The organism is Paenibacillus sp. NPDC101420 (assembly GCF_050277435.1).
GTDB lineage: Bacteria > Bacillota > Bacilli > Paenibacillales > Paenibacillaceae > Paenibacillus_AQ.
On the sequence record NZ_JBNNSE010000009.1, the window covers coordinates 1 to 57,671 of the forward strand.

Below are 57,671 nucleotides of genomic sequence, written 5' to 3' on the forward strand. Positions count from 1 at the left end.
TCCTACTCACTCGTTGTTCAGTTTTCAAAGATCAAGTTCTCGTTGGCGCCGTTTAATGTCTCAGCAGCAACTCTTATACTATATCATGTTCGGCCATTTAATGTCAAGCTCTTTTTTAACTTCTTTTTCGAGCTCGGCATGTGTATTTCTTGGCCGGACTTAGAATATATCATGTATAGAGATTCATTGCAAGCATTATTTTAAAATTCATATTATTTTGTATTCTGTTACTTCTTCATCATAATAGTCCACTTCCTTAGTGATGTTTTCCGGCAAAGTGATGGCCTCTTATAAAAAAAGCAATAAACACAAAAGAGCCCCAGCAGATAAGCTGAGACCCCTTTGTTAGATACAAGCTAAGCTTGAGTTCAATTCACGCAGATAATAGATTACTTCTGCCCTTTTTCTAATAATGCAAGGATTATGGTAACCGCCTCTGCTCTTGTTGCCTTCTGGTTAGGTGCAAATTTATTCTGCCCTACACCATTCACAAGGCCTGATTTCGCTGCTGCTGCAATATATGGCACTGCCCATGCTGGTACATCCTTAGCATCATTGAAGGTTAATGTCGCTTTAGGATCTACTGTAATACCAAGAGCGCGAACAACCATAACTGCTAATTCTGTACGTGTTAGCTCCTGTGTAGGACGGAATGTTCCATCATCATAGCCACTGATAATTTGCAGAGATACAGCCTGTGCCACAAAAGACTTAGCCCATGCTGGAATCTTCGCAGAATCCTTAAAGCTTGAAGTGTCACCATTCTCCGGTAATTGTAATGCACGTGCCAGCATTGTGATAAATTCAACCCGATTTACTTTCTGATTCGGACGGAAAGTATCATCCGGATAACCACTAACGAAGCCAGCTGCTACTGCTTTCTCGATAACAGCAGCCGCCCAGTGATTGCTAGTATCCGTTAAAGATGGCTTACTAACTGGCGTCGCAGTTGGTGAAGGCGCCGTTGTCGGTGCTGGTGTAGCTGTTGGCGCTACTGTTGGTGTTGGTGTTGCTGTCGGTTTTGTTGTTGGTGCAGTTGTTGGTGCAGTTGTTGGTGCAGTTGTTGGTGCTGTTGTTGGTGCTGTTGTTGGTGCAGTTGTTGGCGCTGTTGTTGGTGCTGTTGTTGGTGCTGTTGTCGGCTCTGTTGTTGGCGTTGGTGTTGGTGTTGGCGTTGGTGTTGGTGTAACTCCACCATTCTCATCGCCCTTAACAATACCGAACTCTTCAAGAACATATGGTTTAGCCTCATTAACATTCTGATCAATCTCATAAGATACAGCTGTCAGCTTCCCTGCATCTACAGTGATACCAACAAAGGTCTGAACTTGACCGCGCATTGGACGCGTAGCATCACTTGGGTCCGCTCCGTATTTAGCTGCTGTATTCTCATTGGCTACTTCAAAGAGATTATAGTAAGCATCTCCCAATTCTTTCTTCATGTTCTTATAGTAAACCTTCGCTCCTGCCGTAGCTGGAATCAGATAGATTGTTCCATCTGGGTTTACTGTGTACTCTACCGTTTGACCATTGAAGCTTTCCTTGATTTTCACTGTGTCTGCTGCAGTTCCGTCAGCCTTGATTGGCTTGGTTCGTGCATAGATATGATCGTGACCTTGAAGCACCAGGTCAATACCCAGTTCAGCCATCATTGGAGCGACTTTCGCTCTTTCTCCATTAGCGCCCATAATATCTTTGTCAGTAGCGTGGTTAGAGGTTGTGTATGGTCCTTTATGCATAGCGACGATAATCCACTTCGCTCCAGCAGCCTTCGCTGCTTTTACATCGGCCTTCATCCAATCCAACTGTGCTTTGCTGAAGTTAGCATATTCATCCGAATTCTCATTCGTGTTCAAGACTACAAAGTGCGCATTGCTGTAATCATAGGAATAGTATGCTCCTGTTTCTGTTGGTGAGCCTGCGGCTTCCTTAATATTGTAGTGCTCATAGAAGGCATTCGCTTTATCCTCATGGTTCCCCGCAACTGGAACAATAGTCGTATTGAGCAAGGTTTCCTGCGAATGGCCAAGCAACCAATTCCATTGTGATTCGTTGGTTCCAGTATCTACGATATCTCCGTTAATCGCCACAAACTCAGCATTCGGGAATGTCGTAAGTGCTTTTGCCATCGTTTCTCCAGAAAGAATAGCCTCATCTTCGGTCTTAGCTTGTGTGTCCGCCAGATCGATGAAAGTAAATGCACCTGTCTTAGCAGCTGTTTCGAAAGTTCCCACTGCACTCCACAATCCCAGTGCTTTATCACCTACACGGTAGTAGTATTTCGTATCAGCCTTAAGACCAGAAGCTTCAGCTTTATGAACTAATTCATCCTTTGAATTTCTGGAAACAGCTGAACGGCCTGTAAACTCAGCAGCTTTTGTAAAGTCTGGAGTAACGCCCGTATTCTCTACAACCTGCAGGTCGCTTCCTGCAGATTTCAACGCTGTGTACCAAGTGAATCCTTTTGCACTCACTGGATCGCCGTTAAAGGTAACGGTAACTTTTTTGATAGAATCGCTAGAAGCAATTTTAGCTTCTGAATTGGTTCTGTCACTTACAGCTTTGATAACAAATTGATAGGTTTGGTTCGGATTAGTATTTTCTACAGTGTAACTATAAGAAGTTTGACCTTCCGTATTAGGAACACTGACCGTCCAGTTTGCAGATACCAGATCATTTTGCTCATAAATGCGATATCCTGATACCGGTGCACCGGATGCAGGCGCATCCCAAGTTAACGTGATTTTACCGCCATCTACTACAGTAGCTTTTGCATTTTGCACAGGTTTAACAGCTACGTCAGACTTATGAATGCTGTATTTATCATACAAGTCAGTAGATCCACCAGTTGTCGTGGTGTAGGCTTCGTATGAAAATTCATTATTCGTTACAGTCATTCCTGTGAACATTTCCTTACCAGGCTGCTCGTATTTAGCTGCAAAAGGAAACGGACCTGCGCCAACATTATATTTTTTATTGCCCGCTGCATTTGTAATCAGGTATAACGTACCCTTAGGATCAGTTACCACTCCGTTTTTGTCCGGCTTAATATCCGTCAACGGCTGATTGTTGTACATTTGATAGCTTCTAGTATAGGTGTGGTCATGTCCTCCGATAACCATGTCAATACCAAGCTCATCAAATACCTTTGTCAAATTAGCTCTGTAATAGAGTACATCTGTATCATTTGTGTGACTGGCAACAGAATAAGGTGATTTATGCAAAAGCACAACCTTCCACTTCTGATCGCTTTTCGCGGCTTCACTGCGCAGCCACTCTACTTGTTTTTTGTAAATTTCGTTATTCTCAAGACTTGAGCTAGCACCATAATATTCTGTATTAATAACCATAAAGTGTGCTGAACCGTAGTCAAAAGAATATACAGAGCCATCTGGTTTTGCGCCCGTATTCGAGACATTAGGTAAATTAAAATGAGTTGTGTAATTGCTATAACTCTTACTTTCATGATTACCTACCAGTGGAACCAATGGAATATTTGCTAGAATATCCTTTGGTTTATTGAAGAACCATCCCCATTGCTCCTCAATATCACCGTTGTCTACCAAATCACCGGAATTCAGAATGAATTCACTTGTCGGGAATTTAGCCAATCCCTCTTGAAGGGTATGATTCCAAATATCAAAATCACCTTCAGTTGTACCTTGAGAGTCCGTTGTATATAAGAACTTAAATGCCTGATTACTGGAGCTTTCTGTTGTAAACGTTCCGATGTCACTCCAATTGTCAGCTTGTCCATCCCCAGCACGGTAAGCATACTCCGTTCCCGGCTGCAGGTGATCAGCAATGACCTTATGACTAGTCAGTACTACTGGTTTCTTGGCTGACTTATCCGCTTTGGTCATATACACGCTTGTTGTAACCGATGTTCCTTCGTAAGTTTGAGCACCTACCGGGAACTGACCGTCCACTAATTTAGAAGCTTCTACTACTTCAAGCTTGGTACCCGTCACACTCTCAGGTGCATACCAGTTGAATCCCATACTAGTCTGAGGGTTTCCGTTAAAAGTAAGTGCGATAGACTCAGGCTTCCCAACTCCAGGGTCTACAGGCTCTACTACCGGATAAGCAATCAGGTTCATATCCCAATAGAGGTCAGAGCTACCATCACTCGACTGATGCACCTCAGCTGAAAGCTCATTACTTCCGTCCTTCAAGTTAGCCTTTACTACTTCGGTAAGGTCTACCTTGGTATATTCGTTTGGATCACTTAAGTTAGTTGAACTTTTTGTTTGAAAATTAATTTCGCCCGCTGGCATAGCCTCACGGTAAATTTCTTTACCGTTCAAATATAGTACAGCTCCGTCATCAAATGCGAAGTTACCCAAGATTTTATCGGATTTCGCAATCTCTTCCTTATTCACCGTTACGTTTGTACGGAAGTAAGAAGTACGATATTTCATACTCTTATTAGAACCGTAGCTTATATTTGTGTTCAGAGCACCAAATTGCTTGCTGCTGACTCCGGATCCACTATCTTTATAACCAAGCGGTGCTTGGCCAGACGCCCATGTTGAATCATCGTACACGGACCGCCATACCGTCCCTTGATCTGTTCCGTGATCTAGATACTTCCACGTAGAATTCCCTGCCAATAATGTAACAGGCTCTAACGATTGTAATTGCAGTAGTCCAGCATCCCCATTGCTGTCTTCAGCATAAGCTGGTATTCCTGTGAATGTAATTCCCAGTACCATAACGAAAGCTAAGGTCATGGATACAGCTTGTTTAAATAACCTGTTCATAATCAGTCTCCCTTACTGTTCTATGAAATGCTTGCATCCATTTATAGTAACTATTAAATATTTTCGCAATGTCTTTATAAACATAGAAGTTTGTAAAGTACATCGTGTATGTATTCTTACAAAAGTGGTTACAGTAACGGCAAGGTTGCCAATCAAGGAGGATAAACATGGACGATACTCATGCTTTTGTAGAAAAAGTACACGATACTCAAAAGAAAGCTGAAAAGAATAAAGAAAATCACGGTAAAAGTACACCAAGTCAAAAGCTGCCAAATAAACAGCACAGTAAGTAAAAGCGTTTAAATCATTGGCTCCCAAACACGACAAAGAAGCAGCAAGCCTCTCCAACTATGGGAGACTTGCTGCTTTACTTTTTAAGGCACAAAGATAAGTGCTAATGAGGGCTTATTTCGTCCATTTCACTACATTCACTGCTACTTTTTCTAATTGCGTCTTACTCAGTGTTTTATTCGGGGAACTAATAGTAACAAAACGATCATCCAGTTTATAGGTCAAGAACAACGACTCGGTAGATGGACTATACCATTTAGCTTCGGTTCCGTTAGAGAGCTTTACGGTTTCACCTTTATATTCGTAAGCGTAATCACGAGGAGAAATGTTCACCTTCATCTGCTTAAACAGAAAGTTCACACCATCATCTGAACCCACTACTTTTTGAAATGCGTCTCCACTCACCATTTGAGTAGGTGCATAGGCTGTTTCAAAACCCTGGAAATTAGCGAAGGCTTTAACAATCTCTTCTTTCTGAGTGTTGCTGTATTGTACTGGAGTCAGAGAAATAGTGTCAGTCACCGAGCCTCCTGTGCCAAGAATAACCTGATTGTTCACCGCATCAAAGGTCACAGGCACCTTCATTACATCAGCAATCGCACGTACAGGAAGATAGGTTGTATTGTTATACGTAATTGGTGCCAGTGCATTTCCTTTATTATCAACTGGCGTATACGCCGTGCCATTCACCTTAAATCCAATGCTGTGATTGAGATATGCCGTAATTTTCTGAAGTTTAGTTCCTGCGTACACACCGGCTGATCCTGTGACTACCATCCCAAACACCATTGTTGCTATAATTATTTTTTTGTTTTTCATAAGTAAGCCCTCCTCGAAAGTTCAATCTTTGTTCTTACTTTAGCTCAAACAAAATAAGATTATGTCTCTAAGTTGTTTCTTACTTGTACCCATTTTGTAATTAAAAAAATCAAAATATCATTAATTCAAACAAAAATAAAAACAGCAACCCGCTTGTCCTAAAAAGGATCGTACGGATTGCTGTTAGAGATTAACTTTGATACGGCGTTGTAACCTTATACACTTCTGTATATAAAATTTCTCTATAAAGATTGAATTCTTCTACATCGACAGGGTTAGGGTAAGTCATAATTTGAAGCGGTAAATCCGCATTTCCCTCACGCAGAGGGGGCTGCACATACGCATAAGGATTCAAATGGAAGCCCAGTCGCTCATAAAAGCCAATTCTCCGTTGTTCCATTTCACCCAGTGGCGGCTCTACTTCAAGAAGCACAGGCTTGCCCGACTGACGGATATATTCTTCCATCAGCTTTTTACCAATGCCCCCACCTCTTATACTTGGGTCCACGGCAATATGTTCTATAAATCGAAATCCTGGAAACTCCCAGCAAGCTATAAAAGCAATGATTTTCCCCTCAGCATTCACTTCGGTAATCAATCGGTAATGTGAAACATCCAATAACTCCTGTTGTCCCTCATAGGTTCTGATCTCGGAGGTAGGAAAAGAGGCTTCCATAATGGCGAATATTTCATCAAAAGTTGTGTGATTCATAACATAGTTCTCACTTTCTGGATTTATATTTACACAAGTTATCTTAACCTTCTAAACCCTATGATATCAAATTTAAGCCTCAAGGTACTAGTACCTGGTACTAGGATAACGTGCTATACTAAGCATAACAGTTATACACATCTTGTTTTATATAGGAGAGGTTCATATTGGATAATCAGCAGTGGATCGCACCTGAGTACTACAATCTCACTTCGGAAATGGAACGTCATGCTCCGGAAAAGATTGCGCTTAAGTGGTTGAATGAACAAGGAGACTACGAGGAGATCACTTACGGAGATCTTCGCAAGCAAGCTAACCAACTTGCCGGAGGGCTCGCAGCACTCGGCCTTCAGCAAGGGGATCGTGTTCTTGTAATGGTTCCCCGTCGAATCATCGCTTATGTCATCTATTTAGCATGTCTGAAGCTAGGACTTGCCATTATCCCTTCATCAGAAATGCTTCGCGCAAAGGATTTATCTTATCGTCTGCGGCATTCCGAAGCCAGAGCTGTTATTGCCTGGTCCGAGGTCACTGATGAAGTTAATAAAATCTCAGACGATCTGCCTGCTCTGGATTACCGTCTTTCCGTATCCGGCGACCCTGACGAGCTCGGTCATGGATGGCTAGATCTGGAAGGCCTAATGATTGATCAGCCAGATAAATTCACAGCAGTCGAAAGCCACCGCGACGATATGGCAATCTTGGCATATACCTCTGGAACAACTGGCAACCCTAAAGCAGTCGTTCACAGTCATGGCTGGGGTTATGCTCACTTACGTATCACATCGCCTCAATGGCTCGATATCAAAGAAACCGACACCGTTTGGGCAACAGCAGCACCGGGCTGGCAGAAGTGGATCTGGAGCCCCTTCCTAACCGTCCTTGGCAACGGGGCGACCGGCTTTGTATATAGTGGATCTTTTCATCCCAAAAAATATTTGCAGCTGTTACAAGATCACAACATCGAGGTATTATGCTGTACGCCAACCGAATATCGCTTGATGGCCAAATTAGAAAATCTCAATCAGTATGACTTGTCCCACCTTCGCTGCGCGGTTTCCGCTGGAGAGCCTTTGAATCAAGAGGTTATCAACACCTTCCAGCGTGAATTCAATATCACGATTCGTGATGGTTACGGTCAAACAGAAAGTACGCTAATTATCGGTACTCTCAAAGATACACCTATCCGAATAGGTTCTATGGGTAAGTCTATTGCTCCAGGTCTAATTGAAGTGGTAGATGAGGACGGCATTCCGTTACCTGCTGGAGTTGTTGGAGATATCGCAGTGCACCTAAGCATGCCAGCGTTATTCCATACCTATTACAAAGACCCTGGCAGAAAAGAAAGCTCTACTCACGGCGAGTTCTTCATAACTGGTGACCGGGCACGGAAAGATGAAGAGGGTTATTTCTGGTTCGAGGGCCGTGGAGATGACATTATCATTAGTTCGGGCTACACCATAGGTCCTTTCGAAGTAGAAGAAGCCCTTATGAAGCATGCTGCGGTTAAGGAATGCGCGGTCGTTGCAAGTCCGGATGAAATCCGCGGACATATCGTTAAAGCTTTTATTGTACTAAAAGATGAGACCGCCGCTTCTCCAGAGCTTGTGAAGGAGCTGCAATCCCATGTTAAAGAGTGGACCGCTCCTTATAAATATCCACGCAAAATCGAGTTCATTCAAGATCTTCCGAAGACAACCTCCGGAAAAATACGGAGAGTAGAGCTTCGCGAGCAGGAGAAACGTGCTGCGCAGGAGTAACATAACAGTAGATATTTAATAAACAAAGAGCAGCTAGTCCGTAATAGGACTGCTGCTCTTCTTTATAGGGTATCAGCTTGTTACTCAGACCAATATTTCGCATCCGGGTTTAGAGCCGCACCTACTTCGCCCTCTTTTACTAAATCGCAATCGAGGTAACCCTCTTCATCCAGGAAATAAACCTCCTGCTTGTAGAACTCACATAAAGTCTCCAGGAACTTTTCAGGTGATTCATACATGACAATCAGATCCCCAAAATCATGCAGCAGGTCACATACACGTTCCACACCATCTGCAGATTTATAGTAACAAATGAAGTCGCTACCGTAGTTCGTTAAGATCGGCAAGATAACTCCATCCGCTTGATGGCCTTTTTCCTCCAATATTCCAGCTAAAATCTTCATCTCTGCTTCATATTCATTAATATGAATTAGACGATATCCTGGAATAAATTCGATCAGACTTGGTTCTTCTTCCTCACTGCTTGTACCCGAAACTGTGTTATAAATGGCCTTCAGCAGTTCAGGGGCTTCCGGAAAAATCGCCGTAATCTTCGCTTCATTATCACCTTTACCTAAGCTGGCAATATAGTCAGGACGTAAGTCAGCGGAAAGCTGAAGATATTCTTGAAATTGTTCTGTCAATTTGTTAGTTTGCATGTTGTCATCCTTTACTTGTTCGAGGAATTCCACATCTTCATCAGCCAAGCGTCAAAGTCAGCGCCCTTTTCGCCTTCGTAAATATCGTACACGTCGATTCTCATCTTCTTCAGTTTCTCTTTGAAATCTTCGTATGAATGATCTCTTGGCAAGCTCTTCTTGATTCTCAGGAGTATTTTGGATACGCCTTTTACTAGCTCCGGTTTATTCTTGGAAGGTGCTTTAACATCTTCGCCGAATGCCTTCAGTTTAAGGTAAGCCGCTTCTTGAACTGTATATACAGGATCGCTCTCCATTAAACGCGTCAGGATATCGATAATTTGTTTGTGGTTAGTCTGTCCCAGTTCTTCAACAGCCTCTAGACGGGCTCTCCAATCCGCAGAGCGGTTGGCAGCTTTCTTTAATTCCTCGTAATTCTCCGGTAGTCCATTATTGTTCAGTTCTTCGATCATTCCGTTCAATCCCCTTCTATTCAAAACTATCTATCTAACATTAACAGTATAACCAACCATTGCGCAAGCTAAGAGAGGAAGATCTTTGCATGACCTTTTCCTTCAAACATATTTCCACAAAATTGGGGTAAAGTATTCGAAAGAAAGTGTCCCGCAACATTCTATAGACTCTTTACGTTAGTTAACTAGAGAAACGTAGATCAAACACACCAAGGAGAGTGACCTAATTGAAAAAACATACCTTCATTCTAGCGTTAACTATTGTATTAAGTGTAATGCTTAGCGCCTGTTCCAGTAGTAACAATGAAGCCGTTGTCGAAACCAATCTGACGCCGAAAGAAATGATCGACGAGATGCTCGCAAAAGTGGAACAGCCTTCATTAATGGAAGTTGAAGAAGATATGGTGGCTCAGCTGTACCATCTAGCTCCATCATTACTTGAAGATTATAGCATTAGAATGCCAATGATGAATGTGAAAAGTAACGAAATTGCCATTTTAAAAGTTAAAGATGCAAAAGATATCTCTACTGTCGAAACCGCCGTCAAAGAGCGTGCGACTGATATTCAAAAGCAATTCGAACAATACCTTCCGGATCAGTATGAGAACGCCAAAAATTATAAGCTGGTCACAAAAGGCAATTACATCTTATTCGTGATTTCGGAGAGTGCTGATCAGCTGGTGACTGAATTTGATACCTTGTTCACTAAAAAATAATTAGCGATGGTATTCAGCAACCTCCTGTTCCTATTCCTGTTCCTGCCGGCTGTCCTTGCACTCTACTATGTTTCGCCTTGGCGAATCAAAAACCTCATATTGTTCTTAAGCAGTCTGGTGTTTTATGCTTGGGGCGAACCCGTCTACATTGTAATTATGTTGCTGTCCACCATTACGGATTACGGCTTTGGTCTACTTCTTAGTAGACCGAAGCTAACTAAGGTACAGCGCAAGTGGATTGTGGTTAGCTCTATGGTTATTAACCTGGGCTTATTGTCGTATTTCAAATATGCAGATTTTCTCATCCAAAATGTAAATGAACTCCTCGGTACTCATATCCCATTAACTGATTTACCACTACCTATTGGGATTTCGTTCTATACCTTTCAATCCATGTCGTACATCATTGACGTATACAGAGGAACTGCTAAAGCACAGCGAAATTGGATTGATTTCGGAACGTTTGTAGCCTTGTTTCCGCAATTAGTAGCCGGTCCTATCGTTCAATACAACACCATTGCAGAGCAATTACGAGCGCGTTCGGTGGATATCCCCATGTTCGCAGAGGGTGTACGAAGATTCATTATCGGACTAGCCAAAAAAGTGCTGCTTGCCAATAACATCGGTTTGCTCTGGCACACCATCTCCAGCTCCAATCTAGATTCCATGCCTGCTTTAACCGCCTGGATTGGCATTATTGCATTTGCTTTTCAGATCTATTTTGATTTCAGTGGATATTCGGATATGGCGATTGGCCTCGGACTTATGTTCGGCTTCCGCTTTAACGAGAACTTCAACAAACCTTATATTTCACAGAGCATTACCGACTTCTGGCGGAGATGGCATATTTCCCTTAGCAGTTGGTTTCGTGACTACGTATATATCCCGCTTGGAGGCAACCGCCGGGGTTTAGGCATTCAAGTGCGCAATATCCTCATCGTCTGGCTGTTGACGGGAATCTGGCACGGGGCGAGCTGGAACTTTCTGTTCTGGGGATTATACTTTGGGGTCATTCTTATCTTTGAAAAATGGTGGGGACTAAAACTGCTGAGCCGTCTACCGCGCTGGACTAGGCATCTATATGCCATTGTACTTATCCTCATCGGATGGGTCTTGTTTGCCTTTGAAGAACTTCCGTTGGTGCTGAGTTATTTGCAAGCGATGCTCGGTTTTAATGGCCAGCCATTGTGGAATAACACAACTTTATACTTCACTTACACAAACGCGATTCTACTTTTGGTACTCATATTAGCATCTGTACCTTTGAAACTCTCCAAGCGTATGGATGCTGAAACGATTCCTTCTCTGGTTTGGTATGGCGTGCTATTCTTCCTATCTGTCGCTTACTTAGTGGATGCTACCTTTAACCCATTCTTATATTTCCGATTCTAGGGGGTGATTGTTTATGAAGCAGAGAACGGATCGAATACTAGTGGTGGGATTTGTCGCGACGCTGTTTCTGGTGGGTATAACCTTTTTCTTACTGCCTGTTCAACGTTTCTCTGAGCTAGAAAACCGATATTTGCAAAGCGCTCCCCAACTGACATGGGACAATTTATTATCCCATACCTACGCGGAAGAGGCGGAAAGCTTCGTAACCGATCACTTCCCTTTTCGCGCCAAATGGGTATGGGTGAAATCGGCGATGGAGCAAATGAGGTTGCAGCAAGAAAATAACGGAATATATAAGGGGAAAGACGGCTACTTATTCGAAAAATTCGAGGCACCTGATCACAATAAGGTTCAGCAATATACAGCGGCTGTGAAGCGTTTTGCCTATAAAAATGCTGAAGCCAAAACGACCTTTCTGCTTGCGCCGACATCGGTAGGCTTGTACAACGAGCGTCTGCCTTGGTTAGCACCCGTATATTCGCAAGCCGAGGTGAATCAAACGATTGCTGAGGATGTAGGGGATAGCCTTACTTTTATAAATGGATTTAATGTTCTTGCTCCTCATGCCGCAGAGGACATTTATTATCGGACCGATCATCACTGGACAACCTACGGCGCTTATTTGGCTTACGTAGCTTATGCTAAAAGTATGGGATGGCAACCTCTGTCCCAGAGCGAATTCGAGATTGAGACGGTAAGCGATTCGTTCCTTGGAAGCTACCATACGCGGAGTCAATTCATTGGGGTGGCACCAGATTCCATTCAAGTGTATAAGCCTGTTCATGATGTATCCACCAAGATGCATATTGTAGATACGGGTGAGACTTTAACAAGTATGTACGATTCAAGCTATTTGGAGAAAAAAGATAAATACTCTTATTTCCTAGGCGGCGTTCATGCCCTTATGAAAATCACAAGCCAGCTTGATCCTAAAGTGGTCAAACAGGAGAAGTTGCTCGTCATCAAGGACTCCTATGCGCATAGTGTCATCCCTTTTCTGGCTCAGCATGTGCCTGAGATCCACGTGATCGACATCCGTTATTATAACGGGAGTATCAGTGATTATATGGCTCAAAATGATATTAAGGATGTATTGATGCTGTTTAATACGGCTACTTTTGTTGATAATTCTTCGATATTGAAGCTTAACTGATGGTAGGGCGATGAATATGGTGATGGGGCGTAACTGCGGGAAGTTTGGACTTTCGGTCGCTGTTGTCTCCAGATGTTTTTGATTTCACCGCTAACAGCGGATAACATCCGGAGACAAAGGCGAACGCTCCGCTCCTACAGTTCCAAAATTCCCTCCGTTACTTTCCACCATATTTATGGGTTAAATCTGAAAACCATTCACGATTATGTGTAGAATCGTGTCTCTGCCGATAGCTTTAAAGCGAATGAATCCTCCTTGAAGGAGTGCTTCATTTATTATGAGCTGCAATTCAATTCCACTAGCGTTGCATTAAGCTTCACATCACACCACTTTGCGGATTAGGGAAATCCTCCCTAATAAATACGAGAATACCCTCTTTATGAATGAAACACCCTGATAATTGGGGAGATTTTCCCTAATTATCGCTTGGAGCACGATAAATCTCACATAATTAGGGAGGTTTTCCCTAATCTAAACATTTAATCATTGATAGTGCCTGATACATCTTCATTATGAGGTTGATTAAGAGTGAAAGAGTTGCAACAATAACTGAAGATTTCTTAAGGGACATTTTCCTCCCACTAGCAATTATTTTCTGTAACCTCTACATCAAACCAAACACTAAAACTAATATACGAATCCTCTAATATGGCTTCGTATTTCAGATCATTCTTAGCTAGAATCTCCGCGACGATAGACAGGCCAAGTCCAGTTCCTGAGATTTCTTTATTCCGAGACTCCTCGATGACATAGAACGGGTCCCAAATATACGCTAAATGCTCCTCTTTCAAGCGCGTGGTTTTATTAGTAATGGTGAATTTCAGTGCATCGTGTATGTCACTCGCTAATGAGATGCTAAAGACATTCTCTTCCCCATATTTAATGGCATTACTAATTAAGTTGTTGAATACAATTTCTATCTGGCTGCTATCCTCCTCAACGATGGATCGTTCAACCGAATGGAAGTCGGTCTGTAAGATCAGGTTTTTATTTTTAAGCGTAATGTTATATTGTGAGATCACTTTGAGCAGAAGCTCTTTAAGATCGAATTTTTCTTTATACACTTCGGTCTTTTGAATCTTGGACAGTTTAATTAAGTAATCCACCATATCAGACGTATACTTCACCTGTTCCAAAATGATATCCGTATACGTACCATCATCCAAATCGTCTTGAATGCCAATGGTATACGCCTGGATTAAGGATAACGGTGTTTTTACCTCGTGTGAAATGCTTGAGATCAGTGTGTTTAAGCTTTGATTTTTCTTCTCCAGCTCTGCATGGGCACTTTTCAGGCGCTGACTCATCTGGTTAATGCTCTTTGATAATTCTTCGATTTCATCCCCCGACTTAATCGTCACTTGTTTAAAATCAAGATTAGAGATATCCTTCGCTACATCCTGCAATTGCTCTAACGGAGTAATGATTTTCCTCGAAAAATAAGCCACTAACAGCAAACTGATAATAATCCCCAAAAGAATGGAATAGAAGCTGAATTGGTTTACGATGTTTAAAGCATCTGTATTGTGCACAACCACTGTGCCGATGAGGATTAAGCTACCATCCTGCTCATATATTTTCGTTAACAGGCTGGACTTCAATTTCCCCTGATTAAATAATAGATTCACCGTTTTTCCTTCATTTACCTTTTGCAAAACTTCTTCCGTAATCCAGAACTTATTAAGTGCCACTTTATCTTTGTACAACGCAAATTGAATGTTCTCATTGATTATTGTTGCGCTTCCGTTGTTCTCAACCCTAACTATCGTTACATTGTTATTGTTCTCGATCGCTGTTTCTTTCTCCATGAGCTGATCCAGACTGAGATCCTTTACTTCGTCATAAATGTCGTTAATTTTGGTTTTCATTTTGTAAAGGTAATAATCGGACGAGAAAAAATTGTGCAATGAATAGGACGTCCCAAACACAATCAGCAGAATAATACTTACCATAATCAATAACTTCGTGCTTATTTTATTGATTTTTATCATGGAAGCTGTACCCCATTCCCCTATGTGTGATTACGTGGTCAGCCCCAATCTTATCGCGTAATCTTTTGATATGTGTATCCACGGTTCTCTCTTCACCAAGATAATCCATCCCCCAAACGGAAGATAACAAAGAATCTCTGGACAAAATCCGGCCTTTATTCTCATATAGGAAGGTTAGCAGTTCAAACTCTTTTTTATATAGGGACAGCTCCTCCCCATTCTTGAACACTTTTTTTCGCTCAAAATCAATTTCTAAGTCCCGTATAGCAGCTACTTTTTCGGTACCCAGCATTTTTTTGATTCTCAGCATTAAGATCCGTGGATCGAATGGTTTTCTTATATATTCATCTGCACCGATATCTAATGCGCTAAATTCATCGTCATGGGAAGATCGAGCGGTCAACATGACCACCTTAACTAAACTAACCTGCTTGATTTCATTACACACCTCAATCCCGCTTCGCTTAGGCATCATCCAATCCAGTACCACAAGGTCGATCTTATTCGAAAAAAAGAGCTCCAGCGCCTCCTCCCCATCCGCTGCTACCCAAACGTTATAGCCCTCTTTTTCGAAATAAGTCTTCAATATAGTGGTCATGTGTTTCTCATCATCGGCAATTAGAATGTTCAAGTAGCATCATTTACTCCTTTCCTTTAAGTCCTTTCTTCAATACTTCCCATATTGGGCTATCGACTACTTTTCGAGGAGGCTGTTCGCCATTCTCTATCGCTTGCCAATATTCCCAGGTTGGGGGCTTACTTCCCAATTCATAATCCATACCGTCCCAAGTATCCTCGCGGAAAGCATAAAACGCCCAGTGCCAGCCGAAATCATCAAAAATCGAAATTAAATCAGCCATGTATTGATCTGCACCTTTTACTAATCGATTCGTTCCAAATTCTTCTGCAACAATCCGGTTTGCGGGGATGTTATTTTCCTTTGCCCACTGTGCAACAGGTTCCAGAAATTCCTTTAAGGCTTCCTTGTTAAAAACTTTTTCCGTTTTATCTTCTCCTACTTTTATCGTTCCAGGATATTCATAGGTTAACCCTTTTTTCTTATTTTGACTGGTTAGCTCGTAAGGCTCGTACATATGAAAAGCATACAACACATTTTCATCATCGATCGGTTTTAAATATTTAAAGGCCCAAGGCGTAGCATACAGCCCAGAATTTACGATAATTGGCGTCTTGGTATCTACGGTACGAATAGCGGTCACTATCGTCTCATATAAAAGATTCAAATCCGCAGGGGTGTTCTCTACTGAGCTATACCATTCGCTGTAATCCTGTGTCCAGAAGTCATTAAATCCCGTGGCGGTCTCTGGATGCGGCTCATTTATCAGGTTATAACCGATTACCGCAGGATGATCTTTCAACCGGCTTGCTAGATCCCTCCAAAACACTGCCGCTTGTTCATGATAACTGAAATCTTTCCATATCCGATCATCATTTTTGTAATTATTGAACTGCCTCCAGCGATCTCCGGGGAGACTGAGGACGGTCAGCACCACTTTGGAGCCCCGAGCCTCGGCTGCATCTAAGTCCGCTTTTAACTCGGCAAAATCCTCCTCAACAATCCCTTCATACTTATCTGCATTCCCTATTAGAAAATCTTTATCCGGGTTCGCATCCGGTTTGTCATTAAATAAAAAGTCACTGTCTTTTGCCCATTTATCTGGTGCCAAACGAATGAATTCAATATTCTGCTCTTTCGCAGCATCATAGTTTTCCGGTAAAGATTTTGAATTCATGAAATTGGTTCCTTTTCTCTGGCCATCTCAGAAGGCTAACTTCTCATTCCTTTCTTTCGTTTCTTCCTTCTTCTCTTCTTTCTTCAGTTCTGGATTGGCTTGCGGTGGTACCGAACTGCATCCGACAACCAACAATAAGATCAACACGATAAAAGCTTTAGAATTCTTCATTTTCTCACCTCGTAGCCTATCGTAGCGAATCTCTGTTACAAGAGTGTCACAAGGGGTGGAAATCAAGCCGTACAAGTTAGGTAGCTGATGAATTTCATACGAATCCAAGAGTCGAACCTTACTCTCTCATATTCTATTTCTAGGAGGTGAGTATAATATGACCATTCAGTTTGTAGATTTAAGACTTTCCAACCAAGCTGCTTCCGATGCTACACCAGCAGTTATTCCACTAGCAGCGACTCCCCTTGTTTTTGGGGATATTGGTATTCAGACCGCAGGCGTATCGGCTGAAAATCAAGGCAATGTCCGCATACTTTTGACTGGATTTCTAAAAGTAGAAAACAATCCTCTTTTCAACACTAATACCGTTAATGTTCGTAGAAACGGAACCATCATTTTCACCACAACATTTGGTGTTGCAATCAGCAGAGAAAACGAGGCTTTCGGTTTTACAGCAGTAGATGTTCCACCACCAGCAGCGGTCGCAGCAGGTCAAATTCAGTACACGGCGGAGATCTTCACTAATGCTGCTGCAACAGATCCCTTTAATAATGTCCAAGCCAGAAACTTTAGCGGCGTTGCAGCAGCAGGTAACTTCTAGCATTAATATGCAGCGGGTGGATGAGCGAATTGTGTCGTTTAATAACAGAAGCTCAACCAAAAGTACTGGTTGAGCTTCTGTTCATTCTCCAAACAACAGATCCAAAATCCGTTCATCCGCTTGGCGGTTCTTGCCTTTATAAGGATAACAATGAATATGAATCGCTGGATTAAAATTGATCTCAATAATGCTGTAATTGGTACCCTTCGCCTCTTCCCTAATATTATCAATCATCATGTCTACTCCACAAATAGTGGCCCCTGCAGCTTTAGCTGATTGAATGGCTAGATCTTTATAGCTGTCCGGAATCTCATCAGTAAAGTCTAAGCTATCTCCACCGGTACTAATATTCGAATTCTCCCGCAGGTATATGATCTCATTCAATGGAGGAATATCGCTCCAAGTCATAGTGTGATTCTTCAAAAACATCTCTTCTGCTTCGCCAATCCGAATCTTCTCAAGCGGAGTTTTGTAGCCACGACCTCTTAGCGGATCCTTATTCTTTTCGTGGACCAGCTCTTCAATCGTATGTACACCATCACCGCCCACATTCGCCGGAACCCGGTGCAATACTCCGACTACTTCATCGCCCATGACTAGAAAACGATATTCTTTCCCCGTCATAAATTCCTCAAGCAGCACTGTTCGATCATGTTCGAAGGCGATTTCGAAGGCTTTTTGATAATCTTCTTTGGAGAAATCATCTGTAAAAATAGTAATGCCGAGTCCAAAGTTGGTTGATTTGGGTTTGATCACTATTCGCTTATTACGATAAGTTCCATATGCATTCATTGCCGCTTCCAGATCTCCAAATGCCTCACCTGAAGGAACACGAATGCCTTGTTGTTTGAGAACTTCCTTCGTAACAATTTTATTCTCCATAATTAGTACCGTGCTGTAAGAATCCAGGGATGTCTTCGTAGCCTGCTTAACGTATTCTTTATGATCGCCTTTCGTAAGTACAACGAAATTCTCTTCCCGATCGAGCAATTGGAACTTAATCCCACGTTTAACTGCTGCCTTCAGCAGAAGCTGTGTAGATAGCTCCAAATCCTCATATCCTACAAATCCGTATCCATTCGCAAGACTTTCCTTAGCATATTGTTTGGCTTTATTCAGATGATATTTAATAAAAGAGGATTGTTGAACTTCCGACTTCACAATCCCTGCAAAGCTCTGATCTGGATTTAGAATCTTATCCTTAGCTCCGTTCAGAACGTTCGAGAACTGTTTATCCTCTGGGTTCAATAGCTGAATCATATCCTGCATTTCTTGCATACAAATTAAAGCCTTCTGTTCCATTGTCCCGCAAGAATCTCCGTAATCATGCAAACAGCCTTTGATCCCCTCCATGATCAATTGATCATGATTAAGATTCGCCATCTTCTGATCCTCTACTCCGAACGGTTCATCCTCTTTTAATAGCATATACAGGATAAACAGATGAATGAAAGTCATTGATTCTTTGCTAATTCCTATTTTATAGAGTGGATTGAGATCAATAAAACGAAGCTCCAAATAGGCAATCCCATCCTGCAGCAGCTCCTCTAACGGATGTTTACCTCTTGCCGTCTTCACTCTAACCGGGCTATAGAACTCTTTTACACTTAATAATTCTTCCGATTCAATCAACGCTTGTAAATCATGTACATATTCGGTAAGCGAGTCAAAAGATACATAGAGAGGCTTTTCATTCCGATACCCACATTCGCTATTTCGCAGGGAATTCATATTCAGATAATAGAAGCTTTTTTCATCATCTGATTCACCACGTGCCACACATTGCTCCATATAAGTCTTATCAAAAACAGGACTAGCACCTGTTAAATAGATTAGAAGCCAGCGGTATCGCAATAGGTTGCGGGCTATTTTTAAATAGGCAGCATCTTTGAAATCTTTAAAACTCTCTTGTGGATCAGCGATATCATGAAGCTTTTTTAGAAATTGTTCATCAAAAGAGAAATTATAATGGATCCCACTCAGCAATTGTCTTTTACGACCATACTTATCGGCTAACTGATGTCTATACTCGTCCTCTACCGGATTACCCATTTTGGCAATGGGAATTTCCTTATCATTCGGCAGCATGGGAGGATTACTACTCGGCCACAGATATTCTTCATTAAGCTCTAGCGACACAATATCCTGCAGCGCCTCCAGAAAGTTATAAGTCTCTTCAATAGAATCAAAAGTGGGTGTCACCATTTCAACCTGACTCTCTGAGAAATCCGTTTGAATGTAGGGGTTCTCCAGCTTGTTTCCAAAGACTTTTGGATGTGGTGTCAGCGCAAGTCTTCCCTCTGGATCCACTCTGACATTTTCTTTTTCCAGTCCAAATTCTCCGTGAAAAATCTCCTTAATCAAATGGTTATCCTTTAAAAGCTGTATGAGTTTACGATTTAATAAAGCCATTCCTACTCTCATCCTTTGCTTAGTAGTTTGCCTGCTGTTTATTCATTCTGAACAAAGATCTTCTAAACCAGAACACAAGAATAACACCCTTGAACACACTGCTTAGCGCAATCGACATCCACACCCCATTCAAGCCAAAAGGTTCGGATAAGAGTAAGGCTAGTGGAATTCGGAGTGCAGTAAATGAAATACTAAAGATCGGTGGGATGTGGGTTTGACCCATGCCGTTAAAAGCACCTACTGTCATCAATTCCATACACATGAATAATTGTGAGTAACCGATGATCCGCATATAATCTGCGCCCAATTCCAAACTTGTCTGGTCTGATAAAAACAATGAAAATAGCTGCTGCGGGAACGCAATAAATATAAGCGACACGATCACGCCAAAAATGGAGGTTAAAATTAAGGCCTGACGATACCCCTGCCTAATACGATCGAAGCGACGTGCTCCATAATTTTGACCAAAAAAGGCAGCAATAGCTCCCTGTAGTCCGCCAATGGTCATATAGGAAATGGATTCAATTTGGATTCCTACTTTTTGAACCGCAATAGCATCCGCTCCAAATCGTACAATGATCTTGGCAATGATGATCGATATGATCGTAAAGGTGACCCGTTGGATCGTTATCGGTAGCCCCATGCGGATGACTTCTTTCATTTGACGACTGTCCCACGCGGATGTGTTTGAAATGAGTTCTGACTTTCTTGTCTTCACGATAAAAAGAGCCGTAACCAAAATGTTCGCCGTTAATGTTGCAATAGCTGCCCCCGCTACTCCCCATCCTTCAAAACTGCCCCAGCCAAAAATCAAAAATGGATCAAGGACAATATTAACCATAAGACCAATGGAGAAGATCTGAAACGGTTGTTTACTATTTCCCATAGCGTTTAAGAGAGTTGCGAATAACGTATTCACGATAGAAAATACCGATCCAAATATCGAAATCACTAGAAATTGTCTAGCCATCCGCTCTACTTCATCACTTCCAAGATCAAAAAAACCAATCAACTGATTCTTGGTTAGTAGCACTAAACTCATATAGAGAAGTCCTAATAAAATAGACATCATAAATCCGTTCTTTATATAAGATTTAGCCTTCTCTAACTGACCAGATCCCATACAATGCGCCACCTTAATCCCTGTGCCGATCGTAACCATAGTCGATAAAGCAATCGCTAGATTAATGAAAAAACTCGCTGTACCAATCGCGGCAACCGGACCACTTCCTAATCTTCCAACCCAAATCATATCGACTAGACCATAAGTAGTAGAGATGAAATTCGTCGCAATAATCGGAAGCGTTAATTTCATTAAGGTAGGCATAATAGGACCCTGAGTCAAATCGTTTGTGTACTTCAAGTCCTTCAAGTCTAATTACACCTTCTTCATCTAATTTCAAATCCATTATATAACCACACACTTATATAATCAATTGATTATATGTGAACAATATTTTGAGTTCGGATTTTTCGGCGAAATGGCTATTGAAAAGAACGATTAGTTCGTTTAGAATAAAACCAACGATCAGTTCTATATTTATAGAACTAATAACAAGTTCAGTATTTCACTGAAAGAATGGAGCAGCTCTTGGATTATAAAGTAGAGGTCGATTTTGCACCCATGTATGAATGTGTTAGTAGTATGACTGCTTTTCTAAGTAAGCAGAACCATACTGCCATGGATTCCGGTAAGCTCTGGGTACGCGATGTTCAAGCCAGATTCGCGCCAATGCTGCTACGTAAAATGCAGGAAGTCGTTAAGAAACTTGATGATTTCAGTTTGGCTCCCTATATTTGGTGCTGTCCGGGAGAGCGATCGGTAGAGGGGTTTTTGGAATGGTTCGATGGTTTATCTTCGGGCGAACTGTATGAAATATCCGGACGTTTCGGCCAATCGGTCCCTTCCAATCTTGCAGAGCTTAGGGACACTGCCGCTGACATCCTACGCGAATGGAACGCGGGATACTTCAGTGGAATCGATCCTAATATCATCAAAGGGCTTGAGCAGGAAGCCGAATCAAGACGCGCGATGCTAAGCGGGAACAATGATATGGAAGTCTTTGAAGCAGCTACTGCTGGAATGCGCCTTTATCCAACCGAACATCTGAAGCAGGTCATTATCATTCCGCAATATCATGCTCGTCCACTGGTTACGACCGCTATGTATGATGAATTCGTATTCACCAGCTACTCTTGTGATGTTCTCCCTCCGGAAGCTGGACGGCCTGCGCCTGCATTACTCCGCCTTACCCGTGCGTTGTCAGATGAGACCCGGCTGTATATCCTTCGTTTGCTCACAGGCAAGCAGCTCAATTTCACAGAAATCGTGCGTGAGGTAGGACTTTCTAAAAGCACAATCCACTACCATCTTATCGCACTGCGTGCAGCTGGGCTGGTCATTGTCCATACCAATGTTAGAAACGCATCGTACAGCCTGCGATTAGAAGCGTTAAACGGGCTGCCTCAGCAGATTGGGGCGTATCTGGAGAGTTAAGCGTATTTGCGAGAAATATAAAATAGTATAGGCGCAAAACTTATACTTTCTTATTTTAAGAAAGGAGCTACCAAGCAATGATAAAACGCAGCTATTATGGTCTACTCTCCACCATCACTTTAAGCGCTTTTGGAGATGCTTTTGGCTTACTGGCTATGGAATGGCTCGTCTATGAGCTAACCGGTTCTAAGCTAGCGATGGGAGCACTCGCGCTCAGCTCCGGCATACCTGAGCTGCTGTTGCGCTTGCTCGGTTCACCGTTGTCCGATCGGCTGCACCGGATCCGTTTTATGGCCTGCTTGGCAGCCATTCGCTTGTTGGCTATAGCACTGCCACTCGGCATGGGCCTGGCTGGCCAATTGCAGCTGTGGCATCTGTTTGTCGCCGCGGGTCTCAGCGGATCTTGCGCCGCATTGTTCATGCCAACAGCGATGGCTGTTATTCCTGGCGTTGCCGACAGCCGGAAGCTGGTGCGAGCTTTTGCTATCATTGATGGCAGCAAAAGCGCAGCAGTCCTGCTGGGGCCTGCCTTAGCAGGTGCGTTGACCGCTGCTAGTGGAGCGCTGCCCGCCCTTGGCATCAACATGATATGTTATGCAGCCGCCATCACTACCTTGCTGTGCTTACAAAAGCTACCGAAACCTTCTCCAGCCCCAGGTAGTTTCTCCATCACCGTTTACGTTCGCGAGATAGCCGAGGGTTTTACCTTCTATAAACAATTTCCTGCAATGCTTACGATTATGATCATGGCCTCCATCAGTAATTTAAGCTCAATTGCCGTCTGGACGATGATGGTCCCTTTTGTACGCGAAGTGCTCCACCGCGATGCGGCCACGATGGGCACGCTAAGTACAGTTTTCGCACTGGGAACCTTAGTCGGGCTAAGTGTGATTTCCATGATAGGGGAAATTAAAAAAAGACGGCTTGTCATGCTTAGCAGTCTGGGGACCATAGGTTTAGTGACTACCTTATGGGGGTTATTCCCTAGTTTTTCTTTTGCTCTCGCCGCTGTATTTGCTACTGGGACGTTAGGTCCCTTCTTCGGTTCCTTAAGCTCTTCACTCCATGGACGTCTAGTTCCGAGCCATCTGCAAGGAAGAGTCAATTCTATTCGCTTTCTGATCGGTGGCGGCTTGCAGCCTTTTGGTGCTTTTGCCGGTGGCGCGATTGCCCAGCATTATGGGGTGCCCGCACTTTTTGTAATCGCCGGACTGCTTCCAATGCTCTGTGCTAGCGCAGCCTTGCTGCTCCCCGGACTAAAAGCGCTGGATGGTGACCTTTCCACCCTTGAGGCTACCCATAGGCGACCCGTTGTGGAAGTTCCGTCACAAGGTGTTGTAACTGAACGATAAGTGGGGATATGTAGAAGAGTTCACTGATTCTAATAGAAACAGCGGTAGTTTAGGACAAGGAAATCCCGTCCTAAACTACCGCTGTTTATTTTAATTTATCAGGTAAAAAAGGAAACCGGATTTTTAATTTTTTCACAATAGACTACCCACTGTCGTTGATGGCGGCGGATGGCAGTCTGTTTTTTTATAGTCTTGTTAACGTTCCATTCACACTACTCTGATAATGTCTATAAGCGTTAGGTGGATGATCATCCAAACCCAATAAATGATGATGCGGAGGATAATAATGTTAACTTATATAAAAAAAAGACTGATCGTTGGTCTAACCCTATTGGCTGTGATTAGTGCCGGATTAGGCGCAAGCCTGGTGTTGCCCGAGAAACAGGCATCGGCCGAGACTAAGACGGATCAAACCGCGCTAACTTTAACTCAGACTGAAGCCCCTGCCAATCTCGATGATACCGAGAGTCTGACCACCTTCGTTGATGGCATCATGGAAAAAGATATGAATCGGCTGCAAATTCCGGGAGCGGTCATCTCCATCGTAAAAGACGACAAGATTATTTTGGCCAAAGGTTATGGAAGTTCCAATCTGAAAAAGGCAGCACCCGTTGACCCGATAACCAGCATGTTTCGAATTGCTTCAACGACAAAGCTGTTCACCTGGACAGCGGTGATGCAACTGGTCGAGCAAGGCAAAATTGATCTAGACACGGATATTAACACCTACCTGAAATCAGTGAAGATCCCTGCTACTTATCCTGAACCTATCACTATGCGCCATTTGATGACACATACAGCAGGGTTCGAAGAAGGTGGAGTTGGTTATCAAATCACTACAGACCCTGCCAAATTGCCGGGGTCAATCTCGGAAACACTCAATAAGCATATGTTGGCACGAGTAAGACCACCCGGACAGATAAGTTCTTATTCGAACTACGGAGCTACACTCGCAGGTCTAATTGTAGAGGAAGTTAGCGGTATTCCTTACAATGATTATATAAAGAAATATATTTTTGATCCGCTCGACATGAAATATTCGACTGTAGTAGAACCTTTGCCGGAGTCATTCATGCCCAACAAAGTTGTGGGGTACAACAGCGAGAACGGTAGTTTTATTCCAGGTACACCTACCTTCGAGGGCGGCTTTCGTCCTGCCGGCTCGGGTACAGTATCAGCAGTAGATATGACGCATTTCATGATCGCCCATCTGCAGAACGGGAAATATGGAGACCAGCAGATTCTGAGACCCGAGACGGCAGAACTAATGCATTCAACGGCGTTTCAATTTGATAAACGTCTGCCGGGGGTGGATCTTGGGTTCGCAGAGAAACAAATCAATGGGCTCACGCTGATCACTCATGGTGGTTCTGACCCCATGTTTAATACGGGATTGTATCTTGTGCCTGCCAAGCATGTAGGCATCTTTGTATCCTACAACGGCGGTGAGGGCGGTGATTCCGCAGCAGACCTCATCCAAGCCTTTTTCAACCGCTACTACCCTGCTCCTGATGCGAGTCAGGCTGAATTCATCGCTTCTGATGAATCTATTCAGAAATTTGCAGGAGCCTATCAATTTACCCGCAGAAACATCAGTGATATTGATAAATTTTTCAATTTTTTCGCTCAGCTGAATGTCTCGGTTGAGGATAATAAGCTATCCTTGGGAAGTGGTAGTGAACAACAATTGTATCGTGAAGTCAGTCCGAATATGTTCCAACTCGAGGGAGGTACCGAACAAATTGCCTTCCGCACGAATGAGTCCGGTAAGGTTACACATATGATCTTAGGGATGGCACCTGATATGCCGCTGGAGCGTACGCCTCTCTTGGATCAGAATAAATTTTGGCTTATCATACTAGGGTTCTCGGGGTTGATTTTCATCACTGCATTGCTCGGACTAATCTTCTCCAGACGCAAGATTAAGGCGATGACGCCACCTGAAAAGTGGGCCATCCGCCTATCTACGGGAACTGCTGCTTGGGCGCTGCTATCTTTCGTCACGATATTTATGGTGGTTATGTCCATGGACATGATGCAGAAGTTCAGCGGGATCAGTCTTTCGCTTTCTCTCAGTTTAGTTATGCCAATCATTTTGGTTGGTCTGACTTTAGCTTTACTAATCTCGGCTATACTGGTTTGGAAGAATAAATACTGGACAGCTTTTAAGCGTGTGCATTATACGTTAGTGACGCTTTCGGCTGTGGCGATGACTCTGTTCTTCTACTATTGGAACCTGTTGGGTTGGCAGTTCGGATAACACCATTACTTGCCAAGTACAAATCAGATATAATGAAAGCTTAATAGAGGAGGAAAATCGTGGCTACTATACTTATCGCTGATGATGATGATAATATCCGAAAGCTAATGTCTTTATTTTTGCGAAAAGAAGGTTTTGACCTCAAAGAAGCCAGGGATGGTACCAAAGCTCTGTCCATTATACAGAACTCGCGTGTCGATCTCGTCATTCTAGATATTATGATGCCAGGATTGGATGGTTGGGATCTATGCAGAGAAATCAGGCGCTGGGATGCCAACATCCCCCTCCTCATGGTGACGGCTAAAGCGGAATCCGCACACAAAGTGAAAGGCTTTCAACTTGGTACGGATGACTATCTAACGAAACCATTTGATCCGCTTGAATTGGTAATGCGAGTAAAAGCTTTGCTTAAACGCTCGCTGGTCGTTTCTTCCCAGTCCGTGCAGTTGGGTAATGTGACGCTCAACCGGCGCACTTTTCAGGTCACGCGTGGTGAAGAACCGGTCACAATTCCTTTGAAGGAATTTGAGCTGCTGTTTCTGCTGGCCAGCCATCCTGGGCAAATCTTCACAAGAGAACAGTTGATTCTTCAAATCTGGGGATTGAATTATGAAGGAGACGGCCGGACTGTAGATGTGCATATAAGTCGGTTGAGGGAGAAATTCAGCGGCAAGGGCGAGCAATTTCAAATCGAAACGGCCCGCGGCCTGGGATATCGGCTGATCCCTATGCCATGATCAAGACATTGTATGTACGCGTCATTCTCACGTTTCTGGGCATCATCATCTTTAGTCTAATCTGTTCCTTTTTCATTGGCTTGTATGTCTTTCAGAAACAAATAAGTTATGAGGGACAGAATGAAATGATCGTAGTGGGAAAAGAGATCATTCACCGCTATGATGACGCCAAACCTAAAGATACGGACGAGTTCCTGAATAGTATGGTTAAGGTATCCGCACACCCTATCCACCTGTACAATCATGCCGGAGAACATACCTTTTATGGGCTCAAGGGTAGTCCGGCTGTCACTGTCCCCCCCGAAGCTATCAAACAAGTACTGCAAGGAAAGCTCTACCGTTCCTCCGCGGAAGATAAGGATATTTTTATCGGGATGCCCTTTATGTTGAACGGAGAGTGGCGTGCGATGTTCTTGCAGTATTCTGCTGAGAACGAAAATATCGTCAATCGGATGGTGCTCTTTGTGCTTTTGCTCGTGCTTTTGCTGGGTAGCGTATGCATTCTTATTGCCGCCAGATATTTGGTGGAGCCGATCAAAGCACTGACGAATGCGACAAAAAGACTGGCCAAGGGGGATTTCGAGGTGGAGCTTAAAGTGAACCGAATAGATGAAATCGGGGAATTGACACAAAGCTATGTGGAGATGGCAGGGGAGCTGAAGCAGTTGGAACAAATGAGGCAGGATTTCGTATCCAACGTTTCTCATGAAATCCAGACACCGCTTACGTCCATTTCCGGCTTTGCCAAGGCGTTGCAGAACCATGATTTGATCGTGGAAGAGGAACGCAGCGAATATCTTGATATCATCATTGCGGAGAGTGAACGTCTGTCGAGGCTAAGTGATAATTTACTGAAGCTCGCTTCCCTGGATTCTGAACATCATCCCTTCAACGCAAGTTCCTTCAATCTTGACGAGCAGATTAGAACCATCGTTGTGACCTGTGAGCCCCAATGGTCAGCCAAAGGCATCGTTATCGATCTAGAGCTGCCGGAAGCGGTCAAATTTAAGGGTGATGAAGATCAGCTGAAGCAAGTATGGATGAATTTGCTCAGCAACAGCATCAAATTCACACCGGTAGGCGGGAATATCCGCATCAGTATAGATAGTAGTGCAGCAGAAGTATCCGTCACCATCAGCGATAATGGAATCGGGATGTCCCCGGAAGAGTTCAATGCCGTATTCCAAAGATTTTATAAAATAGACAAGTCGCGGAACGGAAACAACAATGGCAACGGTCTTGGACTTGCGATCGTTAAAAAAATTGTCTCTCTGCATCAAGGAAGGATAGAGGTAGACAGTGCTATCGGAGAGGGAACGACGATTATCGTCAGGTTGCCCGTTTTCCCGTCTGCTCCCAGCCGAAAGAGCCTTAAGCCCTTTGAAGATAACTCAGCACCTATGGATATCGTAAGAGAATAATCAAAAAACAGGCGATACCGGTAGACCGGAGCATCGCCTGTTTTTTAAGGTTAGATCTAGGAGCATCGCGACTAGGTATATTCTCTTCTCAGTTGCTTGTCTCAGTGGAGCGTATAACAGCCACTGGCACTTTCTCCCTCTACTTCGGCTAAAAACCGAAGGGGGGTTCTTTGAGCCTTTCTTCGATGTTGGATTTGGGTTTCGCGCTGATAGCAGCGGAGAGAACGGACTGATTGTGGAAAAGCGGAGCGTTCGCCTTTGTGTCCGGATTTTACCCTAGGGGGAAAAATCCAAAAAAATCTGGACACAACAGCGATTGTAACAACAGTCCGTTCTCGGAGCGTCCGCCAGCGCAATGCGCAGCACTTAAAACGCCAAACACCCAATCCCAAAACCTAAGGCTCAATCAACCCATACTTCGTTTTTATCCGATCCAACTTTTCAATCATAGGGTTAGCAATGAAAAAGAGGAACACCACCGTCGAGATGGCATGCACCATATCAAACCAAAAGGCGGAAACATAAGTCGTCATCAACGCCGATAATGAGAACTCAGAAGTGAACATCATCAGCGAGCCTATATTGATAATGCCACCATATACCAAGAATGTCGCTAGCCCTCCGAATATACACAGCGATAGCTTAGTCTTTTTAAGCAGACCCTTCTTGAAGAAAATGCCCGCCAGGAAGCCAATGATGCCAAAACAAAACATTTGCCAAGGCGTCCAAGGTCCCTGCCCAAAGAAGAAATTGGAGACGAAGCCCGCAACAGCACCGACCAGAAATCCTGCCTCAGCTCCCAAACTCACCCCTGCGATGATGACAATGGCAACAACCGGCTTAAACTGCGGCAACATGAAAAAGGCTGCGCGTCCAGCAACGGCAATAGCTGCTAGCACCGCTATGACGATGAGTTCCCTCGCCTGCGGCTTCCGATTCTCGAACACCAACGCAAACGGAATCATCGTGTAGAGGACGATCAATAGGCTGATAAAGTAATATTTGCGATCATCTAGGACAAAGATACCTAACAAAATTGTAGCTGGAATAACTATAAAGATTAGCAGTCCCGCTAATAAAGTTCGACGACTCAAACGACGACCCGTTACCTGCTTCGTTGACATAAACCAATCACACCCCCTATCGTTACTCCCTCACTCCATACATGACGCGCCATACGGTTGGCGGCAGTCGTATAGAAGCTGTTTCCCGCAAAAAACTTCTGGGCTTCATTCGTAGTGATGATATTTCCATCAAAGAACATGGCGCAGACCTCCGCATATTTGGCACAGAATTCAACATCATGCGAAACCATTACGATGGTAACACCTTCAGCATTAAGCTTCTGTAAGAATAAAGCTAATTTCTCTTTAAAAGGTCCGTCCAGTCCCTTCGTCGGTTCATCCAGCAGCAGAATCTTTGGCTCTAACAAAAGCACCTTGGCCAGCGCCGCACGCTGCTGTTCTCCCCCGCTAAGATCATACGGATGCATCGAGAGAAGATGTTCCAGTTCTGCGAACTTAACCACAGCCTCAACTTTAGCCACCTTTTCTTCCTTCGTTAAAGGAAGCTGAGATAACATTTCGTATAAATCTAGCTCGACTGTTTTTTTCACAAATAAGGTTTGCGGATTTTGCGGGAGGATGCCCAGATTGTTAGTAAACAGTTCTTTGGCATTCATTTTTGCTGGGTTCTTTCCACCGATTAGAACCTTCCCTCGATAGGGCTGAAGGATGCCGCTCATCAAGGAGAGTGTTGATGTCTTCCCTGTTCCATTCCCACCAACAATGCAATAGAACTGCCCTTGCTTTACTTCTAAAGACAAATCTTTAATGATGTCCGATCCGTGTTTATTATATTTAAACCATACATCCTTAAACTTTATGACTACAGGGCCGTCCACTTTCGAGCTTGGCTGAGATTCAGCGATCGCTGCAGGTGTCTTATCCTCTAGAAAAGCATCCAACCATTGGCGTCCTTCCTTTACTGTAACAGGCCATGGTAAGTCATTCTCTACGCCTGCGTAAATTTGCATCGGTGAGGGCATGGACAGAAACATCGGATGGTTCAGCTTGCTTAGAGCTTCTCCCACCCTTTGCGGGGTATCATCAGCAATCACGATGCCCTCATTCAGCACAATCAGCCGATCTGTAAGCGGAAGAACATCCTCTAGACGATGCTCGGTCATGATAACGGTTGTTCCAAGCTCGCGATTAATCTTTTTGACCGTCTCCAAAAAATCGGAAGCGGCGATGGGATCTAGCTGAGAGGTAGGCTCATCAAGGATTAGAACCGAGGGATGCATAGCCATAATCGCTGCTAAATTGAGTAGCTGCTTCTGGCCACCCGATAGCTCAGTCACACTTTTATGGAACCAGGTCTGAATTCCGAAAAAGCTCGCCATCTCAGCCACGCGCAAACGAATCGTAGAATTGTCATAACCTAAGCTTTCAAGGCCAAAGGCCAACTCATGCCACACCTTGTCTGTCACAATTTGATTGTCCGGACTTTGGAGTACATAACCGATTTCCGCTGCTTGTGTCCGTTGATCGATCTCTTCTACAGGTTGACCCTTATAATAAATCGCCCCTTGGCGTTTGCCATGTGGGGTTAGGATTGTTTTCAGTTGTCTTAGTAAAGTACTTTTGCCGCAGCCTGACTTTCCACACACAGTAATAAAGTCTCCGCTTGCAATCGTAAGATTGATATTCGAAAGAGCCATCTGCTCTTGTTCAGGAAAAGCAAAGCTTAGTTCTTCGATTCGATAGATTTCCATTTCATTGCCTCCACCATATTGATGAGCACAGGGATCATACATAGCGCAAAATAAGCGACATATACAAGGATACTAAAAGGTGTAATTGCGCTCGCTTTAATCGACGGATAATATCTCATCGTGTTCTCACCCATTGCTGCGCCGATAGCTACCATCGCAATTAAGCCTGTCATGATCAAGAGGGCTACTTTGTCCCGGGCATCTAGACAGAAGATCGAAAAGCTTGTACGTCCAGGCAATCCATATCCTCTTGACTTCATGGAATCCGCCGTCTCAATCGCATTTTCCAGGGCCCAGGTGGTCATTATCGATAGGATCGTAATCCCATTCCGCGCTCGCGCGAGGAGATTTCCCTGCGTAACATCCCGGCCAATACATTTTTGGGCATTCGAAATCACCTTGATTTGCGCTAAATATCTAGGAACAAAACGAAGCACCATCGAAAAAATCAACGACAGTGCCGGCAGTATTTTTCCGAATATATAAATAAACTTATCCGAGGTCATCACGACGTTATAACAGGAGAACCATATGATTACCGTTACAAACATGCACGCCGCTGCTACGCCATAAAGAATGGATTCCTTCGTAATGGGATTTCCATTGTTCAAATAGAACAAGATCGTTACCCCTTGATGATTAAAAACAGGGTTCATAATCGCCATAAATAGTAGAAAAGGAACCATGTACAGCAGATTAAATCGAACGGCTTTCTTTCCTTTTAACATAAAGGAGTAGACCACTGCACTGATAAGCGCAATCACCTGAAATATGGGATGCATGAACACCATGCTAAACAGCAATACAACGACAAAATATAGAAAATTCACAAACGGATGAAAGGTAGAAAAGCTATCCTTCATTATTTCTGAGCTCCTCCTGTGGCTACATAACCACCTACATCTCGACCTAAATCACAAGTGTATACCCATTCAACGACATCGCCATCCTTGAGAACATAACGACTACTGCCGTAGTTAGGGAACCAGCCATTTACTTTGTACATCCATCCACTAAGCTCTCCAGCATCAAATTCATACAGATTGTTTATGCCTTCAATATAATTACTGTTATAGATCGGAGTCATGCTGAATTCCATATGGATTTTATTCTTCTTCATCTCTCTTAGCAAAACATCAAATACAGACTCACCTTCATAAAAGGTTACCTTCTGCGCTTTATAAATGATACCATCTGCCGGCAATACTTCAACCTTATCCTTATTGAAAATATCCATATTATCTAAAATCGTTGCTGCCGACACGGACAAAGTAGCCGTTAATTGCTTCTTCTTATCTACCGTTGCATCTTGCCATTCCACGGGCTTAGGTTTCCCGCTCGGTACTGGATCGGTAAGGAATTTATCCTTTTTCGGTTCCAGCTTTGTTTCTGTTGTCGCTACTTTTGAATCCGGTTTGATTACTGGTTTTGCCGTCGCTTTCGTTTCCGGCACGGACGTTTTAGCCGCTTTCGGTGTTGCGGTCGGTTGTGCCTGTGTATCCGATTTAGGTGTTGCAGTCGGCTTTTCAACCTCTGTTACCGCAGTTTCGGTTGGCGTTACCTCTTCAGTTGGTTTTAACGTTTCAACGGGCTTAGGCTTAGCTGTTTCACCAGGTGTAGCTGTAGGAGCTATCTCCGTTGTCTCGGCATCACTTGAGGTTGTAGGCTCTACATCAACATTCTGATTGGAGGCCGTATTGGCTGATTCTACAACTTGAGACTCAACACTGTTACTCGCAACCTTGTTCGGGCTCTTCTGATAATTCCCGCCCCAAAAGAAGGCAATCGCCAACACACCAATAATTAGTATCGCTGTTAGCCATTTTTTCTTGTTCATTTCTTAAGTTCCCCACCTTAAATAATAAGCAAGGGTATACATGCTACCCTTGCTTATCTCTTTAAATAAAGTTCTATTTAACGTCTGTCATGTCATAAAGACTCGTCTGACCCTTAACGAACCGATCATAAGCAACTAGTGCATACATCGCTTGATCCGTAGCCATATGATCTACTTCTCCGGGTTTCGCGCCCCCGTTACCTACGCCACCCTGCTTCACGTGATAAAAACCACCTTCAGCTGCAGCAAAGCCTAGCAACGCATCAACTGCGGAACGACCATTTTTAATAAATCGGGAATCCTTATGTGGGTCTATTCCAAGTCCAGTTAAAGCTACGATAACCTGAGCAATGCTCTCGGAGTTCGTAGATTCCCAGCTTGCAAAACCACCATCTGCTGTTTGCGTTTTGGATAACCAAGCAATTCCACGATCCACAGCAGCCGTTACTTTGGCATTCGTTTTGTAATACGGGGTCAAGCCTTGAATAACCATTCCCGTAATATCCGGATCGGCCTCAGTAGCATTACTGCCTAGTGCCCATCCCCCGCCGTTGATCTCTCTGCCTAAAATGTAATCAATGAGCATCTCTCTAGTTGTCTGCGTCTTTACATCTTTAACCACTGGAATGTCGTAATGATTACTATCCAGAGCGATCAGGGCAAACACAGGTCCATTAATGCCTTGCTTGATTACAGTATCAAAATCCGCGAGTGGTTCCAGTAGGTTATAACCCGCCACTTTATCAATATTTTTGCCGATTGAAGTTAATGCCAAAATAACTCTATCATATTCGGTATATTTTACGCTATGCAGCTTCCCAGCTTTTTCTTTAAGGGTGGCTTCTACATTCGCATAGTACTTAGCGTAATAACTATCTGGAACCTTCACACCAGAACGTGCCAGCCCGAACACTGTCCAATCCCCGCCAACCGAGGAGATGACCGGGTTTGTTACTGTTTTTTGCAAAAAGGCTGCTGTGTTCTGAATATATGGACTAACTGCTTTGTTGCCACTCTTATAATCATGGGTTCTAGTAGCTACAACAGCTGCCATTTCTCTAGTTACAAGCTCTTTAGGCTTAAACTGATTATTGTCACCTAACATAAGTCCGGTGGCAACAATGGTTTCCACATCTGCTTTTGCCCACGCAGACACAGTATTGATATCTTTAATAGCTGTACCTGGCTTCGTAGCCGGGATTGATAATGCTCTGACAATAATGGCTGCCATTTGTTCGCGAGTAATCTTATCATTTGGCTTAAATTCATTATTAAAGCCTGTAATTAACCCTGCTTTATGAGCAGCATTCACATATGGATAGAACCAATCTCCCAGAGCGACATCCTTGTAGGTAATTCCTTTGTCACTCTTGATATCCAGTTCCAATGCTGATACTAGGATCTTAGTAAATTCTGCTCTTGTAATGTGATCTTTCGGATTTACCTGACCATTGTTACCTTGGATGTACCCTTTTACTGTAGCTGTTTCAATCGCTGAGAACGCCCAGGATGAGATCTTATCGACGTCTTTATACACTTGCTTGATATCGTTAGGAGTCGCTGTTGGCGATGGACTCGCATTCGGGTCACCCGGTTTAGCGATATCACCTGGAGCTGGCGTACCACTTGGTTTTGGTGTAGCAGATGGGGTTGGAGTTGGGCTCAAAGTTGGCATCGGTGCATTTAGATCCACACCCAAATTCGTAGTATAACGCCACTGAATTCTATCCCCGGCACTTAGGTTATATGAAGATGCACCATAATTAGGATATTTTCCATTCACATTATACATCCATCCACTACCGCTACCATGGTCAAATTCTCCATCACCAGCTATGGATTCAACATATACACTTCCAAATGTACTGTTCCAAGAATATCTATAGTCGATATCGCGGCTATCTAGCACTCTTTCTAGTACAGACCACACTGTGTCACCAGATTGTAGCTCTACCTGTACAGATGGAAGAACATATCCCTTCTTAATCGTAAGCTTATCCACGGATAGGGTTACATATGGTTTCGATGGAGTGGTTCCTCCACCATTGCCACTACCACCGTCGCCACCAGGTGTCTGAACTACACTGGATGTGTACGCAATGTAATCAGTGAAGTGATTGGTTTTTACGATTAAATCATTTCCATTATCGTAGGCATACTCTGACTTGCCGCTTGCCAAACCTAAGGCGTCACTTGCAAATTTTTGAATCGCATGAGGTGCACCATTTTGAATATAAGCTACATCTTTTCCTTTAAGGTCCTTAAAGGTTAATGTGATAAATTGACTGAATTCTACTCTTGCGCTGCCACCCATAGAAAAAGCTTGAATAATGCTCTCCAGCTTCTTATCCTGGGAAATAATCTGATTCAGACTATCTTTTAGTGCAGCTTCTGTGCCTGTTAAAGGTGACATTAGTTCAATCGCTGCGGCATTTCCACTTGTAACTTTTGCACCCTTAGGAATGACTACAGATACGTCACCTTTGGTAGCCTCAATCTGAGGAAGATCGCTGTTATTAGGTAAACTAACACTAACCTTCGATTGTTGACTTTTAGGAATAACTACCGTTATTTCCTTGTTGCTATCTCCTGTGCTGATCGGAACGATATAATCATGAGCATCATCATTGATTACAACTTCCGGCTTATCACCAGAAGGTAACGGAAATTCTTTCGGACCCTCTGGTTGTACAGGTGGTTGTTCAATTACCACATCATTCATATCAAAGAGACGGTTACTGTGATTAATCAGACGATCATAGGACACAAGTGCATACGTACCTTGGTCCGTAGCCATCCCATCTACTCTTCCGGTGAGAATATGCTTAAATCCACCATCCGGATCAGCAAAGGTAAGCAGTGCATCAATCAGTGAATTTCCCTTTTTAACAAACCTTAAGTCACTGTGCGGATCTATGCCTACGCCAGTTAAAGCAACAATGACCTGCGCGATGCTCTCACTGCTTGTGCTTCCCCAGCTTGTAAATCCACCTTGATCATTCTGTGTGCTTGATAACCATGCAATCGCGCGATCCACAGCAGCTTTTACATTAGGATCCTTTGCATAGTAAGGCGCAAGTGCTTGCATCGTCATTCCAGTGATATCGGTATCGGCTTTAGTACCAAATAACGCCCATCCACCAGTTGGTGCTTCTTTTTCTAAAATATACTGAACTAGTTTTTCTCTTGTGGTTTGATCTGTAACGCCTTCTACTACAGGAATATCATAGTTATGACTATCTAAGGCAATCAGCGCAAATATGGGACCATTAAGCCCTTGCTTCTGAACATATTGAAAATCTGCAAGTGCATTTCTTAAATCATGCCCTGCAACATTCGTGATATCTTTTCCGATCGAGGTAAGTCCTAGAATCGCTCTGGAATGCTCTGTGCTTTTAGAAGGGTCGAGTTTTCCATCCTTCATTAGCTTAGCTACTTCAGCAGCTACATTATTATAATAAAGATTGTAATAGCCACTTGGAACCTCGAAGTTGGCCCGTGCTAGAGAAAGAATCGACCATTCCCCGCTACCTGTTCCAAAAGACGGATTTTTTACAGTGTTTAGGATATAGGCAAGGTTTTTATTTAATTGTTGTTTGGCTACAACAGTAGTAGGTTGTTCAAATGGAACATCATTCATGTCATAGAGACGGTTGCTATTATTGATCAGACGATCATAGGATACGAGCGCATATGTACCTTGATCCGTAGCCATAGCGTCTACTTTACCGGTGAGAATATGCTTGAATCCACCATCCGGCCCAGAGAAGCTAAGTAAAGCATCTATAAGTGAATTTCCTTCTTTAATAAACCTAGGGTCACTGTGCGGATCTACGCCTACGCCAGTTAAGGCAACAACAACCTGTGCAATGCTCTCACTGCTTGTGCTTCCCCAGCTTGTAAATCCGCCTTGAGCATTTTGTACACTCGATAACCATGCAATCGCCCGATCCACGGCAGCTTTTACATTAGGATCCTTTGCGTAATAAGGCGCAAGTGCTTGCATCGCCATCCCGGTCATATCGACGTCGGCTTTGGTTATACCTAAAGCCCAGCCCCCGGCATCTGCTGCACCTTTTTTAACTTCTCTATCTAAGATGTACTGAACCAGGTTTTCTCTTGTGCTTTGATATATAACTCCCTTCTCATCAGGATCAGGGAATAATACTGGAATCTCATAGTTATGACTATCTAGTGCAATCAGAGCAAATATGGGACCGTTGTTCCCTTGCTTCTGAATATATTGATAATCAGCTAGTGCATTTCTTAGATCATGACCTGCAACATTCGTGATATCTTTTCCGATAGAGGTAAGTCCTAGAATGGCTCTGGAGTTCTCTGTGCTTTTACTAGCGTCGAGTTTTCCATCCTTAATTATCGTTGCTATTCGCGTAGCTACATTGTTGTAATAGAGATTGTAATAACCGTTAGGTACTTTGTAGTTCGCACGTGCTAGAGAAAGAATCGACCATTCTCCGCTACCTGTTCCAAATGAAGGATTCTTTACGGTGTTAACGATGTAGGCCAAGCTTTTATCTAACTGTTCTTTAGCAGTGATTTTATAAGTAACCTGATAGGTTACATTATCTGCTTTGTTTCCTGCGCCATCTATAGCTGTTACTGCGATTACGTTACTACCTGGGTTTAGAGATGCTTTGTACTCACCATTAGTAGCTGACAGAACGACTTGGTTCAGCTTTACTACTGGAATAATGTCTTTATAGACATTGTCTGTAACCACTACTTTGAAGCTCACATCTTTACTGGATACTTCCTGTTTATCTTGTATACCTTCTATTGAAATCGTAGGCTTCTCTGTATCTGGCTCTTGTACTAGCGCATTAATCTGCTCTACTAGAGCTTGATCAACCTCTGTTGTTACAACTGCACTATCGGCAATTGCTTCATTCGCATGAGCCGGGATTACGCTTGTAGAGAACGTCGTGATAAATACTGCTACAATAAGTAACCAAGCTAAAAACTTATTTTTCTTCATGTTTCCATAACCCTTCCCTTCTCTTCCTATGTTAAAAAACAGAATAAACTTTCATAGCACTACAAAAAAACCACTCAACATACGTCAAGAGGTTTAAGATAGTGAACCGCAACAATAGCAGGCATATACTATATCAAACACCTCTCTATCGCTCGTAGAGTTTAACGGTGTATTAGAAACAGGCAGATATTCTGGCTCAAGTATCATCACCCTTGCTACCTTCCCAGTTTCCCAGTGGCACCTTGCAAGGACTCCTCTTTCACAGCGGCGGGACCGCGCGGGATTCACACCCGCTTTCCATTTAACCAATCTATGATTGTAATTCCGAAACATTCATAATTGGCACCTATTGCTAATATTAATTTTTCATGCTTCATCATATCTAATATAGTTGCTTTTGTCATGCAATATTTGTTTTTTGTATAACGAGTAGTTAGCGATAATCCTATTGAATATCAAATCATTCTAACCACAATATATTCTTTTTCTCTCAGCTCAAAACCATCCTCCAGTGACAAAAAGGCCAAATCAAAGATTCGATCATACTTTTTATTACGTGGGAGTCCTTCTTCCTCAGCCCAGCATGTATAGAGCTCGAACTCGGCACCAGATACCCCATAATCTGTCATAAGCCTAAATAACTCCCGACAACACTTGAGTGAGGCGTTATACGATCCCGGTAGAGTATCTTTTAGCTTAGGGGATACAGAGAAGCCGCCCCAATTCGGTGAAATCCGGTACACATACGGACTCCGAAAATGCTTGCGAATCTCATCGTTCCAATACCCAAGTTCCTCTATAAAAATACCCGCTGCATCTTCTTCCGAGTCATATACAAGACAGTCCTCATCTCTTAAATGAGATAGATCTGCGATGTCATCCAAAGGAATTATGCCTTGCAGGCGCAGAGCCTCTCTTTGTTTCTTATACTCCGGGGAATTTTTCACTTCATTATATGTCTTTGCTGACGGTACACTGCCTCTTTCTCCTAATGGAAGCTCTGTAGCCGAGCCTATGTAATGAAATCTGCTCACTGGATTGCCCTCCATAACTTTGGAATCACTGCAAATCACTAATTCATATATGAATTTACCACAAATTAGTAAGGTACTCGTTGAAATTATTCTATGTTAGGGTATTTGGTAAGCGTTTACAACGAATTCATGGAGGTGTACGTATTCATCTAAGCACCAAAGTACTAAGGAAGGTCAGGTTTAAGCATCCTCAAAAATGATCTTACAAAGGAGAATTCAATGACTACTCGAATCCAGAAATCATTCTTATCATTGACCCTTGTCACCGCTCTTCTGCTCTCTTTGTTCTCATCCATTGCCGCCGCTGCCACTAAGGACGAGCAACAAGCTAAGGCAGCACCAAAGAGTAAGATCCAATCCTATGTAGACGATATGCAGCCCGGATGGAACCTTGGCAATACTCTAGATGCTACAGGTGAGGATGAAACCTCCTGGGGCAATCCGCGTGTGACCCAAGAACTGATTAAGAAAATCGCCGCACAAGGCTACAAAAGTATCCGTATTCCTATCACTTGGGATTCACACATAGGCGAAGCACCGAACTACACTATTGAAAAAGCTTACCTCGACCGTGTCGAAGAAGTTGTAGGCTGGGCGCTGGACGCCAAGTTATATGTAATGATTAACGTCCATCACGACTCCTGGTTATGGGTAAGTCATATGGAAGAGAAGCATGAGGAAACGCTGGCGCGTTATAATGCAGCATGGACTCAAATTGCGGACCGCTTCAAGGATAAATCCGATAAGCTGATGTTCGAAAGTATTAATGAACCTCGTTTCACAGATGGCGGAAGTAAGGATGAAGCGAAGATGGAACAGATGCTTGCAGAGCTCAACAATTCCTTCCATCAGATCGTTCGAAACTCAGGTGGAAAGAATGATGTCCGTCCGCTAGTGCTACCTTCATTAGAGACTTCTCCTACCCAACCTAGAATGGATCAGCTCTACAAGACGATTACAGCTCTTAACGATCCGAACATAATTGCGACCGTTCACTACTATGGCTTCTGGCCGTTCAGTGTGAATATCGCTGGTTACACCACGTTTGAAAAAGATACAAAAAACGATATCATCCAAACTTTTGATAACGTTTACAACACATTCGTAGCTAAAGGAATCCCTGTTATCGTTGGTGAGTTTGGACTGCTAGGATTCGATAAAGATACAGGTGTGATTGAACAAGGCGAGAAGCTGAAATTCTTCGAGTACCTTACCTATTATTTAAAAGAAAAGAAAATGACCTCCATGCTCTGGGATAATGGGCAGCATTTCAACCGCAAAACGTATAAGTGGTCCGATTCTGAGCTGCAGGGTGTATTAATGTCTGGTCTGAAGGAACGTTCCTCCAGCACTGAAAGCGATCTGGTCTATCTAAAAAAAGGTGCAGCGATCAAAGACACCAAGGTGAAGCTGAACCTAAACGGCAATAAGCTAACCACGATTAGTGCAAATGGGAAGTATCTAACAAAGGGAAAAGATTACACCTTGAATGGCGAGGAGCTCACACTCAAAGCCAGCCAACTCAAAAAACTCACAGCTTCCCAAAAATACGGTGAAAATGCCGTGTTAACGCTGAAATTCAACAAAGGTGTTGCGTGGAGACTAAAGATCATCGTGAATGACACTGCCAAATTAAGTGATGCCAAAGGTACGACTGAATCGTTTGCGATTCCAACTACCTTTAATGGTAACCAGCTTGCCACGATGGAGGCTGTCTATACCGCTGGTGGCAATGCAGGCCCGCAAGACTGGACACCATTCAAGGAGTTCGGCAATACGTTCTCACCCTCTTATAACACGAAAGAAATCAAGCTGCTTCCAGCCTTCTTTAAAGATGTTAAAGATGGAGAGGTCATCTTGAAATTCCACTTCTGGAATGGTGATATCCTTACGTACAAGATCACGAAGAGTGGAACAAACGTTGTAGGAAAATCTTCTTAACTTTCGCTGTATAACATAAAAAGAAGTGTCCCTTCACGGGGACACTCCTTTTTTTAACTACATCATACATATACTTCTTCATACGTCATCAACATCAAGCGATAGACCAGATATACTCCAAGATAAGCTCCCGTTAAAAGGAACATTGGATTCAAAAAAATCGCATGGATCGAGGTCATAAATACCGTGTTATCTCTTAATATTTCATATATAGCTAGGGCAGAAATATTACCTAAAATAAGCGTAGACAACACAGAAGCTACATTAAAAACAATACGCCACTTTATCCATTTCCGTTGTATCATTAGCATGGCGACGGGAACCACTATACTGCCAAATACGATTAGAAATTTCATTTAGCCAGCCACCTCAGTATCTCTTTAATCCTCCAGTTCAACACTTTCGATTTGCCCCTCGGCATTCACTGTCCACTCGATATCAACACCTGGCATCAATCCAAGCATGTCCTCATCTTCGATCACTACATGATCGGGAATGGTTATGCTTTGCTCTCCCCCACCTTCGACTCTAACGGTAACCTGTTTACCGTTAGACGTAGTAATCTTCCCATCATATTCAATCTGCTGCAAAACAATCTTTTGAGTCGCATCCGTTATGGTAACCCGCTTGCCGCCGTCTGTCAGCAGCTCAATCTTTTTATGATAGCCATCCTTTAAAGCAACTTCCTTAATCACCCTCTTAACACTAACACCCGCCGGAAGTCCCTCTGTATTTGTACCGGACGAGGTATTGGGTTGTTCAGTGGCACTGTTCGTAGCTGCAGGTGCAGTGGCTTCTGTTGTAGGCGTTGGAGTTACTTGTGTGGTTTCATTGGCAGCTTTAGAGCAGCCACTTAATAGGACGGTGCAGGCACAGATCAAACAAAGAATTGAAGTTCGAATCTGACGTTGTGAATTTCCTTTATTCTGTGTCATCATTTACCTCCGCATTTAAATTTCTTCCAGTTCTATTTAGTGAACATAGTTTTACCTCTTCCCTTCCTTTTATACCCCAACTTCCCCATATAAGATCGATAGAATGGTAACAATTCATGAACATATCAAAAAACCGCCCTGATTTAAGATCAGTGGCGGTCCTTGTAAATTAAATTATTTGCTGCCGGTAAACGTAATTCCCTTTATAAAGAAGCGGTTGAAGAATGCATAAATAAGTAGTGCGGGTAGGGTAAACACCATTGATGCAGCCATAATATAATTCCAGTGGCTAATATACTGGCCCTTAAAAGTATTGAGACCAAGTGTAAGTGTGAACATCGACTTGTCTGACATGAACATCAGTGGCTTCAGAAATTCATTCCATGCACCCATGAATACAAAGATCGTCTGAGCCGCCAATGCGGGGATAGCTAGTGGCAGAGCAATGCGGAAAAATGTGCCGAATTTATTTAGACCATCCATCTCGGCAGCCTCCTCCAGCTCTTTCGGAAAGCTCAGGAAGAATTGCCGCATCATAAAGATGAACGTCGCATTTACCATCATCGGCAGCGTCAGTGCGGCATAAGTATTCAACAAATCAAGCTGTTTCATGATCAGATATGCAGGCACGATAGTCAATTGGCCGGGAATCATCTGTACGGCCAAGATAAGAAAAAACACAACCTTGCTGCCTGTAAAATCAATACGTGCAAGCGCATAACCCGCCATAGAGTTGAACAAGGTATTGCATAGCGTTGAAACTACAGCGATGAGTGCACTGTTGAACATCCATCTGAGGAACAGCGGCTCCTTCACGAAGATGTCGTAATAGTTCTGGAAAGTGAACTGTTTTGGAATAAAGTTGATACTCCCTGACACAATCTCGCTTAACGGTTTAAACGATGAGGATAGTGCCCATAGGAAAGGTATGACCGTCACGCACCCATATGCGAATAACAGGAAATACAGAACCACCTTAACCCCTTTGGAATAGTTAATTACCACCTGATCGTCCTCCTAGTTCAGCTTCTCTTCGGAGAATAGCTTCCGCTGGATCAGCGTTACGATCATAATGACCGCAGCCAGCATGACAGCGAGCGCAGAAGCGTAACCGAAGTCGAGATTTTTAAACGCATACTGATAGATAAGCAGAGCCACCGTTAAGGTAGAGTTATTCGGGCCGCCGGAGCCTGCCGAAAAAATATACGATTGATCGAATAGCTGAAAGGTACCAATGACTCCCATGACTACCGTGAAGAAGGTCGCTGGCTTAATCATCGGAAGCGTAATAGAAATAAAACGTCTAAATCCTCCTGCCCCATCCAGCATGGCCGACTCGTACAATGCATCAGGGATATCTTGCAGTGCAGCTAAGAAGACTACCATAAAAAACGGAGCAGTAGACCATATATTCATAAGCATGATCGCCTTAAGAGCGACCGCCGGATCTCCAAGCCAGTTGTAACCATGCAAACCTACGAACTCAAGCACACGGTTCAGCAGACCGTTTGAATTGTAAATCCACATAAAAATAAGTGACAATACCGCCGAGGAAGTAACCGTCGGCATAAAAAAGACGATTCGGAAGAAATTTTTAAATCTAAGCTTAGCATTCAAAATAACGGCTAATAAAATAGCAAATGCAGTCTGCAAAGGTACAACGAACAGCGCAAAGGATGCCGTGTTTTTCAGTGCAATCCAAGCTCTCTCGTCACCGGCCATACGTGTAAAGTTATTGAATCCAACCCACTTGTAACTGACATCACCAAGTAAATTTACCTTATGTCCTGATAAATAGAGCGAATAAAAAACTGGCAGGAACAAAAAAGTGCCCAGTACAAGAATAGTAGGAAGCAGGAACAGATAGGCCGTCACATTATTTCTTAGCTTCTTTCTAAATGTTGAGACTTGAGTCATGCTTCACTTTTCCTTTCGTATCAGAATGAAAGAAGGAAGGGGTGGTCCGAAGACCCTCCCCCTTCAATCCGTTTATTTTGCTGCTTCAATTTCCTTATTCGCTACATCTTCAGCTTTCTTCATTGCATCCTCAAGCTTAGAGTTGCCCATAAATGTATCTACAAATTGGTTATTGAAGTTATTAGTGATGGTAGGCAACGTAGATGCGGCTTGCCAAGGCGTTGCATAGGAGGCACCCGCTACAATTGCTCCACGCAGTTCATCCTTGTCGTAGCCCAGCTCCTGTGCGACCGATTTCCGTGTAGGAAGTGCGAACCCTTTGCTAGTCCAGGTCTTCATTCCGTCCTTGCCTGTCAAGAAAGAGATTAACTGCCAAGCCGCTTCTTTCTTCTTCGATTGCTTGTTCATTACATAAGCTACCGTAAAGGCCATTGTGCCTTTAGTGCCGTTCACCGTTGGAAGCTCAGCGGTAGCATAATCCAGATCCTTGTAGTTGGATTCCAGGAATGGAATCGCCCAGTTGCCTTCGAATACGATAGAAGCCTTGCCTTGCCCGAACATTTCTCCACCCCAGCCAGCACCTACTTCCTTAGGCTCACCGGAGGATTTGTCAACGTTATGCATATCTACAACAAGCTGAAGACCTGGTAGTGCTTCCGCAGATGCGAAGGTTGCTTTGCCTTCTTCGTCAGAAACTTTTCCACCGAACGCTTGGATCATGAACATCTGACGTGCAAGCTCAGGAGCAACGCCGAAACCATAACGAGTGATTTTATCTCCTTCTTTTTTAGTCAGCTTGATCGCGTCTGCTTTCAGTTCATCCCAAGTTGTTGGAGGAGTCGTAATTCCCGCTTCAGCAAAATCCTTTTTATTGTAGAACATAGCGAGCGTAGAGAAATCCTTAGGGAATCCGTAAGATACATCATCCTTCTTAAAAGCATCAACCATTGGCTGTTCAAAGTCTGCAACATCAAACTCAGGTGTCACATAGCTGTCCAACGGCTCCAGCACATTAGCTTCAATGAGACCAGGCGCCTCAAATGCATCCAGATAGAAGACGTCCGGACCTTCTCCACCTATGAGTCTAGTCTTGATAACATCCATGTATTGATCGGCAATAACTTCGTAATTTACTTTCACATTCGGATATTTAGCTTCGAACTCCTTCAGCGTCTGATTTAACAGATCCTGCTCTTCAGGACTCGCTCCCCAGCCTGCAAGAGTAATCGTAACCGGCTCATCCGTTGTCGGTGCTGCTGTTTCTTTATCTGTGCTATTGTTTGTTGCTGCCGTTCCTGCGTTACTGTTTGTTTTGTTGCCACCACATGCGGTCAACATTAGTCCAGCAACCAGCATCAAAGATAGAATTATTAACCCCGATTTTCTCATTTTCAATACAACCTCCTTAGTATTGTCAGGCTTTTATATAAAAAAATTACGTATTGCCTATAGAATCACCAGTTCATAACCTGTCTGGTTAGATAAAATCTCCAGCTTTGGCTCGTTATCCACACGACTAACTCGCAGGCTGAGCGTGCCATTGCCAATCTGTAATTGCTCCACCTTTAAGTCATTCATACCGTTTAGAAGTGCAGGCTTGATCGTAATCTGCCGGGTTAGAGCATTCGGTTGAAGACCAAGGAGCGCTTGCACGAAGGTCAATGGTGTTCCAGCCGCCCATGCTTGTGGAGAACAGGCTACCGGATAAGGAACAGGAGCACCGAGCTGGTCACTGTAACCACAATACAATTCAGGCAATCTGTAATATTCAAATTGGTCAGCTGCGTTCAGTAATCCTTGCATAACAGTGATTGCTTCCTCTGTGAACCCGGACTGACTTAGGCCAAGCAAACAGAGTGAGTTATCATGCGGCCATACACTTCCGTCATGGTAGCTCATAGGATTGTAACCTGTAGCCGCAGTACTCATAGTCCGAATACCGTATCCTCCGAAGAGATCAGGGGCTACTAGTCTTTCCGCAACTGCTTTTGCCCGCTCTGGCGAGGCGATTCCTGACATTAGAATATGTCCTGCATTCGAAGTAACGGAGTCTACCCGTTTCTTATCCTTATCCAAGGCGATTGCATAAAATTGCTCATCATCCATCCAGAAGTCTTCCTCGAAACGGGTTCGCAGCTGAGCTGCATCTTTTTCCATAACTTCTGCCTGTTCTTCGTGACCTAGAATCTTGAAGATAGGAGCAAGTCGAGTCAGCGCCTGATACACATAACCTTGAACCTCTACTAGCGCGATCGGGGCCTCCGCATAATCACCATTACTATGAATGACGGAATCCGCAGAATCCTTCCAACCTTGATTGGCAATTCCCTTGGATGACTTCTGATAATACTCCACAAAGGAATCCTTATCATAATCGCCATATTCTTTAATCCAATTCAATGCAGCGTTGAGATGCGGCATTAAAGAGCTAACAAAATCAAGATCTCCTGTCCAGTGGTAATACTCTGCCGTAAGCAGCAGGAACAGAGGTGTTGCATCGATTGTGCCGTAATATGGTGTGAACGGAACCTGGTTAGTAGCCGCTAACTCTCCATACCGGATTTCGTGCATCACTTTGCCTGGCTGCTCGTCGCGCCACTCATCTTCCTTCTGTCCTTGGTAGGCAGCCATTGTAAGTAAGGTTCCCTTAGCAATTTGAGGATTCAAAGATAACATCTGCAGCGCTGCAATCAGGCTGTCGCGTCCAAAGGGAACGGAGTACCACGGCAAGCCTGCAACCGGAAACTGCCCATAACCAAGGTCTGTTAGCAGCACCCGTAAATCTTGAACACCTCGATGGTACAGCTTGTTAAATAACGGCATATCACTGCTGATGGAAGTCGATGAAGCATTCCAACTAGCGTAAGATGCTCTGAGTTTATTCATTGCTTCCTTAGGTTCATGCTGCAGCGGCTCGTTGCCATCTATCATCGGAGCAATAAAGAAAGCGATTTCAACACTCTCCTGATGCTTCAGCTCGACATCGAAATGTACCTCACCTGTCTCGCTTATTCGGCTTTCCTGAGTATCCCATTTCACCTTGGTTTCTCTCAGTAACTCATCTGCCCCGAGATAACTGATCACTCTTTCACCTGAAGCACTTCGTTCACCCGTCTTACTTCCTAGCTTTCCATGCTGAAACCCACGAATCACGAACATATCTGTAAAATCTGCATCTAACAGCACAGAGAAATCGAATTGGATTGCTTTTGGATAATAACTTGTTAACTTGAAGGTCTCATATAGTGCACCCTCATAAATAAAGCGTGTACGTTCAATCTCTACAGACTCACGCCACAAAATCAATTTACCGTCTTCCTCCATATGAGGATTGGTAAGACGAATGGTAGAGATATAATTCTCATCGGCAGCGGAGGATAACAATATCGGTCGCTGATTATTAATTCGGATTTCCATTCGGCTTAAGAAACGGGTATCTCTGGTATAGAGACCTAGACCCGATTGATCATTGTCCGGTATGTCCCCACTTTTGTCCGTCATTAGAAACAGATCATTTTCTTTGATAACTCGATAATTCAAAACTTCCCCTCATTTCTTCGCTGTGTATCCGAAACGTTTCGGAAAAAGCACAAAAAAATATATATCTTCAGATAATCGAATGCTCGACAGACTTACCAAAACGTTTCGGATAAGGTATAATCGAATTATAAATCATGATGAAAGCATTTACAAGATGCATTTTATATTTTATTTTTTTAATATTTAAATACTACATATGGCCTTATTGTCCCTAAATATGAAGGAGGTATCCTTATGGTTACTATAAAAGATATTGCCAAAGCCGCCAGCGTATCCGTAACAACCGTCTCCCGAGCCTTAAATGGTTATGACGATGTTAACGAAGGTACCCGGCTCAAGATTAGAACTATTGCAGACCAATTAGGCTATAGCCCTAACATGGCTGCCAGATCGCTTATATCTAAAAAAACAAAAACGCTGGGTCTCCTACTCTCCAACGTAACAAGAGATAGCTCCAAAGACAATATAGCCTTTGAAGTATTATGCGGGATCAATGATCGTTCAGGAGAGCTGGATTATGACCTTGTACTCTTCAGCACAACCCCGCAAAAGCAAAGAGTGAAATCCTATAAGACATTATGCCAAGAAAGAGGTGTAGATGGTGTCATTATTATGGGGATTCGACTGGATGATCCCTATCTCAAGGAAATCGTATCCTCTGATATTCCTTGCGTGCTCATTGATATTACACTTGAAGGGCCAAATGTCGGTTATGTCACCTCTGATAATACAAAAGGGGCGCTTCACGCAGTAACTCATCTGCTAGAGTCAGGACATCGCCATATTGCTATGATTAACGGACATACCCAAGCAGATGTAGCACTTCTTCGATTAGAAGGTTACCGTCTCGCCCTTGAGAATTACGGTATTCCCTTTGACGAATCCCTCGTTTTTAACGGATTATTTTCCGAACAAGGAGGAAAAGAAGCTGCTCAGCAGATGATGTCCAGCCATCCTGAGGTCACTGCTATTTTTTGTGCAAGTGATTTGATGGCGCTTGGAGCTATGCAGGGTGTGAAGGAAGCCGGAAAATCGGTGCCCGGGGATATTTCAATTATAGGTTACGATAATATTGATCTGACAGCGTATTGCACACCAGCTTTGACTACAGTGAATCAACATAAATACGAGTTAGGAACCAACGCTGCTCAGATCCTCATAGATCTACTAGAGAAACAACAAGCTATTCATCATGTCATGCTTCCTAGCGAGCTAATAAAAAGAGATAGCGTTCGAACCCTTTAACATTATGAGGAACTCATTAACAACAAAAAGGATGCCCTTGCATTAGGGACATCCTTTTTTCATTTTAAAACATGAATCAAAGCTAATTTATCACAGCGTCATAGCACGCCCATATCTAGCTAAATACTCTTCCTTCTCCTTATAATCCGGCATGAGGCTTCCAACCTTTCGCCAAAAAGAGCGGTCATGATTCATATGAAGTAAATGACACAGTTCATGGATGATTACATAATCGATAACTTCCACTGGAGCCATCGCTAGGCGATAGTTAAAGGTTAGCTTTTTATCCGAGCTACAGCTTCCCCACTTGGTTCTAGACTCAACAATGTCAATCGTCTTAGGCTTTACTCTAAGCTGTGTCTGATATTTATTGATCCGTTCACCTACAACCTTCTTACAGCTGGCGAAATAGAATTTCTTCAGCTTAAGTTTAAGCTCTTCCTCATTTAAATCCCCTGTCTCTATTAACTCTTGAAGCGAATAATATTTGCCTAGATACAGGAACTTACCCTCATCTTCATACTCTTTGAGCTTTGGTGTTTCTCGGTTCGCTTCAATACTTTTCAGCTTCTCCACTATTAATTTCCCATTACGCTCTACCACGCTTTTGATCGTCTCTTCACTTGTTTTCTTGGGAACTTTGAGCGTTATACGCCCTGAAGAATCTATATGAATGGAGATTTTCTTGCCATTTCCATATTGAACATTAAACTCGATCACCTGATTGTCGTACTCAATCTTCATACCCACCATCGTTTCTATAAGGTTATTCGCAAAAAAAAAGAAGAACGCATTTTAGCGTCCCTCTATTTTAACATGATTCATCAACTCACTGGATACTCCCTTACAATGCAACCATTTCCCAATCCGCTAACTTTTCTTTTTGCGAAATCGTAAATGCCTTGGTTAACAGATTCGCTTCCAGTTTCGCTTCGTTCAGCAGATTTTTCCAAGTTATCACCACATTATTCTCATCCAACTGTTCAATCTGAATGTCTCCATCAAAGGCTGGATTACTATTTCTGAATTTCAAAATGTTAAAGAGCTTTTGCACAACCGGGCGCTTCACCTCAGCATCAACCTCATCTTGGGTATAATAATGCCGATTAATATTCCGTCCTTCTTTGGTCTTTTCCAGAAGCTCTATATCATTCACTCCAGCTAATAGTCCCACATAATAAATCTGCGGTATGCCTGGTGCAAAACATTGGATGGCTCTCGCCAGCAAGTAAGCCTGATCATCATTCCCAAGTGCTGAATAATAGGTACAGTTTATTTGGTAAATATCAAGATTGTTATATGCTTCGGTGCTATATATTTTTTTGACATTAGCTCCTTGGCTATAGAGACTTTCTCTTGTCATTTCTGCTTCTTCATCGCTCAAAAGATCCTTTACATCCACCACACCAATACCATCATGCGTGTCTAGTGTTGTAAACTGTTTTCTCGGGCAAATCTCCAGCCAATGAACCAACCGGTTTACTTTCCCACTAAATAAAGCATGCAGCACTAACATCGGTAACGCAAAATCATATACATAGTAATCTTGATCTGCGATTTTTAACTGGATGCTATAATGCTCATGAATTTCCGGCAAAACGGTCACGCCATAAGGGGCAACGGTCTGCTCAGAGTGATTCAGCATCTCCCAAATATCCGGCTCAACAAAGAAACAATTCGTACCGATTTTTTTGTTGGCATATGCGAAAGCATCTAGTCGAATAATTGAAGCACCTTTTTCCGCCAAAAAGGTAAGGTTGTCTGTTATAAATTTCTGCGTCGTTGCTGTGGTCACATCCAGATCAATCTGTTGTTCATCAAAGGTACACCATACTTTCTCCAAGCTACCATCCTTAAAGGCAACCTCTACGTATGGAGCGCGTGGTTTACGCTTATATATTAAATCCACATCTTCCTGAGTGGGCTCCCCGTTCGGCCAAAAATCCTTGTAACGGATAAACAAGTCGGCATATTCTGATGCATCCTTTTTCTCAAGAAAGTCCTGAAAATAAGGAGATTGTCTGGAGATATGATTAATCATAAAATCAAACATCATATAATAATCTTTACTCATCGCTTCGACGTCCGACCAATCTCCGAATGCAGGATCCACTTTGGTGTAATCCATTGGTGCAAATCCTCTGTCACCCGAAGAAGGATAAAACGGTAGTAAATGAACACCTCCAACGATGCCTCGCAGATGCTTATCTAATACTTCGTTTAATTCTTTTAAATTACGCCCGAGGCTATCTGCATAGGTAATCAACATAGCTTCATTCTTAATTTGCATTATAAATCCCCCTCGTTAGATTTCGGCTACATCTGCACTCTTTTCCCCTTTGCATATCAAAGCCTCATAAGGCCTCAACAGACCATTATCATGATTATCAATGTTAGACAGTACAACATGGCCTGCAAGAGGATTAGTTAACGGAATGGCTTGATCCGTAAAATTACAAATTACCGTCCAACACTCATTCCCGTAAGTTCGAACATATCCACCTAGCTCATTCGAGTCCACATAAATCTCATGATAATCACCATAAATTAACGCCTTATTGTCCCGTCTCAGCTTGATTAATTCCCTATAAAAATGAAGGATAGAATTATCATCTTGTAGCTCTTCCTCCACATTAATCGATGAGTAATTCGGATTCACATTAATCCATGGCTCCGCATTCGTAAATCCGGCCATTGGTTCTGAACTCCATTGCATCGGTGTGCGGCCCTGATCCCTGCTTCTGATCGCTAAATAGTTCAGGATATCTGCCTCCGATCTACCCATTGCAGTTTCGTTACGGTGATAATTTAAGCTCTCAATATCTCTGTACTCTTCAATTGAAGCCATGAAATAATTGGTCATTCCAATCTCTTGTCCTTGATAAATAAACGGTGTTCCTCGCATTAAGAAATAATAGGCAGCCAGCATTTTAGCTGAGTCTTTATGGTATATCCCGTCGTTACCGAATTTTGAAACCGAACGCACATGATCATGATTCTCCATAAAAAGTGCCATCCAGCCCTTATTGGCTGTCTCAATCTGCCATTTAGATAATGCGTGCTTAAATTCAGCCAGCTTCCAAGGATGATAGATTCCTTTAGCCATTGGCTTGGCATCCAGATCTACATGATCAAATTGAAATATCATATTAAAGACGCCGTTTTGCTCATCAACATATTCATGAATTTGCTCTATCGGAACCCCAGGGGCTTCCGCAACCGTCATCACATTGCGAGGTTCCAGAACCTCCTGTTTCATCTCGTGAAGAAAATCCAAAATTCCGGGTTGATTCAAACAAGCTTCTGCCAGAGGAACATAGCGGCGGTCGTCTTCAGACTTAAGGTGCGGAAATTGCTGATTTTTTTTAATAAATGTGATCGCATCAATGCGAAATCCGGCTATTCCCCTGTCAATCCACCAATCCATCATGGAAAAGATGCTTTGGCGAACTTCGGGATTCTCCCAATTAAGATCCGGTTGTTTCTTAGAGAAACAATGTAAATAATATTCCTGTGAGGTCTCGTCATATTCCCAAGCTGAACCTCCAAAATTCGATTCCCAGTTGGTAGGTTCCTGACCATCGTTCCCAGGCTTCCATATATACCAGTCACGCTTTGGATTGTCCTTAGAACTTCTGGACTCCATAAACCAAGCATGTTCATCAGAGGTGTGATTCGCTACCAGATCCATGATCATACGAATTCCGTACGCTTCCGCTTGTGTGATCAATTCGAGCATATCTTCCATACTTCCAAACTCATCCTGAATTTTATAGAAATTCCGAATGTCATACCCATTGTCATCATTAGGTGAATCGTAGACCGGACACAACCAAATAACATTGATGCCCAAATCCCTTAAATACCCGAGTCGGTTGATGATTCCACGCAAATCCCCTACTCCATCTCCATTTGAATCCTGAAAACTCCGGGGATAAATCTGATAAACCACACTTTCTTTCCACCAGTTGCTGTTTCTAGTCTCCATAAATCCACACTTCCTCCAGCACCCGAGTTTAGGGCTTTCTTTATCTTATTTAATAGCGCCTTGGCTGACGCCTCTGATGATGTAACGTTGACCAAACAAATAAGCAATAAGAATCGGCAGGATCGTTAACAGAAGTGCTGGTATCAACAGCTCCCAGTTATTCATATACGTTCCGTTAAACACCTTCATCTTAATAGGCATAGTAAAATGGTTATCCTGAGTCAGCACCAATGAAGGTAGCAGATAATCATTCCAAATCCATAACACATTCAGAATCGCAATTGTCACTGAAGTTGGAGCCAACATAGGCAGTACAATCTTAAAGAAAGTCTGTCTACGATTACATCCATCGAGCAGTGACGCCTCTTCCAATTCATAAGGAATCGACTTCACAAAACCATGGTACATAAATACCGATAACGCACTTCCGAAGCCGATGTAGAGAATAATCAATAATGGAATAGGTGCCGCATCGATCCAATGAAGCTTTGCCCCGTAGATATAAATCAGGGGAATCATAATGGACTGAAACGGAATAATCATGGAAGCCACCATTAGAGCAAAGAAACCATTATTAAATTTAGTCGAATGTCTCACCATGTAATAGGCGGTCATTGCTGCAAAGACGCCAATGAATAGGACACTAAAAAAGGTGACTACGACTGTATTTCTAAACGAGACAAAGAAATTCATTTTATCAATGACTTCTGCAAAATGCCCAAAGTTTAAGCTGGTCGGCAGTGAAAAAGGGCTTTCGAGAATTTGACCATTGCTCTTGAAGGAATTGACGATCATAAGAAAGAATGGAAAAACAAAAATAATGAAAAATACAATTAAAAATAAATACGTCAGAATCACGGAAGTTTTTCGTCTAGCACTCATCATGCAGCAACCTCCAATTTCTTACTGAAATAAACCTGCAGGCCGGTAACAACTGCAACGATAGCAAACAATACAAAGGCTTCCGCTTGGCCAACGCCATAATTATTTTCGACAAAAGCCTTTTTTACCACATGCATCGATACCATGGTTGTACTATCATATGGTCCGCCTGCCGTTAGAGAATAGTTAACGTCGTAAACCATAAAGGCATTCTTAAGAGTTAAAAAGATGGTCACTACAAAGGAAGGAACCATCAGCGGCAAAGTAACCTTTCTCAACCGTTGCCATCCATTGGCACCATCAATCGTGGCTGCTTCCATTACATCTTTTGGCACATTGACTAAGCCAGCGACAAAAATGATCATCATATAGCCCGCTGATTGCCAGATCGACACAATAACAATGGCCCAGAAAGCCAAATGTTCATCCCCTAGCCACCCTAAACGCAGCCATTCTATCCCAAACTTCTCACCGATAGAAGGCATGGTTTGTACGAATATAAACTGCCAGATGTAACCTAGAATCAAGCCACCAATCAAATTCGGTGTGAACAGGGAGGTTCGAAAGAAATTTTGCATCTTCACTCCGGAAGTCACTAAATAAGCCAATATAAAACCGAGAATATTGATGATAATAACAGTTGTCACGACAAACTTAACGGTCAATAAAAGAGAATCCCAAAACTTGGAGTCCGTAAATGCTGTCTTATAGTTAGCTAAACCTGAGAACTCTATTGGATTTAATGGAGAGGTCATATTGGTAAAGGTCAGATATAATCCATATGCAAAAGGAATCAGCACGGCAATCGTAAAGAAAATGATCGTGGGACCGGTGAAAAATAACTGGTTGCCCATTCGTTTGATCAGACGTTTTTCTGATATCATACGTTTAGCACACCCCTAATTGCTTTAAGGAGGAAACAGGTGAGAGTCACCCCAACCCGTTTCCCGCAATTCAGCAAATGATTAATTACTTTTGGCTTTTGTAATAGGTTTCAATAGCTTTGGCAAGATCAGCACGGGATTCTTTTTGGGCGATATATTTCTGAATATCCGGTGCAAGAATGTTGCCCCAATCTTCGACCTTCACATAGTTTGAGCTGAACGGCATCGTATTGCCGGCTACCACAGCATCCGCAATCGCTGATCCGAGTGGATTGTTCACTTTCAAAGAGTTGTTCTTAAAGGCTGAGACGACTTGCGACTGGTTCACCAGAAAATCTTGACCTTTTTCATCATAAACGAGCCAGTTCAGGAACTTCTTAGCTGCTTCTTGCTCAGCCGGGGTTGCCGCTTTATTAATCACCAGAATATTAGTTGGACCTGCAGCAATCTTATTGTTCAGCGGATTGTCTGGATTGTTATCCACTGGGACAGGTATAAATCCGAAGGATTCTCCACTAACCGCCTGCAATGAATCATAAGCCCAGTTCCCGTTAAACAGGATAGCTGACTCCCCTTTACCCACACTTACATGCGCATCGTCATAGTACTTGCCCAGTGGACGTTCACCGTATTTGTTGTATTCTTTGGATACCAGCAGATCCATCGTATCGTAGTAACCATTCCAAACATCATTACTTGCTAAATCAAATGTTCCGGCTTTTAGTTGCTCTACAATCGTGTTCGGATCTTCTGCCTGATTCACAAACTGTGTACTGTAATGGTTCGCTACGGACCAGTTTTCAGTTTGATAGGCAACCGGATATTTCACCCCGGATGCTTTAATTTGATCTAATAATTCTTTTAGTTTGTCACGAGTATTGATAGTGTGCGGATCGAAGGTACCGCCAACAGCCTTATCAAGTACACTCTTGTTGTATACGAGACCGAAGCCTTCTATTGAAAATGGAAAACCGGCAATTTTCCCCTCTGCGTCTTTAACACCGTAAACCGTTTCTTCATTCCACTTCTCACCTGAAAGATCTATACCGAAATCTTTATATTTGTTCACAATGGAGTCGGGGGACATCATCGCCATAGTTACCGTTTTACCGGATGCCGTAAGTTTATCCAGCAAATTAACGGTATCACCAACAGCTCCTGAGACAGCCTCAACCTTGATATTTGGATTCGCTGCCATGAAATCTTTAGCCGCCTGTTCCCATTGGGAAGCGATTTCACCTTTACCGTTCGTAATAATTATGCTGACTTGCTCATCCTTCGAGTTCGCTGCCGGACTGGACCCCGCTCCGTTGGATCCACCACAAGCTGTCAATGAAACAGCAAGCAAAAGAACAAATAATAAAACAGATATCTTTTTCAAACAAAACCCCTCCATTTTGTGCTTTTTTATATGCTAGACCCCTATAAAAGTCTGAACATCAGATTGATACCGTTTTCATTAGTTAAAAAAATTCTTCATAAATTCAACTGGCTTATATACTAGAAAGCTATCTTGCCTGTATTGTAACATCACTTGGTATCGGTTTCAATACAATTTAAAGCTAAGTTTATAAATTATTCGGAAAAACTACTGATAAACAAGGTAATTCCAGTTAATTATTTACCCCTTAGACGTGGTATCGATACCAATAAAGATAAATAAAAAAGCGAGTCTGCATTGCAAATTCGCTTATCAATGTTAAGTAGATTCTCGAACTACCAGTTCTACCGGAAGCTCATAAGTAACTGGCTCTACATTGGAATCATCCAGCATCTCCATAAGAACTTCCCCTGCTTTACGCCCCATCTGCTCTATAGGCTGCCGTATAGTCGTTAATGCGGGATCCAACATTTCAGCGAGGGGCTGGTCATCGAAACCAATGATCGCCAGATCTCTTGGGATACTTAATCCTTCCTTTTTCGCAGCCATCATCAAGCCACCAGCAATTTCATCACTGCCTGTAAACACAGCGGTTGGACGATCCTTCATTTCAAGCAAGAGTTTCATTACTCTTTTCCCATCTTCAATGGTATGCTGGTTGACCAAAATCCAGTTAGGATTCACTTGAATCCCGGCCTCTTCCAATGCTTTTTGATAACCTAGGTTACGGTCTTTATCTTTCCCGGCCTCGGTAAACAGACCTCCCGTACAGTAAGCAATTTTACGGTGACCTCTTTCAATGAGGTGCTTGATTCCTAAGTATGTACCTTTAAATTGATCCAGCCGAATCATCGGAATTTTTGCATTACTCACATATTCATTACATAACACAATAGGCCCAAATTCAGTATACGGTTCAATGACTTTCCAATCATTCTCAATGGATGCCATGATGATGCCGTCCGCTTGTTTGGTCTTCAACAAATTTAAATAGGTTAATTCTCTCTCCTTATCCTCATTAGTCTGACAGATCAAGGTTTGGTAGCCGTTTTTGTAACCAACCTTCTCTATGGAATCAACTAAATAGGAGAAAAAAGGATTCACAATTCTAGGAACTACGACAGCTATCGTTGTTGTCACTTGTCCTCTTAATCTTCTTGCCGAGAGATTCGGGGTATATTCAAGCTCTTCCATTGCTTTTAATACCAATTCTCTTTTATCTGCTGAAATATGAGGATAGTTATTTATTACTCGGGATACGGTCGTCTTAGACACTCCTGCTAAACGCGCCACATCTAAAATATTTGCCATTTCTACACTCACTCCAGATAGGGACAGTTTTTGAAACCAGTTTCAATCATTTTAGCTTAAAATATAAAAAAATGAAAGGGTCCTCAATACACTGGATATCCTGCCACAAACATCGCTAAATACAAAAGACTCCCCGCAACAGAAACTACAGTAAGGATAGCATCCTTTGATTTCTCTTCAGTGAGCGCGACAGCAGCAAAAGCTAGTGGAAATGCAACAAGCAAATACCGCGGGGCTGACAGCAGCCAGGTAGCTCCCACTACGAACGCAAAATACACGATGAAATAGGCGGTGTATGAAGGTCGTATCTTTTTTGCACCCATGAACATGATAATTAGTGCTGAGAATATAGCGATTAAATTAGGCAGCCATAAGCCGAGAAAAGAACGGCTATCTCCACTCTTAAAGGTGCCCACAGCGTATTCCATCTGATATCTTACCGTATCAAAAAAGAGATAAAACCGCTGAGACCAATGCTCTCTCTGGTAAATACTGAACTGAAACGCATTTCCCGTCACGTGATAATTAATAAACAGATAGGCCAGCAAGCCCGTTGATATGATAGCGAGAAAACATACAGCGCTGATGATTCTATGTATAAAGACTTTTTTACTTAATAGCTTATAGTTGCCCATCAGATCCCGTCCAAATTCAATCGCAACCGGTACAATCAGAAGCACTCCGGGAGAACGTGTATAAGCTGCAAGTGCACCGCACAAACATCCGATCAGCCATTCCTTTTTTCTCACAAAATATAAACACATCAAAGATAATGCCAGAAATAGAGCCTCGGTCATCGGAATGAAGAAAAAGAACGCGGCAGGGAATATGAAAATGTATTTCACGACCCGCATGGCATTCTTTCGATGCATGTCTAGTGCAGCAAGCTCATAAGCGACCAGGGCTGCGACAATTGAAGTGATATTTGAAACGATGAATCCAGAAACGAGATAATTCCCTACGAATGCCTGAACTACTCTTATTAAATTTGGAAAAAAGGGAAAGAACACGATATGGAATCTCGCATCACCCTCGGTCACGTATCCATTCTCAGCAATGCCCAAATAACTAGAAGCATCGATTCCAGAGATATG

General features: G+C 43.0%; 43 protein-coding genes, 1 pseudogene and 1 riboswitch (1 of these 45 running past the window's edge). Of the genes and pseudogenes, 13 read left to right on the forward strand and 31 right to left on the reverse strand.

Going from position 1 to position 57,671, the window contains the following annotated elements; all coding sequences use genetic code 11:
• Positions 1-389: 389 nt before the first annotated feature.
• The gene (locus ACQKMP_RS26785) at positions 390-4,760 is read right to left on the reverse strand and encodes an S-layer homology domain-containing protein (protein ID WP_427471939.1); all 4,371 of its coding nucleotides are present in this window, start codon (positions 4,758-4,760) and stop codon (positions 390-392) included.
• 167 nt (positions 4,761-4,927) lie between these two features.
• Between ACQKMP_RS26785 and ACQKMP_RS26790 the strand changes: the two genes are divergently transcribed.
• Entirely contained in the window at positions 4,928-5,053 is a 126-nt protein-coding gene (locus ACQKMP_RS26790) for a DUF4023 domain-containing protein (protein ID WP_052404154.1), read from the forward strand.
• 112 nt (positions 5,054-5,165) lie between these two features.
• Here the strand turns inward: ACQKMP_RS26790 and ACQKMP_RS26795 are convergent, their stop codons facing one another.
• Positions 5,166-5,870 (reverse strand): hypothetical protein, encoded by a 705-nt coding sequence (locus ACQKMP_RS26795; protein WP_379425932.1) that lies wholly within the window; start codon positions 5,868-5,870, stop codon positions 5,166-5,168.
• 190 nt (positions 5,871-6,060) lie between these two features.
• Complete coding sequence (locus ACQKMP_RS26800; RefSeq protein WP_379425930.1) at positions 6,061-6,582, reverse strand: GNAT family N-acetyltransferase; 522 nt, start codon at positions 6,580-6,582, stop codon at positions 6,061-6,063.
• 164 nt (positions 6,583-6,746) lie between these two features.
• Here ACQKMP_RS26800 and mbcS point away from each other — a divergent pair, with 164 nt between their 5' ends.
• Positions 6,747-8,342, forward strand: coding sequence for an acyl-CoA synthetase MbcS (gene mbcS, locus ACQKMP_RS26805; RefSeq protein WP_339248425.1), 1,596 nt, complete (start codon positions 6,747-6,749; stop codon positions 8,340-8,342).
• 80 nt (positions 8,343-8,422) lie between these two features.
• On the opposite strand, the gene ACQKMP_RS26810 is transcribed toward mbcS, so the two are convergent.
• Positions 8,423-9,001, reverse strand: coding sequence for a hypothetical protein (locus tag ACQKMP_RS26810; protein ID WP_427471941.1), 579 nt, complete (start codon positions 8,999-9,001; stop codon positions 8,423-8,425).
• Positions 9,002-9,012: 11 nt separating this feature from the next.
• Positions 9,013-9,453, reverse strand: a complete 441-nt coding sequence (locus ACQKMP_RS26815; protein ID WP_042184977.1) for a HEAT repeat domain-containing protein — start codon at positions 9,451-9,453, stop codon at positions 9,013-9,015.
• A 227-nt stretch (positions 9,454-9,680) separates the two neighbouring features.
• On the opposite strand from ACQKMP_RS26815, the gene ACQKMP_RS26820 reads away from it, so the two are divergent.
• Genes ACQKMP_RS26820 through ACQKMP_RS26830 form a run of 3 tightly spaced genes read left to right on the forward strand, consistent with a single transcriptional unit; the run spans position 9,681 to position 12,714 of the window.
• On the forward strand, positions 9,681-10,169 hold the full coding sequence (locus ACQKMP_RS26820; protein ID WP_379425927.1) for a DUF4358 domain-containing protein: 489 nt from the start codon (positions 9,681-9,683) through the stop codon (positions 10,167-10,169).
• 6 nt (positions 10,170-10,175) lie between these two features.
• Positions 10,176-11,561 (forward strand): MBOAT family O-acyltransferase, encoded by a 1,386-nt coding sequence (locus ACQKMP_RS26825; RefSeq protein WP_427471944.1) that lies wholly within the window; start codon positions 10,176-10,178, stop codon positions 11,559-11,561.
• A 13-nt stretch (positions 11,562-11,574) separates the two neighbouring features.
• A complete protein-coding gene (locus tag ACQKMP_RS26830; RefSeq protein ID WP_427471946.1) occupies positions 11,575-12,714 on the forward strand; it encodes a DHHW family protein in 1,140 nt (379 codons plus the stop codon).
• Positions 12,715-13,295: 581 nt separating this feature from the next.
• Here the strand turns inward: ACQKMP_RS26830 and ACQKMP_RS26835 are convergent.
• The 4 genes and pseudogenes from ACQKMP_RS26835 to ACQKMP_RS26850 all read right to left on the reverse strand — a co-directional run bounded on the left by ACQKMP_RS26835 (position 13,296) and on the right by ACQKMP_RS26850 (position 16,630).
• Complete coding sequence (locus tag ACQKMP_RS26835) at positions 13,296-14,705, reverse strand: HAMP domain-containing sensor histidine kinase (protein ID WP_427471948.1); 1,410 nt, start codon at positions 14,703-14,705, stop codon at positions 13,296-13,298.
• A complete protein-coding gene (locus ACQKMP_RS26840; protein ID WP_076286170.1) occupies positions 14,689-15,336 on the reverse strand; it encodes a response regulator transcription factor in 648 nt (215 codons plus the stop codon). The genes ACQKMP_RS26835 and ACQKMP_RS26840 overlap by 17 nt, the downstream gene beginning before the upstream one ends.
• A 10-nt stretch (positions 15,337-15,346) precedes the next feature.
• Positions 15,347-16,486 (reverse strand): annotated as a pseudogene (locus ACQKMP_RS26845) (glycoside hydrolase family 5 protein); the annotation flags it as partial.
• Positions 16,487-16,630: a hypothetical protein gene (locus ACQKMP_RS26850; RefSeq protein WP_427471950.1), complete on the reverse strand. Its 144-nt coding sequence runs from the start codon at positions 16,628-16,630 to the stop codon at positions 16,487-16,489.
• A gap of 157 nt (positions 16,631-16,787) precedes the next feature.
• Here ACQKMP_RS26850 and ACQKMP_RS26855 point away from each other — a divergent pair, with 157 nt between their 5' ends.
• Positions 16,788-17,231 (forward strand): hypothetical protein, encoded by a 444-nt coding sequence (locus ACQKMP_RS26855; RefSeq protein ID WP_339244967.1) that lies wholly within the window; start codon positions 16,788-16,790, stop codon positions 17,229-17,231.
• Positions 17,232-17,312: 81 nt separating this feature from the next.
• Here the strand turns inward: ACQKMP_RS26855 and gshAB are convergent, their stop codons facing one another.
• Positions 17,313-19,643 carry a bifunctional glutamate--cysteine ligase GshA/glutathione synthetase GshB gene (gshAB, locus tag ACQKMP_RS26860; RefSeq protein WP_427471952.1) on the reverse strand — a complete coding sequence of 777 codons (2,331 nt, stop codon included), beginning with the start codon at positions 19,641-19,643 and terminating at the stop codon, positions 17,313-17,315.
• Between the two features lie 19 nt (positions 19,644-19,662).
• Entirely contained in the window at positions 19,663-21,015 is a 1,353-nt protein-coding gene (locus ACQKMP_RS26865) for an MATE family efflux transporter (protein WP_427471954.1), read from the reverse strand.
• Positions 21,016-21,234: 219 nt separating this feature from the next.
• On the opposite strand from ACQKMP_RS26865, the gene ACQKMP_RS26870 reads away from it, so the two are divergent.
• From ACQKMP_RS26870 to ACQKMP_RS26890, 5 genes are all read left to right on the forward strand, one after another.
• Entirely contained in the window at positions 21,235-22,140 is a 906-nt protein-coding gene (locus ACQKMP_RS26870) for an ArsR/SmtB family transcription factor (protein ID WP_427471955.1), read from the forward strand.
• A gap of 77 nt (positions 22,141-22,217) precedes the next feature.
• Positions 22,218-23,492: an MFS transporter gene (locus ACQKMP_RS26875; RefSeq protein WP_427471957.1), complete on the forward strand. Its 1,275-nt coding sequence runs from the start codon at positions 22,218-22,220 to the stop codon at positions 23,490-23,492.
• Between the two features lie 286 nt (positions 23,493-23,778).
• A complete protein-coding gene (locus ACQKMP_RS26880; protein WP_427471959.1) occupies positions 23,779-25,752 on the forward strand; it encodes a serine hydrolase domain-containing protein in 1,974 nt (657 codons plus the stop codon).
• A 59-nt stretch (positions 25,753-25,811) separates the two neighbouring features.
• Positions 25,812-26,489, forward strand: coding sequence for a response regulator transcription factor (locus ACQKMP_RS26885; protein ID WP_405175669.1), 678 nt, complete (start codon positions 25,812-25,814; stop codon positions 26,487-26,489).
• Positions 26,486-27,910, forward strand: a complete 1,425-nt coding sequence (locus ACQKMP_RS26890; RefSeq protein ID WP_427471961.1) for a HAMP domain-containing sensor histidine kinase — start codon at positions 26,486-26,488, stop codon at positions 27,908-27,910. Before ACQKMP_RS26885 ends, ACQKMP_RS26890 begins: the two co-directional genes overlap by 4 nt.
• A gap of 395 nt (positions 27,911-28,305) precedes the next feature.
• On the opposite strand, the gene ACQKMP_RS26895 is transcribed toward ACQKMP_RS26890, so the two are convergent.
• The 6 genes from ACQKMP_RS26895 to ACQKMP_RS26920 form a co-directional block, all read right to left on the reverse strand.
• A complete protein-coding gene (locus ACQKMP_RS26895; protein ID WP_042184957.1) occupies positions 28,306-29,034 on the reverse strand; it encodes an ECF transporter S component in 729 nt (242 codons plus the stop codon).
• Positions 29,016-30,686, reverse strand: coding sequence for an ABC transporter ATP-binding protein (locus ACQKMP_RS26900; RefSeq protein ID WP_427471963.1), 1,671 nt, complete (start codon positions 30,684-30,686; stop codon positions 29,016-29,018). Before ACQKMP_RS26900 ends, ACQKMP_RS26895 begins: the two co-directional genes overlap by 19 nt.
• Positions 30,659-31,549, reverse strand: coding sequence for an energy-coupling factor transporter transmembrane component T (locus ACQKMP_RS26905; RefSeq protein WP_427471965.1), 891 nt, complete (start codon positions 31,547-31,549; stop codon positions 30,659-30,661). Before ACQKMP_RS26905 ends, ACQKMP_RS26900 begins: the two co-directional genes overlap by 28 nt.
• Positions 31,549-32,523 carry a DUF4430 domain-containing protein gene (locus ACQKMP_RS26910; protein ID WP_427471967.1) on the reverse strand — a complete coding sequence of 325 codons (975 nt, stop codon included), beginning with the start codon at positions 32,521-32,523 and terminating at the stop codon, positions 31,549-31,551. Before ACQKMP_RS26910 ends, ACQKMP_RS26905 begins: the two co-directional genes overlap by 1 nt.
• Positions 32,524-32,596: 73 nt before the next feature.
• A complete protein-coding gene (locus ACQKMP_RS26915; protein ID WP_427471969.1) occupies positions 32,597-37,519 on the reverse strand; it encodes an S-layer homology domain-containing protein in 4,923 nt (1,640 codons plus the stop codon).
• Between the two features lie 164 nt (positions 37,520-37,683).
• Positions 37,684-37,884, reverse strand: a riboswitch (cobalamin riboswitch).
• Between the two features lie 90 nt (positions 37,885-37,974).
• A complete protein-coding gene (locus ACQKMP_RS26920) occupies positions 37,975-38,553 on the reverse strand; it encodes a hypothetical protein (RefSeq protein ID WP_427471971.1) in 579 nt (192 codons plus the stop codon).
• Between the two features lie 219 nt (positions 38,554-38,772).
• Between ACQKMP_RS26920 and ACQKMP_RS26925 the strand changes: the two genes are divergently transcribed.
• The gene (locus ACQKMP_RS26925; protein ID WP_427471973.1) at positions 38,773-40,494 is read left to right on the forward strand and encodes a cellulase family glycosylhydrolase; all 1,722 of its coding nucleotides are present in this window, start codon (positions 38,773-38,775) and stop codon (positions 40,492-40,494) included.
• Between the two features lie 62 nt (positions 40,495-40,556).
• On the opposite strand, the gene ACQKMP_RS26930 is transcribed toward ACQKMP_RS26925, so the two are convergent.
• The 6 genes from ACQKMP_RS26930 to ACQKMP_RS26955 form a co-directional block, all read right to left on the reverse strand.
• Positions 40,557-40,850: a hypothetical protein gene (locus ACQKMP_RS26930; protein WP_042184951.1), complete on the reverse strand. Its 294-nt coding sequence runs from the start codon at positions 40,848-40,850 to the stop codon at positions 40,557-40,559.
• 24 nt (positions 40,851-40,874) lie between these two features.
• Positions 40,875-41,429 carry a hypothetical protein gene (locus tag ACQKMP_RS26935; RefSeq protein WP_427471975.1) on the reverse strand — a complete coding sequence of 185 codons (555 nt, stop codon included), beginning with the start codon at positions 41,427-41,429 and terminating at the stop codon, positions 40,875-40,877.
• 174 nt (positions 41,430-41,603) lie between these two features.
• Positions 41,604-42,428 carry a carbohydrate ABC transporter permease gene (locus ACQKMP_RS26940; RefSeq protein ID WP_042193304.1) on the reverse strand — a complete coding sequence of 275 codons (825 nt, stop codon included), beginning with the start codon at positions 42,426-42,428 and terminating at the stop codon, positions 41,604-41,606.
• 18 nt (positions 42,429-42,446) lie between these two features.
• Entirely contained in the window at positions 42,447-43,346 is a 900-nt protein-coding gene (locus ACQKMP_RS26945) for a carbohydrate ABC transporter permease (RefSeq protein WP_042184949.1), read from the reverse strand.
• Between the two features lie 72 nt (positions 43,347-43,418).
• A complete protein-coding gene (locus ACQKMP_RS26950; protein ID WP_042184948.1) occupies positions 43,419-44,735 on the reverse strand; it encodes an ABC transporter substrate-binding protein in 1,317 nt (438 codons plus the stop codon).
• Positions 44,736-44,792: 57 nt separating this feature from the next.
• Entirely contained in the window at positions 44,793-46,886 is a 2,094-nt protein-coding gene (locus ACQKMP_RS26955; RefSeq protein WP_427471977.1) for a glycogen debranching N-terminal domain-containing protein, read from the reverse strand.
• Between the two features lie 234 nt (positions 46,887-47,120).
• Here ACQKMP_RS26955 and ACQKMP_RS26960 point away from each other — a divergent pair, with 234 nt between their 5' ends.
• Positions 47,121-48,131 (forward strand): LacI family DNA-binding transcriptional regulator, encoded by a 1,011-nt coding sequence (locus tag ACQKMP_RS26960; RefSeq protein ID WP_427471979.1) that lies wholly within the window; start codon positions 47,121-47,123, stop codon positions 48,129-48,131.
• Positions 48,132-48,221: 90 nt separating this feature from the next.
• Here ACQKMP_RS26960 and ACQKMP_RS26965 read toward each other — a convergent pair whose 3' ends face one another.
• From ACQKMP_RS26965 to ACQKMP_RS27000, 8 genes are all read right to left on the reverse strand, one after another.
• Positions 48,222-48,875, reverse strand: coding sequence for a M48 family metallopeptidase (locus ACQKMP_RS26965; protein WP_042184945.1), 654 nt, complete (start codon positions 48,873-48,875; stop codon positions 48,222-48,224).
• Positions 48,876-48,975: 100 nt separating this feature from the next.
• Positions 48,976-50,421, reverse strand: coding sequence for a sucrose phosphorylase (gene gtfA / locus ACQKMP_RS26970; protein WP_427471981.1), 1,446 nt, complete (start codon positions 50,419-50,421; stop codon positions 48,976-48,978).
• A 15-nt stretch (positions 50,422-50,436) separates the two neighbouring features.
• On the reverse strand, positions 50,437-52,119 hold the full coding sequence (locus ACQKMP_RS26975) for a glycoside hydrolase family 13 protein (RefSeq protein WP_379425893.1): 1,683 nt from the start codon (positions 52,117-52,119) through the stop codon (positions 50,437-50,439).
• A 45-nt stretch (positions 52,120-52,164) separates the two neighbouring features.
• Positions 52,165-53,001, reverse strand: coding sequence for a carbohydrate ABC transporter permease (locus ACQKMP_RS26980; protein ID WP_339248422.1), 837 nt, complete (start codon positions 52,999-53,001; stop codon positions 52,165-52,167).
• A complete protein-coding gene (locus ACQKMP_RS26985) occupies positions 53,001-53,885 on the reverse strand; it encodes a sugar ABC transporter permease (protein ID WP_339244926.1) in 885 nt (294 codons plus the stop codon). Before ACQKMP_RS26985 ends, ACQKMP_RS26980 begins: the two co-directional genes overlap by 1 nt.
• A gap of 85 nt (positions 53,886-53,970) precedes the next feature.
• Positions 53,971-55,266 (reverse strand): ABC transporter substrate-binding protein, encoded by a 1,296-nt coding sequence (locus tag ACQKMP_RS26990; protein WP_052404151.1) that lies wholly within the window; start codon positions 55,264-55,266, stop codon positions 53,971-53,973.
• A 318-nt stretch (positions 55,267-55,584) separates the two neighbouring features.
• A complete protein-coding gene (locus tag ACQKMP_RS26995) occupies positions 55,585-56,577 on the reverse strand; it encodes a LacI family DNA-binding transcriptional regulator (RefSeq protein ID WP_339244921.1) in 993 nt (330 codons plus the stop codon).
• A gap of 83 nt (positions 56,578-56,660) precedes the next feature.
• A protein-coding gene (locus ACQKMP_RS27000) for a hypothetical protein (RefSeq protein ID WP_339244920.1) crosses the window boundary here: on the reverse strand, positions 56,661-57,671 show its 3' portion. The gene runs 363 nt beyond the window's last position; 1,011 of the gene's 1,374 nt are visible here — the last part of the coding sequence; its start codon lies off the right edge, out of view; it ends in the stop codon at positions 56,661-56,663.

Excerpts from the sequence above, each read along its gene's own strand:
- ACQKMP_RS26785 (WP_427471939.1), bottom strand. The coding sequence starts at position 4,760 with ATGAACAGGTTATTTAAACAAGCTGTATCCATGACCTTAGCTTTCGTT.
- ACQKMP_RS26790 (WP_052404154.1), top strand. The coding sequence starts at position 4,928 with ATGGACGATACTCATGCTTTTGTAGAAAAAGTACACGATACTCAAAAG.
- ACQKMP_RS26795 (WP_379425932.1), bottom strand. The coding sequence starts at position 5,870 with ATGAAAAACAAAAAAATAATTATAGCAACAATGGTGTTTGGGATGGTA.
- ACQKMP_RS26800 (WP_379425930.1), bottom strand. The coding sequence starts at position 6,582 with ATGAATCACACAACTTTTGATGAAATATTCGCCATTATGGAAGCCTCT.
- ACQKMP_RS26810 (WP_427471941.1), bottom strand. The coding sequence starts at position 9,001 with ATGCAAACTAACAAATTGACAGAACAATTTCAAGAATATCTTCAGCTT.
- ACQKMP_RS26815 (WP_042184977.1), bottom strand. The coding sequence starts at position 9,453 with ATGATCGAAGAACTGAACAATAATGGACTACCGGAGAATTACGAGGAA.
- ACQKMP_RS26825 (WP_427471944.1), top strand. The coding sequence starts at position 10,176 with ATGGTATTCAGCAACCTCCTGTTCCTATTCCTGTTCCTGCCGGCTGTC.
- ACQKMP_RS26830 (WP_427471946.1), top strand. The coding sequence starts at position 11,575 with ATGAAGCAGAGAACGGATCGAATACTAGTGGTGGGATTTGTCGCGACG.
- ACQKMP_RS26835 (WP_427471948.1), bottom strand. The coding sequence starts at position 14,705 with ATGATAAAAATCAATAAAATAAGCACGAAGTTATTGATTATGGTAAGT.
- ACQKMP_RS26850 (WP_427471950.1), bottom strand. The coding sequence starts at position 16,630 with ATGAAGAATTCTAAAGCTTTTATCGTGTTGATCTTATTGTTGGTTGTC.
- ACQKMP_RS26855 (WP_339244967.1), top strand. The coding sequence starts at position 16,788 with ATGACCATTCAGTTTGTAGATTTAAGACTTTCCAACCAAGCTGCTTCC.
- gshAB (WP_427471952.1), bottom strand. The coding sequence starts at position 19,643 with ATGGCTTTATTAAATCGTAAACTCATACAGCTTTTAAAGGATAACCAT.
- ACQKMP_RS26875 (WP_427471957.1), top strand. The coding sequence starts at position 22,218 with ATGATAAAACGCAGCTATTATGGTCTACTCTCCACCATCACTTTAAGC.
- ACQKMP_RS26880 (WP_427471959.1), top strand. The coding sequence starts at position 23,779 with ATGTTAACTTATATAAAAAAAAGACTGATCGTTGGTCTAACCCTATTG.
- ACQKMP_RS26890 (WP_427471961.1), top strand. The coding sequence starts at position 26,486 with ATGATCAAGACATTGTATGTACGCGTCATTCTCACGTTTCTGGGCATC.
- ACQKMP_RS26895 (WP_042184957.1), bottom strand. The coding sequence starts at position 29,034 with ATGTCAACGAAGCAGGTAACGGGTCGTCGTTTGAGTCGTCGAACTTTA.
- ACQKMP_RS26900 (WP_427471963.1), bottom strand. The coding sequence starts at position 30,686 with ATGGAAATCTATCGAATCGAAGAACTAAGCTTTGCTTTTCCTGAACAA.
- ACQKMP_RS26905 (WP_427471965.1), bottom strand. The coding sequence starts at position 31,549 with ATGAAGGATAGCTTTTCTACCTTTCATCCGTTTGTGAATTTTCTATAT.
- ACQKMP_RS26910 (WP_427471967.1), bottom strand. The coding sequence starts at position 32,523 with ATGAACAAGAAAAAATGGCTAACAGCGATACTAATTATTGGTGTGTTG.
- ACQKMP_RS26915 (WP_427471969.1), bottom strand. The coding sequence starts at position 37,519 with ATGAAGAAAAATAAGTTTTTAGCTTGGTTACTTATTGTAGCAGTATTT.
- ACQKMP_RS26925 (WP_427471973.1), top strand. The coding sequence starts at position 38,773 with ATGACTACTCGAATCCAGAAATCATTCTTATCATTGACCCTTGTCACC.
- ACQKMP_RS26930 (WP_042184951.1), bottom strand. The coding sequence starts at position 40,850 with ATGAAATTTCTAATCGTATTTGGCAGTATAGTGGTTCCCGTCGCCATG.
- ACQKMP_RS26935 (WP_427471975.1), bottom strand. The coding sequence starts at position 41,429 with ATGACACAGAATAAAGGAAATTCACAACGTCAGATTCGAACTTCAATT.
- ACQKMP_RS26945 (WP_042184949.1), bottom strand. The coding sequence starts at position 43,346 with ATGACTCAAGTCTCAACATTTAGAAAGAAGCTAAGAAATAATGTGACG.
- ACQKMP_RS26950 (WP_042184948.1), bottom strand. The coding sequence starts at position 44,735 with ATGAGAAAATCGGGGTTAATAATTCTATCTTTGATGCTGGTTGCTGGA.
- ACQKMP_RS26960 (WP_427471979.1), top strand. The coding sequence starts at position 47,121 with ATGGTTACTATAAAAGATATTGCCAAAGCCGCCAGCGTATCCGTAACA.
- ACQKMP_RS26965 (WP_042184945.1), bottom strand. The coding sequence starts at position 48,875 with ATGAAGATTGAGTACGACAATCAGGTGATCGAGTTTAATGTTCAATAT.
- gtfA (WP_427471981.1), bottom strand. The coding sequence starts at position 50,421 with ATGCAAATTAAGAATGAAGCTATGTTGATTACCTATGCAGATAGCCTC.
- ACQKMP_RS26975 (WP_379425893.1), bottom strand. The coding sequence starts at position 52,119 with ATGGAGACTAGAAACAGCAACTGGTGGAAAGAAAGTGTGGTTTATCAG.
- ACQKMP_RS26980 (WP_339248422.1), bottom strand. The coding sequence starts at position 53,001 with ATGAGTGCTAGACGAAAAACTTCCGTGATTCTGACGTATTTATTTTTA.
- ACQKMP_RS26985 (WP_339244926.1), bottom strand. The coding sequence starts at position 53,885 with ATGATATCAGAAAAACGTCTGATCAAACGAATGGGCAACCAGTTATTT.
- ACQKMP_RS26995 (WP_339244921.1), bottom strand. The coding sequence starts at position 56,577 with ATGGCAAATATTTTAGATGTGGCGCGTTTAGCAGGAGTGTCTAAGACG.